General features: G+C 70.3%; 56 protein-coding genes and 1 tRNA gene. 36 read left to right on the forward strand and 21 right to left on the reverse strand.

Annotation, left to right across the window (positions count from 1 at the left end):
- The 4 genes from E1218_RS07840 to E1218_RS07855 all read left to right on the forward strand — a co-directional run.
- Nucleotides 1–722: FAD-binding oxidoreductase (locus tag E1218_RS07840; RefSeq protein ID WP_325052818.1), on the forward strand; the 722-nt coding region annotated here is incomplete at its 5' end.
- A gap of 128 nt (nucleotides 723–850) precedes the next feature.
- Entirely contained in the window at nucleotides 851–1,498 is a 648-nt protein-coding gene (locus tag E1218_RS07845; protein ID WP_233712084.1) for a hypothetical protein, read from the forward strand.
- Nucleotides 1,499–1,537: 39 nt separating this feature from the next.
- Complete coding sequence (gene cseB / locus E1218_RS07850) at nucleotides 1,538–2,203, forward strand: two-component system response regulator CseB (RefSeq protein ID WP_202865831.1); 666 nt, start codon at nucleotides 1,538–1,540, stop codon at nucleotides 2,201–2,203.
- A gap of 45 nt (nucleotides 2,204–2,248) precedes the next feature.
- A complete protein-coding gene (locus E1218_RS07855; protein ID WP_132317792.1) occupies nucleotides 2,249–3,493 on the forward strand; it encodes a HAMP domain-containing sensor histidine kinase in 1,245 nt (414 codons plus the stop codon).
- A gap of 105 nt (nucleotides 3,494–3,598) precedes the next feature.
- Here the strand turns inward: E1218_RS07855 and fahA are convergent, their stop codons facing one another.
- Complete coding sequence (gene fahA / locus E1218_RS07860) at nucleotides 3,599–4,795, reverse strand: fumarylacetoacetase (protein WP_202865832.1); 1,197 nt, start codon at nucleotides 4,793–4,795, stop codon at nucleotides 3,599–3,601.
- Complete coding sequence (locus E1218_RS07865; RefSeq protein WP_132317796.1) at nucleotides 4,792–5,646, reverse strand: hypothetical protein; 855 nt, start codon at nucleotides 5,644–5,646, stop codon at nucleotides 4,792–4,794. The genes fahA and E1218_RS07865 overlap by 4 nt, the downstream gene beginning before the upstream one ends.
- Before the next feature lie 72 nt (nucleotides 5,647–5,718).
- On the opposite strand from E1218_RS07865, the gene E1218_RS07870 reads away from it, so the two are divergent.
- Together E1218_RS07870 and E1218_RS07875 are read left to right on the forward strand one after the other, a co-directional pair.
- Complete coding sequence (locus E1218_RS07870) at nucleotides 5,719–6,912, forward strand: homogentisate 1,2-dioxygenase (RefSeq protein WP_132317798.1); 1,194 nt, start codon at nucleotides 5,719–5,721, stop codon at nucleotides 6,910–6,912.
- A 37-nt stretch (nucleotides 6,913–6,949) separates the two neighbouring features.
- The gene (locus tag E1218_RS07875; protein WP_132317800.1) at nucleotides 6,950–7,567 is read left to right on the forward strand and encodes a hypothetical protein; all 618 of its coding nucleotides are present in this window, start codon (nucleotides 6,950–6,952) and stop codon (nucleotides 7,565–7,567) included.
- Between the two features lie 28 nt (nucleotides 7,568–7,595).
- On the opposite strand, the gene E1218_RS07880 is transcribed toward E1218_RS07875, so the two are convergent.
- A complete protein-coding gene (locus E1218_RS07880; protein WP_202865833.1) occupies nucleotides 7,596–8,390 on the reverse strand; it encodes a polysaccharide deacetylase family protein in 795 nt (264 codons plus the stop codon).
- Between the two features lie 221 nt (nucleotides 8,391–8,611).
- Here E1218_RS07880 and E1218_RS07885 point away from each other — a divergent pair, with 221 nt between their 5' ends.
- The 5 genes from E1218_RS07885 (at nucleotide 8,612) to E1218_RS07905 (ending at nucleotide 14,438) form a co-directional block, all read left to right on the forward strand.
- Nucleotides 8,612–10,351: a bifunctional metallophosphatase/5'-nucleotidase gene (locus E1218_RS07885; protein ID WP_132317802.1), complete on the forward strand. Its 1,740-nt coding sequence runs from the start codon at nucleotides 8,612–8,614 to the stop codon at nucleotides 10,349–10,351.
- Nucleotides 10,352–10,479: 128 nt separating this feature from the next.
- Complete coding sequence (locus E1218_RS07890; protein ID WP_132317804.1) at nucleotides 10,480–11,148, forward strand: FadR/GntR family transcriptional regulator; 669 nt, start codon at nucleotides 10,480–10,482, stop codon at nucleotides 11,146–11,148.
- Nucleotides 11,145–11,888 carry a creatininase family protein gene (locus tag E1218_RS07895; protein ID WP_233712085.1) on the forward strand — a complete coding sequence of 248 codons (744 nt, stop codon included), beginning with the start codon at nucleotides 11,145–11,147 and terminating at the stop codon, nucleotides 11,886–11,888. Before E1218_RS07890 ends, E1218_RS07895 begins: the two co-directional genes overlap by 4 nt.
- A 92-nt stretch (nucleotides 11,889–11,980) precedes the next feature.
- Nucleotides 11,981–12,901 carry an alpha/beta hydrolase family esterase gene (locus E1218_RS07900; protein ID WP_132317806.1) on the forward strand — a complete coding sequence of 307 codons (921 nt, stop codon included), beginning with the start codon at nucleotides 11,981–11,983 and terminating at the stop codon, nucleotides 12,899–12,901.
- A 1-nt stretch (nucleotide 12,902) separates the two neighbouring features.
- Nucleotides 12,903–14,438 (forward strand): AbgT family transporter, encoded by a 1,536-nt coding sequence (locus E1218_RS07905; protein WP_132317808.1) that lies wholly within the window; start codon nucleotides 12,903–12,905, stop codon nucleotides 14,436–14,438.
- Nucleotides 14,439–14,461: 23 nt separating this feature from the next.
- Here E1218_RS07905 and E1218_RS07910 read toward each other — a convergent pair whose 3' ends face one another.
- The gene (locus E1218_RS07910; protein WP_132317810.1) at nucleotides 14,462–15,040 is read right to left on the reverse strand and encodes a nicotinamidase; all 579 of its coding nucleotides are present in this window, start codon (nucleotides 15,038–15,040) and stop codon (nucleotides 14,462–14,464) included.
- A 185-nt stretch (nucleotides 15,041–15,225) separates the two neighbouring features.
- On the opposite strand from E1218_RS07910, the gene E1218_RS07915 reads away from it, so the two are divergent.
- The gene (locus E1218_RS07915; protein ID WP_132317812.1) at nucleotides 15,226–16,743 is read left to right on the forward strand and encodes a WD40 repeat domain-containing protein; all 1,518 of its coding nucleotides are present in this window, start codon (nucleotides 15,226–15,228) and stop codon (nucleotides 16,741–16,743) included.
- A gap of 14 nt (nucleotides 16,744–16,757) precedes the next feature.
- On the opposite strand, the gene E1218_RS07920 is transcribed toward E1218_RS07915, so the two are convergent.
- The 5 genes from E1218_RS07920 to E1218_RS07940 form a co-directional block, all read right to left on the reverse strand.
- The gene (locus E1218_RS07920) at nucleotides 16,758–17,537 is read right to left on the reverse strand and encodes an SDR family NAD(P)-dependent oxidoreductase (RefSeq protein ID WP_132317814.1); all 780 of its coding nucleotides are present in this window, start codon (nucleotides 17,535–17,537) and stop codon (nucleotides 16,758–16,760) included.
- Between the two features lie 97 nt (nucleotides 17,538–17,634).
- Nucleotides 17,635–20,625 carry an AfsR/SARP family transcriptional regulator gene (locus E1218_RS07925; RefSeq protein ID WP_132317816.1) on the reverse strand — a complete coding sequence of 997 codons (2,991 nt, stop codon included), beginning with the start codon at nucleotides 20,623–20,625 and terminating at the stop codon, nucleotides 17,635–17,637.
- A 45-nt stretch (nucleotides 20,626–20,670) separates the two neighbouring features.
- A complete protein-coding gene (locus E1218_RS07930; RefSeq protein WP_202865835.1) occupies nucleotides 20,671–22,026 on the reverse strand; it encodes a carboxyl transferase domain-containing protein in 1,356 nt (451 codons plus the stop codon).
- On the reverse strand, nucleotides 22,023–23,168 hold the full coding sequence (locus E1218_RS07935; protein ID WP_132317818.1) for a CaiB/BaiF CoA transferase family protein: 1,146 nt from the start codon (nucleotides 23,166–23,168) through the stop codon (nucleotides 22,023–22,025). The genes E1218_RS07930 and E1218_RS07935 overlap by 4 nt, the downstream gene beginning before the upstream one ends.
- Nucleotides 23,169–23,185: 17 nt before the next feature.
- Nucleotides 23,186–24,505 carry an SLC13 family permease gene (locus tag E1218_RS07940; RefSeq protein WP_132317820.1) on the reverse strand — a complete coding sequence of 440 codons (1,320 nt, stop codon included), beginning with the start codon at nucleotides 24,503–24,505 and terminating at the stop codon, nucleotides 23,186–23,188.
- Between the two features lie 96 nt (nucleotides 24,506–24,601).
- Here E1218_RS07940 and E1218_RS07945 point away from each other — a divergent pair, with 96 nt between their 5' ends.
- The 3 genes from E1218_RS07945 (at nucleotide 24,602) to E1218_RS07955 (ending at nucleotide 27,466) form a co-directional block, all read left to right on the forward strand.
- A complete protein-coding gene (locus E1218_RS07945; RefSeq protein WP_132317822.1) occupies nucleotides 24,602–25,303 on the forward strand; it encodes a FadR/GntR family transcriptional regulator in 702 nt (233 codons plus the stop codon).
- Complete coding sequence (locus E1218_RS07950; protein ID WP_132317824.1) at nucleotides 25,300–26,064, forward strand: sulfite exporter TauE/SafE family protein; 765 nt, start codon at nucleotides 25,300–25,302, stop codon at nucleotides 26,062–26,064. Before E1218_RS07945 ends, E1218_RS07950 begins: the two co-directional genes overlap by 4 nt.
- Nucleotides 26,065–26,230: 166 nt before the next feature.
- Complete coding sequence (locus E1218_RS07955; protein WP_132317826.1) at nucleotides 26,231–27,466, forward strand: D-arabinono-1,4-lactone oxidase; 1,236 nt, start codon at nucleotides 26,231–26,233, stop codon at nucleotides 27,464–27,466.
- Here E1218_RS07955 and E1218_RS07960 read toward each other — a convergent pair.
- Together E1218_RS07960 and E1218_RS07965 are read right to left on the reverse strand one after the other, a co-directional pair.
- On the reverse strand, nucleotides 27,463–27,957 hold the full coding sequence (locus E1218_RS07960; RefSeq protein ID WP_132317828.1) for a MarR family winged helix-turn-helix transcriptional regulator: 495 nt from the start codon (nucleotides 27,955–27,957) through the stop codon (nucleotides 27,463–27,465). The two genes, E1218_RS07955 and E1218_RS07960, sit on opposite strands and share 4 nt — an antisense overlap.
- The gene (locus tag E1218_RS07965; protein WP_233712087.1) at nucleotides 27,954–29,243 is read right to left on the reverse strand and encodes a nicotinate phosphoribosyltransferase; all 1,290 of its coding nucleotides are present in this window, start codon (nucleotides 29,241–29,243) and stop codon (nucleotides 27,954–27,956) included. Before E1218_RS07965 ends, E1218_RS07960 begins: the two co-directional genes overlap by 4 nt.
- A 106-nt stretch (nucleotides 29,244–29,349) precedes the next feature.
- Between E1218_RS07965 and clpS the strand changes: the two genes are divergently transcribed.
- The 11 genes from clpS (at nucleotide 29,350) to E1218_RS08015 (ending at nucleotide 39,678) form a co-directional block, all read left to right on the forward strand.
- Complete coding sequence (gene clpS, locus E1218_RS07970; protein WP_132211019.1) at nucleotides 29,350–29,637, forward strand: ATP-dependent Clp protease adapter ClpS; 288 nt, start codon at nucleotides 29,350–29,352, stop codon at nucleotides 29,635–29,637.
- Nucleotides 29,634–30,185 (forward strand): DUF2017 domain-containing protein, encoded by a 552-nt coding sequence (locus E1218_RS07975; RefSeq protein WP_132317830.1) that lies wholly within the window; start codon nucleotides 29,634–29,636, stop codon nucleotides 30,183–30,185. The genes clpS and E1218_RS07975 overlap by 4 nt, the downstream gene beginning before the upstream one ends.
- Nucleotides 30,186–30,383: 198 nt before the next feature.
- On the forward strand, nucleotides 30,384–33,473 hold the full coding sequence (ileS, locus tag E1218_RS07980; RefSeq protein ID WP_132317832.1) for an isoleucine--tRNA ligase: 3,090 nt from the start codon (nucleotides 30,384–30,386) through the stop codon (nucleotides 33,471–33,473).
- Nucleotides 33,474–33,483: 10 nt separating this feature from the next.
- On the forward strand, nucleotides 33,484–34,461 hold the full coding sequence (locus E1218_RS07985; RefSeq protein WP_132317834.1) for an aldo/keto reductase: 978 nt from the start codon (nucleotides 33,484–33,486) through the stop codon (nucleotides 34,459–34,461).
- Between the two features lie 72 nt (nucleotides 34,462–34,533).
- Entirely contained in the window at nucleotides 34,534–34,989 is a 456-nt protein-coding gene (locus E1218_RS07990) for a Mov34/MPN/PAD-1 family protein (RefSeq protein WP_132317836.1), read from the forward strand.
- Nucleotides 34,990–34,992: 3 nt separating this feature from the next.
- Nucleotides 34,993–35,271, forward strand: a complete 279-nt coding sequence (locus tag E1218_RS07995; protein ID WP_132317838.1) for a MoaD family protein — start codon at nucleotides 34,993–34,995, stop codon at nucleotides 35,269–35,271.
- Nucleotides 35,272–35,273: 2 nt separating this feature from the next.
- Nucleotides 35,274–36,221: a PLP-dependent cysteine synthase family protein gene (locus E1218_RS08000; RefSeq protein WP_132317840.1), complete on the forward strand. Its 948-nt coding sequence runs from the start codon at nucleotides 35,274–35,276 to the stop codon at nucleotides 36,219–36,221.
- A gap of 91 nt (nucleotides 36,222–36,312) precedes the next feature.
- Nucleotides 36,313–36,996: a hypothetical protein gene (locus tag E1218_RS08005; protein WP_132317842.1), complete on the forward strand. Its 684-nt coding sequence runs from the start codon at nucleotides 36,313–36,315 to the stop codon at nucleotides 36,994–36,996.
- A gap of 36 nt (nucleotides 36,997–37,032) precedes the next feature.
- The gene (locus tag E1218_RS35935; RefSeq protein WP_165949170.1) at nucleotides 37,033–38,229 is read left to right on the forward strand and encodes a hypothetical protein; all 1,197 of its coding nucleotides are present in this window, start codon (nucleotides 37,033–37,035) and stop codon (nucleotides 38,227–38,229) included.
- Nucleotides 38,219–39,022, forward strand: a complete 804-nt coding sequence (locus E1218_RS08010; RefSeq protein ID WP_165949171.1) for a sensor histidine kinase — start codon at nucleotides 38,219–38,221, stop codon at nucleotides 39,020–39,022. Before E1218_RS35935 ends, E1218_RS08010 begins: the two co-directional genes overlap by 11 nt.
- Nucleotides 39,019–39,678, forward strand: a complete 660-nt coding sequence (locus E1218_RS08015; RefSeq protein WP_202865836.1) for a response regulator — start codon at nucleotides 39,019–39,021, stop codon at nucleotides 39,676–39,678. Before E1218_RS08010 ends, E1218_RS08015 begins: the two co-directional genes overlap by 4 nt.
- A 150-nt stretch (nucleotides 39,679–39,828) precedes the next feature.
- On the opposite strand, the gene E1218_RS08020 is transcribed toward E1218_RS08015, so the two are convergent.
- Nucleotides 39,829–40,188 carry a zinc finger-like domain-containing protein gene (locus E1218_RS08020; protein WP_132317846.1) on the reverse strand — a complete coding sequence of 120 codons (360 nt, stop codon included), beginning with the start codon at nucleotides 40,186–40,188 and terminating at the stop codon, nucleotides 39,829–39,831.
- Nucleotides 40,189–40,403: 215 nt separating this feature from the next.
- On the opposite strand from E1218_RS08020, the gene murI reads away from it, so the two are divergent.
- From murI to E1218_RS08040, 4 genes are read left to right on the forward strand one after another with little or no spacing between them, the layout of a single operon-like run.
- Nucleotides 40,404–41,207, forward strand: a complete 804-nt coding sequence (gene murI, locus E1218_RS08025; RefSeq protein WP_132317848.1) for a glutamate racemase — start codon at nucleotides 40,404–40,406, stop codon at nucleotides 41,205–41,207.
- A gap of 18 nt (nucleotides 41,208–41,225) precedes the next feature.
- Nucleotides 41,226–41,420, forward strand: a complete 195-nt coding sequence (locus E1218_RS08030) for a hypothetical protein (protein WP_132317850.1) — start codon at nucleotides 41,226–41,228, stop codon at nucleotides 41,418–41,420.
- Nucleotides 41,421–41,430: 10 nt separating this feature from the next.
- Entirely contained in the window at nucleotides 41,431–42,177 is a 747-nt protein-coding gene (locus tag E1218_RS08035) for an MBL fold metallo-hydrolase (RefSeq protein ID WP_132317852.1), read from the forward strand.
- A 10-nt stretch (nucleotides 42,178–42,187) separates the two neighbouring features.
- Nucleotides 42,188–42,991 (forward strand): alpha/beta fold hydrolase, encoded by an 804-nt coding sequence (locus tag E1218_RS08040; RefSeq protein WP_165949172.1) that lies wholly within the window; start codon nucleotides 42,188–42,190, stop codon nucleotides 42,989–42,991.
- A 126-nt stretch (nucleotides 42,992–43,117) separates the two neighbouring features.
- Here E1218_RS08040 and E1218_RS08050 read toward each other — a convergent pair whose 3' ends face one another.
- The 4 genes from E1218_RS08050 to E1218_RS08065 are packed head-to-tail and all read right to left on the reverse strand — an operon-like array spanning nucleotide 43,118 to nucleotide 45,867.
- Nucleotides 43,118–43,705 carry a hypothetical protein gene (locus E1218_RS08050; protein WP_132317856.1) on the reverse strand — a complete coding sequence of 196 codons (588 nt, stop codon included), beginning with the start codon at nucleotides 43,703–43,705 and terminating at the stop codon, nucleotides 43,118–43,120.
- A 5-nt stretch (nucleotides 43,706–43,710) separates the two neighbouring features.
- Entirely contained in the window at nucleotides 43,711–44,316 is a 606-nt protein-coding gene (rdgB, locus tag E1218_RS08055) for an RdgB/HAM1 family non-canonical purine NTP pyrophosphatase (RefSeq protein WP_132317858.1), read from the reverse strand.
- On the reverse strand, nucleotides 44,313–45,029 hold the full coding sequence (gene rph / locus E1218_RS08060) for a ribonuclease PH (protein WP_132317860.1): 717 nt from the start codon (nucleotides 45,027–45,029) through the stop codon (nucleotides 44,313–44,315). The genes rdgB and rph overlap by 4 nt, the downstream gene beginning before the upstream one ends.
- A gap of 10 nt (nucleotides 45,030–45,039) precedes the next feature.
- Complete coding sequence (locus E1218_RS08065; RefSeq protein ID WP_132317862.1) at nucleotides 45,040–45,867, reverse strand: SGNH/GDSL hydrolase family protein; 828 nt, start codon at nucleotides 45,865–45,867, stop codon at nucleotides 45,040–45,042.
- 147 nt (nucleotides 45,868–46,014) lie between these two features.
- On the opposite strand from E1218_RS08065, the gene E1218_RS08070 reads away from it, so the two are divergent.
- Both E1218_RS08070 and E1218_RS08075 read left to right on the forward strand, forming a co-directional pair.
- Nucleotides 46,015–47,187 carry a Gfo/Idh/MocA family protein gene (locus E1218_RS08070; protein ID WP_132317864.1) on the forward strand — a complete coding sequence of 391 codons (1,173 nt, stop codon included), beginning with the start codon at nucleotides 46,015–46,017 and terminating at the stop codon, nucleotides 47,185–47,187.
- 212 nt (nucleotides 47,188–47,399) lie between these two features.
- Complete coding sequence (locus E1218_RS08075; RefSeq protein ID WP_165949173.1) at nucleotides 47,400–48,248, forward strand: SAM hydroxide adenosyltransferase; 849 nt, start codon at nucleotides 47,400–47,402, stop codon at nucleotides 48,246–48,248.
- Here the strand turns inward: E1218_RS08075 and E1218_RS08080 are convergent.
- From E1218_RS08080 to bcp, 3 genes are all read right to left on the reverse strand, one after another.
- A tRNA-Leu gene (locus tag E1218_RS08080) sits at nucleotides 48,230–48,310 on the reverse strand. The genes E1218_RS08075 and E1218_RS08080 overlap by 19 nt on opposite strands.
- A gap of 51 nt (nucleotides 48,311–48,361) precedes the next feature.
- Complete coding sequence (locus E1218_RS08085) at nucleotides 48,362–49,996, reverse strand: substrate-binding domain-containing protein (RefSeq protein ID WP_233712086.1); 1,635 nt, start codon at nucleotides 49,994–49,996, stop codon at nucleotides 48,362–48,364.
- Nucleotides 49,997–50,343: 347 nt separating this feature from the next.
- Nucleotides 50,344–50,811, reverse strand: a complete 468-nt coding sequence (gene bcp, locus E1218_RS08090; protein WP_132317870.1) for a thioredoxin-dependent thiol peroxidase — start codon at nucleotides 50,809–50,811, stop codon at nucleotides 50,344–50,346.
- 105 nt (nucleotides 50,812–50,916) lie between these two features.
- Here bcp and E1218_RS08095 point away from each other — a divergent pair, with 105 nt between their 5' ends.
- From E1218_RS08095 to E1218_RS08105, 3 genes are all read left to right on the forward strand, one after another.
- Nucleotides 50,917–51,960, forward strand: a complete 1,044-nt coding sequence (locus E1218_RS08095) for a glucose 1-dehydrogenase (protein ID WP_132317872.1) — start codon at nucleotides 50,917–50,919, stop codon at nucleotides 51,958–51,960.
- Between the two features lie 75 nt (nucleotides 51,961–52,035).
- Entirely contained in the window at nucleotides 52,036–52,299 is a 264-nt protein-coding gene (locus tag E1218_RS08100) for a DUF3618 domain-containing protein (RefSeq protein WP_202865837.1), read from the forward strand.
- Nucleotides 52,296–52,634 (forward strand): GroES family chaperonin, encoded by a 339-nt coding sequence (locus E1218_RS08105; RefSeq protein WP_185759412.1) that lies wholly within the window; start codon nucleotides 52,296–52,298, stop codon nucleotides 52,632–52,634. Before E1218_RS08100 ends, E1218_RS08105 begins: the two co-directional genes overlap by 4 nt.
- On the opposite strand, the gene E1218_RS08110 is transcribed toward E1218_RS08105, so the two are convergent.
- A complete protein-coding gene (locus E1218_RS08110) occupies nucleotides 52,625–53,179 on the reverse strand; it encodes a hypothetical protein (RefSeq protein ID WP_165949174.1) in 555 nt (184 codons plus the stop codon). The genes E1218_RS08105 and E1218_RS08110 overlap by 10 nt on opposite strands.
- Nucleotides 53,180–53,297: 118 nt before the next feature.
- A complete protein-coding gene (locus E1218_RS08115) occupies nucleotides 53,298–54,395 on the reverse strand; it encodes an amidohydrolase family protein (RefSeq protein WP_132317878.1) in 1,098 nt (365 codons plus the stop codon).
- A gap of 175 nt (nucleotides 54,396–54,570) precedes the next feature.
- On the opposite strand from E1218_RS08115, the gene E1218_RS08120 reads away from it, so the two are divergent.
- Nucleotides 54,571–55,167: a TetR/AcrR family transcriptional regulator gene (locus E1218_RS08120; RefSeq protein ID WP_132317880.1), complete on the forward strand. Its 597-nt coding sequence runs from the start codon at nucleotides 54,571–54,573 to the stop codon at nucleotides 55,165–55,167.
- Nucleotides 55,168–55,204: the final 37 nt, after the last annotated feature.

Raw genomic sequence — 55,204 nt, forward strand, 5'->3', positions numbered from 1 at the left:
TGGCGGCGCTGTTCGACTCCGGTGTCGCGGCCGGCCGGGCGATCACCGAGATCATCCGCAGCGGGGTGTCGCTGAGTCTGCTCGAGATCATGGACCGGACCACGATCGCCGCGGTGAACCGGTACAAGCGGATGGACCTGCCGACCGAGGCGGCCGCGATGCTGCTGGCCCAGTCGGACGCAGGCGGCGAGGCCGGGGCGGCCGACGTCGCGACGGTCGCGAAGCTGTGCCGCGACCACGGCGCGATCGAGTGCATCGAGGCGGAGGACCCGGCCGAGGGCGAGCTGCTGCTGGAGGCGCGGCGGGCCGCCCTGATCGCGCTCGACCAGCTCGGTACGACGATGATCGACGACGTCTGCGTGCCCCGGTCCCGGCTGGCGGAGTTCATCGGGATGATCGAGGTGTGCGCGACCGAGCTGGACATCACCGTCGGGGTGCTCGGGCACGCCGGTGACGGCAACATGCACCCGACCGTGGTGTTCGACGCGTCCGACCCCGGCCAGGCCGAGCGGGCGCAGCAGGCGTTCGACCGGATCATGGAGATCGGCCTCGAGCTCGGCGGCACGATCACCGGTGAGCACGGCGTCGGCGTTCTGAAGCGGACCTGGCTGGCCGAGGAGATCGGCCCGGTCGCGATCGACGTCCACCGGGCGATCAAGGCGGCGATGGACCCGAAGAACATCCTCAATCCCGGCAAGGTGGTGGCCGACGAAGCGCTGTGACTCAACCGCAACGGAACTGCCGAGGCCATTCGACGTCCATGGCCGTCGAATGTGACGTCCGGCCAGCACTATGGAAGGTAGTTGTCTGAATCTCCGGGGGATCGATGAGGCAGGGTAGGAGGCGCCCTATGCGCATGCGGCGAATCGGGCGCGCCGTACCCGGTGTGTCCCGTGCGGGCCGCCGTACCCTGCTGCCCGGGCTCGTCACGCTGACCGCCCTGGTCGGCCTGGCCGCCTGCGCGAACGGCGGCGGCCTGCGGGTCGAGGGCGCGGACGCGCCGGCCACCAGTGCCACGCCGTCCGCCCGGCCGTCGCTGATGGAGGGGGTCGCCCCGGAGCCGAAGCGGACACCCGCGGTGGCCGTCGACCTGCGCCAGGTCCGGCTGAAACTGCTTGCCGACAAGCACCTGCCGACGTACGCGCGGAACGTGCTGGCGAATTGCACGGTGATTCCGCGTTGCCTCAGCCGGGGTAAGACCGTTGATGTATTGCACAGCGGTACACCCCAGCAGATCGTCCTGATCCACACCCTGGACAATTTCGTCTTCGGTTTCTTCCTGATCGCGGTCGAACCCACCGGCCCGCGGCCGATCTGGAACCTCAAGGCCGATCTGCCGACGGTCAACGCCAGTCCGCAGGGCGACCTGGTGGTCGAGTCGAAGATCTTCACGATCGAGGACGCGGTCTGTTGCCCGTCGGGCCGGCGGGTCGAGGTCTACCGTTGGAACGGCCGGCAGATGATCAAGGTGAGCTCGACGGACAACAAGGGAGACTGAAGTTCGGTGGTACCCGAAGAACCGGCAGCGCGCATCCTCATGGTCGAGGACGACGCGGTGATCCGTGAGGCGACCCAGTTGACCCTCGAGCGGCACGGCTACGACGTCACCACGGCCGAGGACGGCCTGGAGGCGATCGAGCGTTTCGAGAAGATCCATCCGGACGTCGTGATGCTCGACATCATGCTCCCCGGGCTGGACGGCATCTCGGTGTGCCGGCGGATCCGCGAGACCAGCACGGTCCCGATCGTGATGGTGTCCGCGCGCGGCGACGCGCTGGACGTCGTCCTCGGGCTCGAAGCGGGTGCCGACGACTATGTGACCAAGCCGTTCGACACCCAGGTGCTGGTGGCCCGGCTGCGCGCGGTGATGCGGCGCGCGGTGTCGGACCCGGAGCGCCCGGCGCCCGCGGCCGGGACCGGGGTGGAGTCCTTCGGCGACCTCGAGCTCGACCGGGAGGCGCTGGAGGTACGCCGGGGCGGCGCGACCGTCCAGCTGACGCCGACCGAGCTCAAGCTGCTGATCGAGTTCGCCAACAACCCTGGTGTCGTGCTCAGCCGGTCCACCCTGCTGCAGCGGGTCTGGGACTACGAATGGGGCGGCGACGGCCGGCTCGTCGACGTTCACCTGCAGCGGCTGCGGACCAAGATCGGCGCGGACCGGATCGAAACGGTCCGCGGGTTCGGGTACAAGCTTCGGGCATAGTGTCCTCCGGAGAAGTGGCACCGACTGCCGACGGAAGGCACTGACGTGGGACTGCGCGGGAAGCTGGGTCTCATCTTCCTGCTGGTCTCCTCGCTCGCGATCCTGGTGCTCTGCGTCGCGGTCTACACCCAGGCACAGTCGTCCCGGCTGGACCGGACCCGGAGCTTCGCCGACGAACGGATCCAGTTCGCCGCCGACAGTTACGACCGCAGCGGCGTCACCGTGTTCGGCTCCCGGCTGGACGATCCGGACCTGCCGCCGCAGCTGCGGGAGGCCGTGCTGCAGGGCAAGCGGGCCACGTTCAAGACCGGTTCACCGAACGCGAAGATGTGGGCGGCGGTGATGGTCGAGGACGGCCAGATCCTGTCGATGGTGCAGGACTACGAGACCACCGACGACTCGATGAAGGCGCTCCGGCAGGCGCTCGTCCTGGGTGGCATCGGCACCGTCGGCCTGCTCGCGCTGGTCAGCGTGATCCTGGCCGGGAGCCTGTCCAGACGGATCGTCGCCGTCGCCGGTACGGCGCGCCGGATCGCCGCCGGCGACTTGGACGCGTCCGCCGCCGAGGCGGTCGGCAAGGGCAAGGACGAGGTGCAGTCGCTCGCAACCGCCCTGGACACGATGGCCAGCTCGCTGCGCGGTCAGCTCGAGGCCGAACGCCGGTTCACCGCGGACGTCGCGCACGACCTGCGGACGCCGGTCACGGGCCTGACCACGGCCGCCGAGCTGCTGCCGCCCGGACGTCCGAGCGAACTGGTCCGCGACCGGGCCAAGGTGCTGCGGCGGCTGGTCGAGGACCTGCTGGAGATCGCCCGGTTCGACTCGGGGGTGGAGCAGGCCGACCTGGAGCTCGTCGGGCTGGGCGCCTTCGTCGGCTCGGCGGTCGGCCGGCTGCGAATGCAGCAGGCGCTGGCCCCGGACAGCGTGGTCGTCCACCGGACCGCGCCGGAAGTGACGGTGTCCACCGATTCGCGCCGGATCGAGCGGATCCTGGCCAACCTGATCGTCAACGGGCTGCGCCACGGCAAGCCGCCGATCGACATCACGGTGTCCGGCCGGACCGTCGAGGTGGTTGACCACGGCAACGGTTACCCGGAGGAGCTGATCGCCGAGGGCCCCCGCCGGTTCCGCTCCGGGATGGCCGAACGCGGTGTCGGCCACGGCCTCGGCCTGACCATCGCCGCCGGCCACGCGAAGGTCCTCGGCGCCGAACTGACCTTCGGCCAAGCCCCCGGCGGCGGCGCCCTCGCCCGCCTGGTCCTCCCACCCGAGCCCGGGGCGCGGTCGTGACACCACCAGTGGGTGAACCCAGAGACCCGGGGCCTTGCACAGGCAATAACGTGTGCAAGGCCTCCAGTTCGTGGTCCAGGCCCCGTTACCAGGCCCGTTATCTGGTCAGGCGGGGACGATTCTGCCGGTGACCTCGCCCAGGCCGAGGCGGCCGGTGGGCGTGTTCGCCCAGGCGGTGATCGTGAGCACGTCGCCGTCCTCGAGGAAGGTGCGCTCCTTGCCGTCCAGGACGAGGGGTTCGCGGCCGCCCCAGGTGAGCTCGATGAAGGAGCCGCGCTGGTCCGGCTCCGGGCCGCTGATCGTGCCGGAGGCGTACAGGTCACCGGTCCGGATCGAGGCGCCGTTGACGGTCAGGTGCGCCAGCATCTGGGCCGGCGACCAGTAGGTCTCCTGGTACTGCGGACTGCTCACCCGGTGGCCGTTCAGCAGGACCTCGAAGGTGATGTCGTAGTTGGGCAGGTGCTCGCCCGCGAGGTACGGCAGGACCGGCGGGTCCTGCGGGGGCAGTGGGACGGCGGCGGCGTCGAGGGCGTCGAGGGAGACGACCCAGGGGGAGATCGAGGTGGCGAAGGACTTGCCCAGGAACGGCCCGAGCGGCACGTACTCCCAGGCCTGGATGTCGCGCGCCGACCAGTCGTTGACGATCACCACGCCGTACACGTGGTCGCGGAAGTCCTCGACCGGGACCGGCCTGCCCAGCGTCGACGGCGTACCGACGACGTAGCCGAGCTCGACCTCGACGTCGAGGCGCTGTGACGGCCCGAAGACCGGCGCGGCCGCGTCCGGGGGCTTCCGCTGGCCCGACGGGCGGACGATGTCGGTGCCGCTGGCAACGATCGTGCCGGCCCGGCCGTGGTAGCCGACCGGGAGGTGTTTCCAGTTCGGCAGCAGGGGTTCGGAGTCCGGGCGGAAGAGCCGCCCGAGGTTGGTCGCGTGGTGCTCGGAGGCGTAGAAGTCGACGTAGTCGCCGACCTCGAACGGAAGCTGCATGGTCACCGCGGACCGCGGGATCAGGTGCGGCTCGACCACGTCCCGGTCGTTCTCGTTGCGGACCAGGTCGAGCAGCCACTCGCGGGTGGCACGCCAAGCCGGGCGGCCGAGCGCGAGGAAGTCGTTCAGCGACGGCCGGGCGAACAGTTGGGACCCGTCGAGCATCTGCGCGGACGCGACCGGCGCGAGGTCGATCACCTGGTCACCGATCGCGGCACCGACCCGCGGCTCCTCGTCCCCGAGCCGGAACACGCCGAGCGGCAGGCTGTCCGGCCCGAACGGCGAGCCGGCGGGGATGTCGAGCCAGGTCACAGGGCCTCCAGCAGCTTCAGCGTGGTCAGGTCGTGGCGGGGTTCGTCGATGCTGCAGGAGCCGAACGAGGTGAACCATCGGCGGGTTCCGGCGGCCTGGTCGCCGGACAGGGCAGCGGCCCGGGCCGCGAGTTGCGAGGCGTCCCGGGACGCCAGGACGGCGGCCACCTCGTCCTGGGCGGCGCCGTCGAGGGACGCCCGGGTGGCGAGCAGCACGTTGACGAACCCGTGATGCTCGTACCCGGTGTCCGCCGCGGTGTGCCGGACCGCGTTGTGCAGGCCGGCCGTGCACTTGAAGGCGACTTCGCGGTCCAGGCATGCGGTGATGAAGGCCGCGACCTGGTCCTCCGACGGGAACAGGGCGGCGTCCAGCCCGCCGGTCCGCAGCTTGGCGGCGTACCCGGCGTCGGCGACCACGTCGAGCGCGCGTTCCCACGCTCCCTCCAGGCCGACCTCGACGAACGCGTTCTCCACGTCCAGGCAGTCGTCGCACGCGCGGACCACCCGGAGCGCGTTCCGGGACAGGTCGTCCTCGGCGCGCAGCCGGACCTCGACCGCGGTCACCTCGACGTCCGGTGACCGGTCGCCGTAGCGGATCGCGGGCTCGATGCCGCCGGCGCCGCCGGTGACCACGACGGTGACCGCGAGCGGGTCCGGCCCGGTGCGGGCGGCCTCCGCGGCGACCTTCGTCAGGTCCTCGTCGGTGCACACGAACGGCCCGACGAGGTCGGCGTACGCGGCCTGGCGATGCGCCCGGTGCGCGGCGACCGCCTCGGCCAGGGGCAGGTTCCCCGGCGGGAAGGTGGCGGCGTCGTCGACCAGGTGCCGGAACAGGGCAGGGACGGTTGACATGGGTCCGAGCCTAACGGATGCTTTCGGTAAGCGGACGCATGCGTTCGACTATCGTACACTGGAGCAGGAGCAATGGCGTTCTACCGGCAGGTCGGGCAGGTTCCACCGAAGCGGCACACTCAATTCCGGAGACCGGACGGCGGACTGTACTACGAGGAGCTGATGGGGGAGGAGGGGTTCTCGTCGGACTCGTCACTGCTGTACCACGCCGGCGTACCGTCCGCGATCGTCGACTCGCAGGTGTGGGAGCTGCCCGACCTGTCCACGGTCCCGAACCATCCGCTGACACCGCGGCACCTCAAGCTGCACGACCTGTTCACCGAGACGTCGAAGAGCAACGCCGTGGAGGACCGCCGGCTCGTACTCGGCAACGGTGACGTCCGGATCTCGTACGTCGTCGCCGAGCAGCCGTCGCCGTACTACCGCAACGCCATCGGTGACGAGTGCGTGTATGTCGAGAAGGGGTCGGCGACCGTCGAGACCGTGTTCGGCGTGCTGAACGCGGTCGAGGGCGACTACGTGATCATCCCGCGGGCGACCACCCACCGCTGGCTGCCGGACGGGAACGGCGTGCACGCGTACTGCATCGAGGCGAACTCGCACATCGCGCCGCCGAAGCGCTACCTGTCCCGGTACGGGCAGTTCCTCGAGCACTCGCCGTACTGCGAGCGGGACCTGCACTCGGCGGCCGAGCCGTTGGTTGTGGAAGGCGATGACGTCGAGGTGCTGGTGAAGCACCGCGGCAACGGGCCGGGCGGGATCGTCGGGTCGCGGATGGTCTACGCGACCCATCCGTTCGACGTGGTCGGCTGGGACGGCTGCCTGTACCCGTACACGTTCAACGTCAGCGACTACGAGCCGATCACCGGGCGGATCCATCAGCCGCCGCCGGTGCACCAGGTCTTCGAGGGCCACAACTTCGTCGTCTGCAACTTCGTGCCGCGCAAGGTCGACTACCACCCGCTGTCGGTGCCGGTGCCGTACTACCACTCGAACGTCGACTCCGACGAGGTGATGTTCTACTGCGGCGGCGACTACGAGGCACGCAAGGGTTCCGGGATCGGGCTGGGCTCGATCTCCCTGCACCCCGGCGGCTACGCGCACGGGCCGCAGCCGTCCGCGATCGAGGCATCCCTCGGCGCCGAGCGCTTCGAGGAGCTCGCCGTCATGGTCGACACGTTCCGCCCGCTGGAACTGGGCGAGGCCGGTACGGCGGTCGACGACGGCGTCTACGCGTGGACCTGGGCGGGCCGCCGCAACTCCTGATCCGCCGCGGCCCGGGATCGTGTGGGATTCTTGGGCGGTGAGTGCGGACGGGGCGTTTGTCGTGGGCATCGATCGGGGTGCGGTGCTGCACCGGCGGGAGATCGTGCGCGCCGTGCAGCGGCGCGGAGCGTGGATCACCCTCGTGCTCGGTGCCGTCGGCATCCTGGCCGCGGTCTACGCGCTGGTCGCGTTCCGGGGCGCCGGGCTGTGGCCGTTCGCGGTGCTGCTGATCGCGGCGATGGCTCCGCTCGTGGTGAGCACGATGCTCGCGCTCCGGCTGCAGACCGAGCGGCAGCGCTGGTACGACGCCAACGAGTTGCAACCGATCGCCATGAGGATGACCCCCAAGGCGCTCGAGCTGGCCTGCGAGGGAGCGGCGTACCCGGTGGTGCTGCCGTGGTCGACCGTCCGCGGGTTCCGGCAGGAGAAACTCTTCGGCCAGTACGCGCTGGAGCTCGAGCTGACGCCGGGCGTGGGCGCCACGACGGCCGGGGTCCGTGGCCTGGACCAGCCCGCCGTCCGAACGGTCGTGAAGCCGAACCCACTGCTGCGTCCGACCGGGCTCTTCCTGGTCAAGTCGCTCGATCAGCCGGTGCACGTCATCGACCAGGCGCTCCGGCATTTCTCCGGCGGCACCGCCGGCGTGACCACCTAGTGTCCCGAGTCGGAAGGTCAGCGGGGCACTAGCAGGGCAGGGCGCGGTAGGTGTAGCCCTGGCGGCTGAGTTCGGTCAGCGCGCTGTCCAGGGCGGAGACGGTCTCGGCGCGGTTGCCGCCGCCGTCGTGCATCAAGATGATCGCTCCGGGACGTGCACCCTGCAGGATCGCCTGTTCGACCTTCGCCGTCCCCGGCCTGGACCAGTCCTTGGTGTCGATGTCCCAGAGCACCTGGCGCTGGTGGTACGCCGCCGCGACCGCCTCGACGTGTGCGTTCGTGTCCCGGAACGGCGGCCGGAAGCACTTCGACCTCACTCCCGTCGAGATCTCGCGGCGGAGCTCGGCCGGGGCGAGCTTGGTCAGCACCGGGTGGTCCCAGGTGTGGTTGCCGATGCGGTGACCGGCGGCCCGGGTGAGCGCGACCAGGTCGGGATGGGCGGCCGCCTCCCGGCCGAGCACGAAGAACGTCGCCTTGGCCCGGTGTTTCGCCAATACCCGCAGGACCTTCGGCGTCCACTCCTGCTGCGGCCCGTCGTCGAAGGTCAGGTAGAGAACCTTGCCGTGCTTGGTCAGGTTCCAGTCGTCGGCGACGGCGGTGGTCGACGCACGGCGGTGCGGTGGTCGTTGCTGCCGTTGCTTGCGCGGCGCGGCCCGCACCGGCTGCTGTGTCACCGGGATGCTCAACGGAGCATGGGCCGACGCCTTCACGGCCGGCGCCGCGGCGGTGATCGAGTGGTCGGCCGGTTCGGCGGCCTGGGCGAGAACGGCACCGCAGAGGAGGGCGGCGACCAACGGCAGAAGCTTGCCGGGCGGCCTGGTCACGAGGCCGCCCGGCCTGGACTGAGGAGCGGAGGGAGCGAAGCGACTGGAGCGACGAGGGAAGGGCGGGTGCCGAAGCCCCGTGACCCGCCGCGCCGGAGGCGCGCCATGAGCACGGTCATGACGCGCATCCTCTCGTAACGGGTGGGCCAACCCGGCATCGAAGCGGGGTGTGTCGCCCGTATCGTGTGCGGTCCAGGCAGGCGAGTACGTGAGGCGGGCGAATGAGCGGTGAGCGGACGGTCCGCCTGACGGTCATGGGCACGACCGACCTGCACGGCAACGTCTTCGACTGGGACTACTTCCGGAACACCGAGTACGACGACGCCGCGCACAACGACATCGGCCTGGCCAAGGTCTCCACGCTGGTCACCGCGATCCGGAACCGGATCTCTGCCGACCCCCACGCGCCACGGCCGCTGTTGCTGGACGCCGGCGACACGATCCAGGGCACCCCGCTGGCGTACTACTTCGCGAAGATCGAACCGATCACCGGCGGCCGCCCGCACCCGATGGCGGTCGCGATGAACGCGATCGGGTACGACGCCGCGGCCCTGGGCAACCACGAGTTCAACTACGGCCTCGACGTCCTGCGCGAGTTCCAGCGGCAACTCGACTTCCCGCTGCTCGGCGCGAACGCCCAGGACTGGACCACCGGCCTTCCGGTCTTCCCGCCGTACGTGCTGAAGCGGGTGCACGTGCCGGGCGAGGACCCGGTCACCGTCGGGATCCTCGGTCTGACCAACCCGGGCATCGCGATCTGGGACAAGGCGGTGGTCGAGAACCGGATCAGGTTCGGCGGCGTCGTCGAAGTGGCCAAGGCCTGGGTGCCGCGGGTCCGCCGTGCGGGCGCGGACGTGGTGGTCGTCGCCGCGCACTCCGGGATGGATCTGTCCTCGTCGTACGCCGACGCCCTGCCGGTGCCCGAGAACGCGTCGGCGTTGATGGTCGAGACGGTCCCCGGGATCGACGCGGTTCTCGTCGGGCACGCGCACCAGGAGATCCCCGAACGGCTGGTGACCAACCAGCAGACCGGTGAGCAGGCCGTGCTGACCGAGCCGCTCAAGTGGGGCATGCGGCTGGCGCTGATCGACCTCGACCTGCGCAAGGAGCGTGGCCGCTGGAAGGTCGTCGGCCGGCAGGCGCAGGTGCTGAACGCGAACACCGTCGACGCCGACCCGGAGGTGCTCGCCGTCCTGCAGCGGGACCAGGACACCGTGATCGAGTACGTGAACTCGAGGATCGGCATGTGCACCCAGGCGATGTCCGCCGCGACCGCGCCGTGGGAGGCCACCACCGCACTCGACTTCGTCAACTTCGTCCAGGCCGACACGGTCGCGAAGGCGCTCGCCGGTACGCCGGAGGCCGCGCTGCCGGTGCTCGCGATCGCGTCCCCGTTCAACCGGGCGGCCGCGATCCCGGCCGGCGATGTCTCGATCCGCGACGTGGCCGGGCTGTACGTGTTCGACAACACGCTGCTCGCGGTGACGATGACGGGCGCGCAGGTCGGCGAGTACCTGGAGTTCTCGGCGCAGTACTTCCAGCAGGTCAGCGGGACCGGCCCGTTCACGCCCGACCAGGTCACGAACGCGCCGACGCCGACCGCGCCGAACGGCACGCCGGACTACAACTACGACATGGTCGGCGGACTGACGAAGCCGCTGACCTACCGGATCGACATCGCCAAGCCGCCCGGCTCCCGGATCACCGACCTCGCGTACGGTGGAACCGCACCGGCGCCGGACCAGCAGTTCGTGGTGGCCCTCAACAACTACCGGCAGGCCGGCAGCGGCAACTTCCCGCACGTCACCACCGCGCCGGTCGTCTACAACCGCCAGGTCGAGATCCGCCAGCTGATGATCGACTACGTCATCGCCACCGGCACGGTCGACCCGTCGGCCTTCCGTACCGGAGCCTGGTCCCTGGTCTCCGGCGGTGCCCCCGTCGTCGTGACGCCCGGGTGAGCCATTCGCCGAAGCCGCAGTCGGCACAGCCAGCGGCCACCTGCCTGCGCGGAACTACGGTCCGAGCCATTGACGTAGGAATGGCTAAGTGATTTAGTCAGTTTGTGAGTTACTCAGTAGAGGTTCCGGTGAGTCTGTCCGATCGGTTGACCGAGTCGATTCTCGGGATCATCCGAGAGGGCGGGCTGCGGCCTGGCGATGCGATCCCGTCGGCGCGGGAGCTGGCCAAGCGGTTCGCGATCACCACGCCGACCGTGCGGGAGGCGCTGCGGAAGCTGGAGGCGACCGGGGCGGTGGAGTTCCGGCACGGGTCCGGGACGTACGTCGGGCCGACGATCAACAACGTGGTCCTGGCGAATCCGCACCGGCCACCGATCACGAAGGAGTCGGTGCTGCAACTGATCGACGCCCGCCTGGTGATCGAGCCGGCCGTTGCCGTGCAGTCCGCGACGGCCCGTCAGCCGGAGAATCTCGAGCGGCTGGAGGCGGCGGTCACCAACGCGCTGGTCCCGCCGGGGGGACCGGCCTTCGCCCTCAACTTCCACGTCGAGCTCGCCGCGGCCGCCGGCAACCCGTTGCTGCAGGAGGTGCTGGCCTCGCTGCTGAAGGTCCGCGTCCGCGAGCAGCAGCGGATCCGCACGCTCTACGACAACCGCGAGCGCGACCACGAGGAGCACCAGGCGATCCTGGAGGCGATCCGTTCCCAGGACGCGCCGGCCGCGGAGCGGCTCACCCGCGAGCACCTGGGCAACATCCGCAGGGCTGTCGAGGCCGCCGACTTCCCGGAGCTGTCGTGAAGCTCGCAGAGATGACGACCGACGAGGCCCAGGCGGCGGTACGGCGTTCGCCGCTGGTCATCATCCCGGTCGGGGCCCAGGAGCAGCATGGCGGCGGGATGGCGATGGCCACCGACACCGTCCGGGCCGTAGGGGTCGCCGATCGGGTGGCCGAGCGGCTGGCCGGTCGCGCCGTGGTCGCGCCGGTCGTGCCGTACGGCGTCTCGCCACACCACATGGCCTTCGCCGGCACCGTGTCGTTGTCACCGGCAACCTTCATGAACGTGCTCCGGGACGTGATCGCCAGCCTGCGGGCGCACGGCTGGCGGCAGTTCCTGGTGCTCACCGGGCACGGCGGCAACAACGCGGCGTTGTCCGTGCTCGCGCAGGAGTACGTCCGCGAGGAGCTCACCTTCGCCTGGACACCGATCACGTCCGTGGTGTCCGACCTGATCGTGGACGTGAGCGAGGTCCACGGTCACGCCGGCGAGGCGGAGACCGCGCAGATGCTGTACCTGGCACCGCAGCTCGTCCAGGCCGACCGCCTGGAGCCCGGCGCCACGACGCTCGACGAACTGACCACACCCGCCCGGCTGTCCCGGCAGGCGCGTGGACCGCGGCTGTCCGTCGGGTTCGACGCGTACCACAAGCGTGGCGTGCTGGGAGATCCCCGCCGCGCCACCGCCGACGACGGCCGTCTCCTGGTCGAGACGGCCGCCGACCGCATAGCCGCCTTCGCCGACGAACTGCTCTCGGCCTGACCATTCCCTACCATCCCCTTTCCCCACTGGACCCCGCCCGGTCCAGGCGCGAGCCTGCCCGCCCGCAGGCCGTTTGCCCGAGGAGGCACTCGATGAACCTCGCACGCCCGAAGACCCTCGCCGTGCTGGCGATCACGGCCGGCCTGCTGACCGTTGCGTTGCCATCGGCAACCGCTGCCGCACCGGCCGCTCGCAGTGCCGGTTGTGGCCGGCAAGCACCGGCCACCGGTGACTACGAGGTGGTCAGTGGCGGGATCACCCGCACCTACCGGCTGCACGTGCCCGAGGAGTACAGCGCCACCGAGGCGTCCCCGCTGATCGTCGTGTACCACGGCCGGGGCAGGACCGGCGCGCTGACCGAGGCGTTCTCCGACCTGTCGAGACTCGACGCGATCGTTGCCTACCCCAACGGTGTGGTCGGGGACGAGAACAAGCAGGCCTGGCAGGGAGCGCCGTACTCCGCCGACGGTGTGGACGACGTCAGGTTCACCGCCGACCTGCTGGACAAGCTGGAGAGCGAGCTCTGCGTCGACACGACCGCGGTCTACGCGACCGGGAAGTCGAACGGCGCCGCGTTCACCGGGATCCTCGCCTGCGAGCTGGCGGACCGGATCGCCGCGATCGCTCCGGTGGCGGGCGCGTTCTACCAGCAGGGCAGGCGGTGTGCGCCGAGCCGGCCGGTTCCCGTCCTCGACATCCACGGCACTGGCGACACCACGATCCCGTACGACGGCGACGGCCAGCGCGACCTGCCGAGCGTCCAGACCTGGGTCCGCGACTGGTCGGTCCGCAACCACTGCGATCCGGAGCCACGGGTGTCCCAGCAGGGCGACGACGTGCTGACGTACACGTACAAGGGCTGCAGGGCCGACGTAGTCCATGTCGCTGTCACCGACGGCGGGCACACCTGGCCCGGGTCCGACGCCTCCTCCGGGCCGGGCTACGTCACCCAGACGTTCGAGGCGCACGAGCTGATCGGTGCGTTCTTCACGGCACACAAGCTGAGGTCATGAGATGAGTACGACGACGACCGACGTGAAGGAGCTGCCACGCCTGGTCCGGGCGATGGCCGTGATCGAGAAGGTCGGCAACGCGCTGCCGCACCCCTTCTGGTTGTTCTGGATCCTGTCCGCGATCCTCGCCGTGGTGAGCGCCGTCCTGGCCGCGCTGGACGTGTCCGTCGTGTCGCCGAAGGACGGCAAGACGGTCGCGGTGCAGAACCTGCTGTCCGGCGAGGGCCTGCAGATGGCGGTCTCGACGGCGATCTCGAACTTCGCCGAGTTCCCACCGATGGCCACGATCGTGGTCGTCATCATGGGCGTCGCGCTGGCGGAGCGCACCGGCTTCCTGCAGGCGCTGATGCGGGTGAGCGTGTCCCGGGTGCCGCAGTCGATGGTGGTCTTCGCGGTCGCGTTCGCCGGCACGATGGCGCACGTCGCGTCGGCGGCGGCGTACATCATCCTGGTGCCGCTCGGCGGGCTCGCGTTCCGGGCCGTCGGCCGGTCGCCGATCCTCGGCATCGTGGTCGCGTACACCGCGATCGCGTCCGGGTACGACGCCAGCCCGATCCCGACCCCGAACGACGCGATCTTCGCCGGGATCACCACCGCGGCGGCGCGGACGGTCGACCCGGACGCGTACGTCTCGCCGCTGTCGAACTGGTTCTTCAACATCGCGTCGTCGGTCCTGCTGGCGCTGGTGATCACGCTGGTCACCCGGCTCGTGCTGAGCAAGCGGCCCGACCTGGACGCCGACCCGGACGCGCCTGGTGACGATCCGGACCAGTTGAAACTGTCGGACGCCGAGCGCACCGGCCTGCGCCGGGCCGGGATCGTCTTCCTGCTCGCGGCCGCCGCGATCGTCGCCGTCCTCGGGCCGCACGGCTCGCCGCTGCGTGGCGAGAACGGCAGCATCGTCGAGTCGCCGTTCCTGGACGGGATCGCGATGGTGGTGGCGATGCTGTTCGGCCTCGTCGGCATCGCGTACGGCGTGACCGTGAAGGCGATCGGGACGGCGGCCGACGTGCCGCGGCTGATGGCCGAGGGGATCAGGCAGATGGCGCCGGTGCTGGTGCTGTTCTTCGCGATCGCGCAGTTCCTGGCGTACTTCTCCTGGAGCCGGATCGGCGACCTGCTGTCGGCGGAGTCCGCCCGCGTGCTCGGTGACCTGGGCGCGCCGACGATCGTGATCTTCCTCGGCATCCTCGCGTTGCTGACGCTGATCAACGTGCTGGTGACCAGCGGATCGGCGATGTGGTCGCTGACCGCGCCGATCCTGGTGCCGATGATGCTGCTGCTGAACGTGCCGGCCGAGACCACGCAGGCGTTGTTCCGGATCGCCGACTCGGGGTCGACCGCGATCACGCCGATGAGCCCGTACTTCGTGATGGCTCTCGGGTTCCTGCAGCGCTACCGCAAGGACGCCGGCGTCGGCACGCTCGCGTCGTACACGGTCCCGCTGGCGGTCTCGATGACAATCGCGTGGACGTTGCTCTTCCTGGCATGGTGGGCGCTGGGGATCCCCCTCGGCCCGGGCGCTCCGATCCGGTGACCCCCCGTACGCCGGCCGCCCGGTCAGCTCAGGTGGACACCGGCGGCGCGGAGCTCCGACAGCGCCTGCTCGGTGGTCCCCGGAGCGACTCCCGCGGTCAGCCTCGTCAGCACCGTCGTCCCGAAGCCGGCCTGCTGGGCGTCGAGCGCGGTCGCGCGGACGCAGTAGTCGGTGGCGATCCCGCACACGTCGACGTCGGTGACGCCCTTGTCCCGCAGCCAGTCGGCGAGTGCGCGCCCGTCCTCGTGGGACTTGCCCTCGAAACCCGAGTAGGCGGCCGCGTACTCGCCCTTGTCGAAGATCGCGTCGAAGGGCTGCGGGTCCATGTTCGGGTGGAAGCTGACGCCGTCGGTGCCGGCGACGCAGTGCCGGGGCCAGGAGTTCACGTAGTCGGGGTCGATGGAGAAGTGGTCGCCCGGGTCGATGTGGTGGTCCCGGGTGGCCACGACGTACTCGTACTTCTTGTCGGCCGGCTCGGCGTCGTACCACTTGTGCAGCAGTTCACCGATCCGGAAGGCCACGTCCGCACCACCGCTGACGGCCAGGCTCCCGCCCTCGCAGAAGTCGTTCTGCACGTCGACCACAATCAGTGCCCGGCCCATCGTGACGCTCCTCCTCCAGGGGGTGTCCTGTGCCCACGGTACAAGCGTGACCTCTCCGGCACGCCGAGCGCACGCCGCGGGTGCGCTTTCGACGGAATCGACGCGGACGGTTATCGTGTGGTGGCGCATGGTGACAACTCCGTCACCGCGCCTGTTGAGCGGGGCGAGTCCCGGGGGATTTGTTGATGAAGAAGGCAGTTCTGGCCGTGGTCACCGCCGCGGCCGTGGCCGCCGCGGCGCTGGTGCCGTCCGGCCGGCCGGTGGAGGCCGCGACGCCGGGGTTCGGCTCGGCGGTGTCCGCGGTCAAGCAGACGACGTGGCAGACCAACGCCAGCGTGAACGCGCTCGCGATCGCGGGTGACACCGTGTTCGCCGGCGGACTGTTCACCCGGATCCGGCAGCCCGGCAAGCCGGTCGGCCAGGGCGACGCTGCCCGGACCTACCTGGCCGCGTTCGACCGCGCCACGGGTGCGCCGACGAGGTTCGCGCCGAAGCTCAACGGCCCGGTCTGGAGCATCGCCACCAGCCCGGACGGCCGGTGGGTCGTGATCGGCGGGGACTTCACCGCGGTCGACGGGCAGCCCCGCAAGCGGATCGCGATGTTCAGCGTGGCCACCGGGCGGCTGGTGGCCGGCTGGCACCCGGCGGTCAACTACCGGGTCGCCGCGCTGGCGATCTCCGGCACCACCGTGTACCTGGGCGGTGCCTTCGGCCGGGTGGACAACAAGGCCCGCAACCGCCTGGCCGCGGTCGCACTCACCACCGGGGCCCTGCAGCCCTGGAACCCGGACGCCGACGACGACGTGCACGCGCTCGAGCTGTCCGCCGACGGCAGCCGAGTCTTCGTCGGCGGCGGGTTCGAGACCCTGCAGGGCGAGGAGCACCACGCGCTGGCGATGGTGAACACCACGACCGGCGCCGCGTTCCCGATGCCGGCCGCCGCCGCCATCCCGCGGAAGACGGACGAGTGCGACAGCCGGGTCAAGGACATCGACGTGCTCGGCGTCAAGGTCTTCGTCGCCAACGCCGGGAGCGGGATCGGCTGCTACGACGGGGTGCTCGCGGCCGACGCGACGTCCGGGAAGTTGTTGTGGCAGAGCAAGTGCCTGGGCGCGACCGAGGCGGTCAAGGCGATCGGCAACTGGGTCTACAAGGGGTCGCACGCGCACGACTGCAGCCGGGACGGGGGCTTCCCCGGTAAGACCGGCATGCACCACCTGCTGGTCTACAGCGCTCTCAACGGCAAGCTCGGCCCGTGGTACCCGAACACCGACGCGGGCGGTGAGACGCTGGTCGGCCCGCTGGCCTTCGCGTCCGGCGGCAACGACCTGTGGGCGGGCGGCGACTTCACCGAGGTGAACGGCGTACCTCAGCAGGGCCTGACACGGTTCACCAACGCGCCCGGCGGTGCCCGGCCGGGTCGGCCGGCGGCGCCCAAGGTCTCCAGCACGCGGGTCCACCGGACGACGGTCACGTTCCCCACCGTGGTGGACCCGGACAACATCTCCCTGACCTACTCGCTGTACCGCGGTGGCACGAAGGTCGGGTCGTGGACCCGGAACTCCTACTCCTGGACGAAGCCGGTGATCACGACGTTCGCCGACGCCGGCCTGACGAGCGGCCAGCCGGTCGACTACCGGGTTCAGGTGACCGACGGCCGCAACACCAGGATGAGCGCCAAGGCGACCGTCAAGGTCCGCTAGGCCGTGTCTGACACCTAGTCCGGCAGCAGGTGGCCGCCGGTGACGCGGAGGATCTCACCCTGGATCGCGGTCGTCCGGGGTGAGGTCAGGAACAGGATCGCGGCGGCGAGGTCCGCGGTGTCCGGGAGTTTGCGCGCGCTGAACCTGGTCGCGAGCTGATCGGTCGCGGCCTTCGGGATCACCCGGTGCTCGCCGTTCTCGAGCGTGATCCCGGGCATCACCACGTTGACCAGTACGCCGTCCCTGCCCAGGTCGTGCTGGAGACTCGCGACCAGGCCGTGCAGCCCGGCCTTGGCGGCGCTGTACGGCCACGAGCCGGGCAGGCCGCGCTCGGCCAGGTCTGTCGAGAGCAGCACCAGGCGGCCGTGCTCCGACCGGCGAAGCGACGCAGCGGCCTGCTGCACCAGGTGGAAGTTGCCCTCGAGGTTCGCGCGCAGCACCGGCACCCACCACTCCAGTTTCGCGTCCTCGATGTTCACCGGCCGGTCGTGGAACCCGGCGCTGCCCCAGTCGACCGCGTTCCCGACGACCACGTCGAGCCCGTCCCATCGGCGTACGGTCGCCGCCACCGCGGCCGCGATCGTCTCCGGCGCGTTCAGGTCCAGCGGTACGACGTACGCCGTACCGCCGGCCGCCTCGATCTCCTCGGCCACCACCTCGGCCGCGTCCTTGCGGGAGTTGTACGTGATCGCGACCCTTGCACCCTCCCGCCCGAACGCGATCGCTGTCTCCCGGCCGATGCCCGACGACCCGCCCGTGACCAGCACCGCCGCGCCTCGCAACCCCAGATCCATGGCGTACCCTTCATGTAGTTAGTCGGCTAACCACAAAAATTAGCCGACTAACTAACCCGGCGCAAGCCTGGAACCGTCATCGCATCGGCCGGCCGGGTCAGTGGGATTCTTCGGCCCGGCCGTTGAGCTCGGCGAGGCGGTTGCGGATGATCGGCGAGCGGGGCGGCGCGAACTCGTCGGTGAGGGCGACGGCCTGTTCGAGGTAGTCGACCGCCTGCGCGGCCTGACCGGTCGCCAGGGCGTGGTCCGCGAGCCCTTCGAGCGCCGAGACCAGGTAGAGGTGGTCCTTGTCGCCGCTCGCGCCGCTGGCCACCAGTTCGAACGAGTGCCGGGCGCCGTCGGTGTCGCCCATCGCCAGCAGCGTCTCGCCGAGCGCGAGCCGGATCGTCCACTGGGACGGCAGTTGGCCGATCTTGTCGGCCGCTGCGAGTGCCTGTCGTTGCAGGTCGACGGCCTTGTCCAGATTGCCGCGCAGCCGGTGGACCCGGCCCAGTTGCGCCAGGGCGTAGGGAAGGCTGAAGACGCTGTCCAGCTCGGCCGCGGTCCGGTGCGCCTCGGTCGCCGTACCCACGGCGTCGTCGAGCCGGTCGAGCCCGAGATAGCAGGTCGTCAGCCCGCTCAGCGCGTCGGCCATCAGGCCGGAGGGCCCGTGGCGCCGGAGCAGCGTCAAGGCTTCCTGATACGCCCGTACGGCGGCGTCGTAGTCGCGCGAGTTGCCGTGGGCGATCCCGGTGAAGACCAGCGCGCGGGCCAGGAGTCTGTCGTCGTTCAGCTCACGGGCGATGTCGCTGGCGCGCTGGAGGGTGGGCAGCGCCTCGCCGTACGGATCGATGGTCTGCAGGCAGATGCCGAGCGTCGAGTACAGCTGCGAGCGGACCCGCGGATCTCCGTCGCCGGGGAGTCGTTCGAGGGCTCGATGGAGGACGTCGACCGCGGCCCGCGCGCCGTGTTGCCCGCGAACGAGGCGTGCCGTCGCGTGCAGGATCCGGGCCTCGGCGCTGCGATCGCCGAGCTGTTCGGTGGCCGCCGACGCGAGCTCGAGGACCGTGGTGTGCTGCTGGATCTTGCCGCGCTGCTGGAGCAGCACGCTGCAACCGAGTGCAAGCATCCAGACGTACTGAAGCCGGTCGTCGGTAGCCGCCTGCTCCACGGCGGCCACGAGGTTGGTCGCCTCGGCGCCCGCCCAGAGGTTCGACTCCCGGATTGTGGCCAGCGTGGGTACGGCGACGGCCGGGCGGTCGCCGAGCTCGAGGAAGTCCGGGCTCGCCTGCTGCAGGAGTGGGTGCGAGCACGCCTGCAGGTAGTACTCGAGCAGGCGGTTGCCGGCCGCGTCGAGGTCGGCCGCGGAGTCGGTCGTCCGGGCGAGTTCGGCCGCGTAGTCACGGATGAGGTCGTGGAACTGGTACCGCCCGGGTGCCGGTTGCAGGAGCAGGTTGGCGTCGACCAGCGACTCGGCCAGGTCGGCGGCGTCGTCCGGCGTGCGGTCGGTCAGCGCGGCAGCGCCGTACTGGTCGAGGTCGCGGCCGGGCAGGAGGCTGAGCAGGCGGAACGCCCGTTGCTGCTCGGGACTCAACTGGGCGTAGGAGAGCTGGAAGGCGGCCGCGATCCCGAGGCCGTCGGCGGTCAGCTCGGTGAGTCGGCGGCCGACGCGGTCGAGGCGCTGATTGATGTGGGCCACCGTCCAGCTGGGACGGTGCCGGAGCCGGGCACCGGCGATCCGGAGTGCGAGCGGGAGGTTCCCGCAGCGCTCGATCAATCCGTTGCTAGCGGCAACGTCTGCCGCCGCGCGATCGGCACCGACGAGTTGTGCCAGCAGCGCGGACGCGTCGGCGGCGGCCAGCAGTTCGAGGTGCAGGCGTTCGCGGACGTCCAGTCCGGTGAGCTGGTTGCGACTGGTGATCAGCACGCCGCACGTCGGCGATCCGGGCAGCAGCGGCTCGACCGTCGTGCTGTCCGGGGCGTTGTCCAGGACGACGAGCAGCCGTCGGCCGGCGACCGTCGTACGCCAGAGGGTCCGGGCTTCCTCGAGCGTGTGCGGGATTGTCAGCCCCGGTAAGCCGACACCGACCAGCAGGTGGTCCAGGGCCGCCTTGGTGTCGAGGGGAGCACGACCGGGAGTGTGGCCGTGCAGGTCGACGAAGAGGAGACCGTCGGGGTAGCGGGCCGCGAGCTGGCGGGCGGTGTTGACCGCGAGGGCGGTCTTGCCGACACCGGCCATGCCGTCGATCGCGACGATCGGAGGAGCGGCCGCGGTCGAGTTGCCCAGGGCCGCGACGAGCCGGCCGAGCTCGGTACTGCGGCCGACGAACGTGGAGCCCGCGTAGGGAAGTTCGTCGCGGGTGCGGAGCGGGGACTCGTTGCGGAGGATCGTCTGGTGGAGGTCGCGAAGCGCCGGTCCCGGCTCGACTCCCAGTTGGTCGACGAGGATCTCGCGGGCACGGGCGTAGACATCGAGGGCGTCGGCCTGGCGGCCATCGGCGGAGAGGGCAAGCATGAGCTGACCGGCGAGGTGCTCGTCGAAGGGCTTCGCGGCCACGGCCGGAGCGAGCTCGGCGATCAGTTCGGCGTGCCGGCCGCGATCGAGATCGACGTCCACGCGGTCGGCGAACACCTTGTCCCGGCGCTCGGTCAGGCGAAGCCGTTGCGCGGCCAGGTACTGCCCGGGCAGGCCGGATAGTGGTTCACCGCGGAACAGGGCGAGGGCCTGCTGGTAAGCGCCGGCGGCGGCGTCGAGATCGCCGGACTCGCGGTGCCGGCCCGCTGCCTGAACCGCTGTCTCGAAGGCCGTGGTGTCGAGAGCGTCCTCCGGCAGCCGCAGCACGTAGCCGTCCGGCGTCCGATCGAGCACTTCCGCCGGCAGCGTCCGCCGCAGCCGGTAGATGTACGGCGGCAAGACCTTGAGTCCGGTCCCCGGCGGGTTGTCGTGCCAGACGAGATCGAGCAGCTCCTCCGGGGTGCAGACCTGGTTCACTCGCAGCGCCAGCACCGCCAGCAGGGCCTGCTGCCGGTGCGGACCGGGCGCGACCGTCCGGCCCTGCCACACGATCCGGAGCGGCCCCAGCAACTCGATCCGAAGTGGGCGGTTCACTTCTCGCAGTCTGCCAAGCAGGAGGTTCAGGCATCAACGCACATCTCACCGGCTGAGGCGGGCCGCACACTCGGCGGCGACCGCCTGGCACAGCGACTGGGCGGTGTCGGCGTCGTGTTCCGGGACGACGTGCTGCACGGTGCCGACGGCCTGCAACGCCGCGGCGGTGATCCGCTGGGAAGCAGCCATCACCGGTGCGTGCGCGGTGTCGCGGTACATGATCGCGCTCGCGCCCTCGGGCGGCAGCGGCGCGAGCCAGGCGTGTTCGGTGGCGAGCACTGTGGTTGCCGGAAGCAACGCCAGGGCGCCGCCACCGGTTCCCTGCCCGAGCAGCACCGACAACGTCGGGACGGTGAGGGTTGCCATCGTCGCGATGCACTGGGCGATCTCACCGGCCAGCCCGCCCTCCTCGGCCGACGGCGACAGCTCGGCTCCCGGTGTGTCGATCACGGTCACGAGCGGGAGGCCGAGCGCCTCCGCGAGGTTCATCCCGCGCCGTGCCTGCCGCAGCGCCGCCGGACCCATCGCCTTGACCTGCGAGCGATCCTGGCCGACCAGCACGCACGGCTGCCCGTCCAACCGTGTCAGTGCGACCAGCACGCTCGCGTCCGACTCGGTCAGTCGCACCGTTCCGGCCGCGCCGTACCTCAGCAGCTCCCGTACGCCGGGCCGATCGGCTCGACGTGTTCGCAGTACCGACTCCCAGGCATCGGCTTCCCCGAGCGATCCGGTACGCCGGGGAAGCGCCGGAGCGACCGGTGGATCGACCAGAACGCCGAGTGCCCGGTCGAGGAGGTAGGACAGGTCGGCGGTCTCGACGACGCCGTCGATCACGCCGTGGGCAGCGAGGTTCTCGGCCGTCTGCACACCCGGCGGGAACGGTTCGCCGTGCAACGCCTGGTAGACCTTGGGCCCGAGGAAGCCGATCAGCGCACCGGGCTCGGCGACGGTGACATGGCCGAGCGAGCCCCAGGACGCGAACACGCCGCCGGTCGTCGGGTGCCGGAGGTGGACGAGATAGGGGAGACCGGCCGCCTTGTGGTCCATCAGCGCTCTGGAGATGGTGATCATCTCGAGGAACGCCGGGGCACCTTCCTGCATCCGGGTGCCGCCGGACGCGGTGGACGCCACGATCGGCAGCCGCTCCGCGGTCGCCCGCCGGACGGCGGACGTGATCCGCTCGGCGGCGACCCGGCCGATCGACCCGGCCAGGAAGGCGAACTCACTCACCAGCACCGCGACCGCGCGACCCCGGACGAGCCCGCGGCCGGTGAGCACGGCCTCGTCGGTGCCGGCTCGTTCGGCGGCCTCGAGCAGATAGCGCGAGTCCAGCGCGGCCGGTCGGTCCCAGGACGTGAACGAACCGGGGTCGAGGACCGCATCGATCAACGCCGTGCTCACGTGTCCAGCCAGTCGCGGACGGCCGCGCCGTGCTCGTCGAGCGCCGGCGGCGGGCGATGGGCCCGTGGAGTCGTCTCCTGGTCGCCGGTGAAGAAACGCAGTGGCGGGCCGGGCAGCCGGAGCGGGCCGAGGGTCGGGTGCTCGACGTCGACCAGGAGTCCCTGGCTGGCCGTCTGGTCCCACGCGTACACCTCGTCGAGCGTCCGCACCTTTCCCGCCGGTACGCCGGCCTCCGCCAGCCTGGCCAGCAGCTCGGCACCCGTCAGCCCGGCGAACGCGCTCTCCACCACCTCGATCAGCCGATCCCGGTGCGCGACCCGGTGGGCGTTGGTCGTCAACCCGTCCGGATCGATGCCGAAGGCAGCGCAGAACCGTTGCCACAGGCTCTCGCTTCCGACCGCGATCTGGACCGCGCCGTCCGCGCAGTGGAACAACCCGTACGGCGCGATCGACGGGTGATGGTTGCCCTGCGCCCGCCCCACCTCGCCGGCGACGGTGAACCGGGTGCCCTGGAAGGCGTGGACGCCGACGATTGCCGCAAGCAACGACGTACGGACGACACTGCCCACCCCGGTCGTCGCGCGTTCGTGCAGGGCGGCCAGGACGCCGTACGCGCCGTACATCCCGGCGAGGAGATCGCCGATCGGCACGCCCGCCCGCTGCGGGTCGTCGGGCCCCGAACCGGTGAGTGACATCAGCCCGGCCTCGCCCTGGGCGATCTGGTCGTACCCGGCCCGTCCACCCTCGGGACCGTCGTGGCCGAACCCCGTGATCGACAGCACGACCAGCCGGGGATTGCGTTCCCGGAGGACGTCGATGCCGAGACCGAGCCGCTCGAGCACGCCGGTGCGGAAGTTCTCCACCAGCACGTCCGCGCGGTCGACCAGCCGGAGCAGCACGTCGCGATCCGTCGCGTCCTTGAGGTCGAGAGCGATCGACTCCTTGTTCCGGTTCGCCGACAGGAAGTACGTCGACTCGCCGCCGACGAACGGCGGACCCCAGCCGCGGGTGTCGTCGCCGCGGCCCGGCGCCTCGACCTTGATCACCCGCGCACCGAGGTCGCCGAGCATCATCGTCGCCTGCGGGCCGGCCAGCGCCCGGGACAGGTCGACGACCAGGACGTCGCCGAGCGGTCCGGGCATCCTCGTCACCATCGCGGTCACCAGCCGGGGACCACGAGCGCGGCCCAGACCAGCAGCGGCCCGGCGGCGACCACGATCATGCTGTAGGTGAGGATCTGCTTGTAGTACACCGGTTCGGTGACCGTGTCCGGCCGGTTCGCCAGCATCAGCGCGCCATTGGTGGAGAACGGGCTGACGTCGACGATCGTCGACGCGATCGCGAGCGCGGCGACGAACAGGCCGGCGTTGATCCCGCCGTTCGCGACCAGCGGGACCGCGATCGGGATGATCACCGGCAGCAGCGCGGTCGACGACGCGAACGCCGACACCACCCCGCCGACGTAGCAGAGCACCAGCGCGCCGATCACGGCCGCGCCCAGGCCGGCGGCCCAGTTGCCGACGAACTCGGGCGACCCGGCCTCGGTGAGCACCGCGGCGTACGTGCTGACGCCGGCGACCAGCAGAACGGTCGGCCAGGCGACCTGCTTGATCGCGTCCCGGTGCTGCTGCGGCGAGAGGGTCGCGAGCAGGACCGCGGCCGTGATCGACACGAAACCGATGTTCTTGTCGAAGGCCAGCGCGATCACCGCCACCCCGAGGAACGCCACCAGGGTCAGCACCTGGTCCCGGCGTACGCCGGTCGCCTGGGTGCTGGTCGACGTCGAGGTCCCGGTGCCGCGTGCGGTCACCGGCGGGCCGCCCCTGTGCAGGTCGTCGGTGATCGTGTCCGGCTCGTTCGGGTCGATCCGCTGCTTCATCAGCCGGCGGCCGCCGAGCAGGACGAACAGGATCGCCGCCATCACCAGGTTGACGGCCAGGCTGGCCAGGAACACAGTCAGTTCGGACGACGGCAGGTTGTTCTGCTCCATCACCGAGTTCGTGATCGTGCCGTAGATGCTGATCGGCGAGAAGCCGCCGCCCTGCGCACCGTGGACGACGAACATGCCCATCATCAGCGGGTTGATCCTGTACCGGCCGGCGAAGCCGAGGGCGATCGGGCCGATGATCGCGCAGGCGGCCGGGCTGGCCGCGCCGATCGCGGTCAGCAGCGCGGTCACCGCGAACATCACCCACGGGATCAGCGCGACCCGGCCGCCGACGGCTCTGACCGCGCTGGCGACTATCAGGTCCACGGTGCCGTTGTTCTTGGCGATCGCGAACAGATAGGTGACACCGATCAGGGTGAGGACGAGATCGCCGCTCACGCCGGCCAGGATCTCCCGCTCACTCAGGTGCAGCGAGAACATGCCGACCAGCCACGCCGCGACGTACGCGAGCGCACCCATGTTGATCGGCAGCACGGTGCCCATGACGAACAGCGCGACGAGCGCCAGGATCGCGACCCACTCTGGTCCCATGACGGTTCCTTCTTCCGGGGCTGGACGTTACTCACCGGTTTGGCTCAGTGGCCTAGCCAATAGGCCAATGAGCCAGTTGTCAATAAGCTGGGTCGCATGGACTCGCCACGGTTCCCCCGTCCAGTACTGCGGTCACGCCTCTACGAGCAGGTCGCGGACCAGATCTCCACCTGGATCGCGGAGAACGGCCTCCTGCCCGGCGACCGGCTGCCGCCCGAGCGGGAGCTGGCACAGCGGCTCGGGGTGAGCCGGGCGACGCTCAGCCAGGCGCTGGTCGCGCTCGAGGTGATCGGAGTGGTCGTGGTTCGGCACGGCGACGGGACGGTGCTGACCGAGCGGGCCCGGACCGGTGCGGTGATCGAGGCGATCCGGGCGCACGCCGACCGGCTCCCGGAGATCATCGAGGCCCGCGACGCGCTGGAGTCGAAACTGGCCGCGCTCGCCGCGATCCGCCGTACCGACGCCGACCTGGCCGCGATCCGGGCGGCGCTCGAGGAGATGGAACGCGACATCGAGGCCGGCGGACGCGGCGTGGACGCGGACGAGCAGTTCCACGGCGCGATCACCGCGGCCGCCCGGTCGGAGTTGCTCACACAGATGATGGCAGCGATCCACGACCTGATCCGGGAGACCCGGCTGGAGTCGTTGTCGCAGCCCGGGCGGCCGCGGGAGTCGCTGGCCGGGCACCGGAGGGTGGCCGACGCGATCGCCGCCGGCGACCCGGCCGCGGCCGCGGCGGCCATGCACGAGCACGTCATGCTCGTCTCGGACGTCGCGCTGCTCCGCGAGCAGCCGTGACCGGGCCGGAACATGTCGCCGTCATCGCTGCCGGGCTCGGCGCCGGCATCCTGACGTCGACGGTCGGGGTGGCGTCGCTGCTCAGCTTCCCGGTCCTGATCGCGCTCGGCATCCCGCCCGTGGTCGCGAACGCGTCGAACACGCTCGGCCTCCTGCCGGCCGCGATGAGCGGGTCGTTCGGCTACCGCCGCGAGTTGCGCGAGGTACGCCGCCCGACCACGGTCGCCGTGATCCTGACCTGCGCGATCGGGGCGATCGGTGGTGCCGCGCTGCTGCTCGCGCTGCCGCCGGGCGTCTTCGCCTCGCTGGCACCCTGGCTGATCCTGTTCACCTGCCTGATCGTCGGCGTCCAGCCGTGGATCACCAGGTGGCTGAGGTCGCGGCACGAGCACCCGCAGGGCGAGCGGACCACGATGACCCCGGCGACCACGTTCTTCGCGGCGCTGACCGGGGTGTACGGCGGCTACTTCGGCGCCGGCGCGGGAGTGATGATGATGGCGGTCCTCGGTTTCGGGCTCGATCTCGACCTGCGGATCGTCAACGCGCTCAAGACCCTCGCCCTGCTCGCCGCGAACCTGGTCGCCGGCTTCATCTTCGTCCTGGTCGCCGACCTCGACCTGACCGCGGCCGGGCTGCTCGCGATCGGCTCGGTCGTCGGCGGGTACGTCGGCTCCCACATCGGCCGCCGCCTCCCGGCCGCCCTGCTGCGCGTCCTGATCGTGATCGCCGGCGTCGTCGCCGCGGTGCTGATGCTCCGCTAGAGGCACCGGAGGTTCCGGCCGGGATTGGTTGCCTTCGTCACCCTCATGGGCCGGGCGCCGGGGTGCTCGAAATTTACGGTGGTCTCCAAGGGGTAAGACCCGGCTGCCCGGGAGCGGGCGATGTGTCAGAGTCGGGGGCGGAAGTGCCGGGAGAAGGGGCGGAACGATGGCCGGATTGACCAACTGGGCCGGGAACATCAGCTTCGCGGGTCCGCTCGAACGCCCGTCGTCGGTGCCGGAGCTGCAGGAGCTCGTCGGCCGCAGTGAGAAGGTCCGCGTGCTCGGCACCGGGCACTCGTTCAACCGGATCGCCGACAGCACCGGGACGCTCGTCAGCGTCGCCGGCCTGCCGAAGGTGATCGACGTCGGCGACGGCGGGGTGACGGTCTCGGCCGGTCTCCGGTACGGCGAGATCACCGCGGCGCTGCAGGCCCGCGGACTCGCGTTGCACAACCTCGGCTCGCTGCCGCACATCTCCGTGGCCGGGGCATGCTCGACCGGCACCCACGGCTCCGGCGACACCAACGGCCCGCTCGCCGACGCGGTCAACGCGATCACGTTCGTCGACGCCGAGGGCGACCTGGTCACGGTGACCCGCGACCACCCCGACTTCGCCGGCTCGGTCATCTCGCTGGGCGCGCTCGGCGTGACCGTCAGCCTGACGCTCGACGTCCAGCCGTCGTACGAGATCAGCCAGGTGGTGTACGACGGACTGCCGGTGGACCGGCTCGGCAGCGACTTCGCCGAGGTGATGGGGAGCGCGTACAGCGTCAGCGCGTTCACCGACTGGGTCGACCCGGACGTGATGGTGTGGCGCAAGCAGCGCGCCGGCGCGCCGATCGAGAACGAGTGGCTCGGCGCCCGCGTCGCCGACGGAGCCCGGCACCCGATCAAGTCGATGCCGGCCGACTACGCGACCCAGCAGGGCGGCGTACCGGGTCCGTGGAACGAGCGGCTGCCGCACTTCCGGCTGGAGTTCACCCCGAGCAACGGCGACGAGCTGCAGTCGGAGTACTTCGTGCCGCGGGCGAAGGCGGCCGAGGCGTTCGAGGTACTGCGGGCCCTGGGCAACCAGTTGGCGCCGGCGATCCAGGTGTCCGAGGTCAGGACGATCGCCGCCGACGAGCTCTGGCTGAGCCCGAGCCAGGGGCGCGACACCGTGGCCCTGCACTTCACCTGGATCCAGGACGAGGCCGCCGTACGTCCGGTGGTCGCGGCCCTCGAGGACCGGCTCAACCCGCTCGGGGCCCGGCCGCACTGGGGCAAGGTGTTCGCCGCCGACGCGGCGTACCTGCGGTCGTGCTACCCGAAGGTGCCCGAGTTCGTCGACCTGGCCGCGAAGTACGACCCGGACGGCAAGTTCCGCAACCCCTACCTGGACACGTACCTGGGTCGTGCCTAGTGCGATGAGATCGGCTCCAGGGTCGTGGTGATGGTCCAGAGCAGGTTGCGCAGGACGCGGCGGTCTTCGGGACTCAGCTGAGCGAGGGCGCGGCGACCCGCGCGGTCGTAGACCTCCTGGACGGTGTGCGCGAGCTCGACACCGCGGTCGGTGAGCTCGATGCTGACCTGGCGGGCGTCGGCGGAGTTCTTCACCCGGCGGACCAGACCCGCGGTCTCCATCCGCTGGGTGGTCTTCGTCGCCGTCGGCACCTCGACGTCCAGGACCTTCGCGAGCTGGGCGACCGGCAGCGAGCCGTGGTGCAGGAGCTTGGCGAGCACCAGCTCCTGGCCGGTGTGCAGGCCGGTCCCGGCCAGTTCCTCGCTGACCGCCTTCCGGGCCGCCCGGTCGGCGAACCGCAGCGCGATCAGCACGTCCGCCCCACTCGCGGGTGCCTCCGGCGGCCACTCGGCCGCGGTCCGCGGCCGGTCCTCGGCCTGCTCGGTGCTCACGTGTGGCTCCGCGGCATGAACGGGTTCCGCGCGTCGTAGTCGCCGATGTACTCGGTCGGGATCGCGGGCTCGCCGCGGCTCAGCTGGCTGGCGTAGCGTGGGAGCTCGTCACGGACCTTGAGGTGGTGGGCCCGCGCCTCGTCCGGCGTACTGTGGCCGACGATCTCGCCGCCCTCGACCAGCGGCTTCAGCAGCTCGCGGTCGTCGCCGTCGTCCACCGGCTGCTCACCCACGCCGATCAACTCGACCTCGGCGACGCCGGTGGCCGACCGCCGGCGCAGCGCCCACTTGCGGCCGCCGATGGAGATCTTGTCCACACTCTTCTTCGCGACCGGCTCCAGCGTCCCGTCCGCGTCCTCGCGGGCGACCAGCTTGTAGACGAACCCGCAGGTCGGGTAGCCGCTCCCGGTGACCAGTGAGGTGCCCACGCCGTACCCGTCGACCGGCGCCGGGGCCAGCGCGGCGATCTGGAACTCGTCCAGGTCGCTGGTGACGATGATCCGGGTCCTGGTCGCGCCGAGCGCGTCCAGCTGCTCGCGGACCTGGCCGGCCAGCGACGGCAGGTCGCCGGAGTCCAGCCGGACCGCGCCCAGCTCGGGCCCGGTGATGTCGATCGCGGTGCGGATCGCCTCGGCCACGTCGTAGGTGTCGACCAGCAGCGTCGTTCCCTTGCCCAGGGCATCCACCTGGGAGGTGAACGCGTCCCGCTCCCGGTCGTGCAGCAGGGTGAACGAGTGCGCCGCCGTACCGGTGCTCGGGATGCCGAACCGGCGGGCGGCGGCCAGGTTGGAGGTGGCGGTGAACCCGCCGATGTACGCCGCCAGCGCGGAGGCGACCGCGGCCTCCTCATGGGTGCGCCGCGAGCCCATCTCGATGCATGGCCGGCCGCCGGCCCACCAGGTCATCCGGGAGGCGGCCGAGGCGACCGCGGAGTCATGGTTCAGGATCGATAGGAAAACGGTTTCCAACAGGACGGCCTCGGCGAAGCTGGACTCGACCACCAGTACCGGTGAGCCGGGGAAGAAGATCTCGCCGTCGGCATACCCGGAGATGTCGCCACTGAACCGGTACGCCGCCAGCCAGTCCCGGGTAGCCTGGTCGACGACACCCCGATCGGCCAGGAAGGCGATCGTCTGCTCGTCGAAGCGGAACCGCTCCAGCGCGTCGAGCAGCCGGTTCACGCCGGCCACCACGCCGTACCGGCGGCCGTCCGGCAACCGCCGGGCGAACAGCTCGAAGACCGATCGGCGGTGCGCCGTGCCGTCGGCCAGACTGGCCTGCAGCATGGTCAGCTCGTAGTGGTCGGTCAGGAGCGCGGTGGAGTCCGTCACTGCGTGGGTCACAAGGGCAGCCTATTGCGAACCAGGAACCGATGATGGAGAGAATGGACCGGTGAGCACCGCACCAAGCGAACTCGAGAGCCCCGAGGTCGACGAGGCGATCGAGCTGAGCCCACCGTGGGTGACGATCGTCTGGAACGATCCGGTCAACCTGATGGACTACGTCACCTTCGTCTTCCAGACCTACTTCGGCTACTCCAAGCAGAAGGCCGAGAAACTGATGATGCAGGTGCACACCGACGGCAAGTCCGCGGTGTCGAACGGGAACCGCGAGGCGATGGAACGCGACGTCGAGGCGATGCACTCCTACGGCCTGTGGGCCACCTGCGAGAAGTCGTGACGCGGTTCCGCAAGCGCCGCAAGACCGTGGTCGTCAGTTTCGCCGAACACGAGGCCGACATCCTGGCGAATCTGCTCCGCAACCTGGTCGAGCTGCTGTACGACGGGATGCCGCCGCGCGCCACCGAGTCGTCGGACCCGTTGGCCGCGCTGCTCGACAGCGACGGACCGACGTCGCCGCCGGAGGACGTCGTTCTGCAGCGGCTGCTGCCGGACGCGTACAAGGAGGACGACATGGCGTCCGCCGAGTTCCGGCGGTTCACCGAGCGCGGGCTGCGCGACGGGAAGATCGGGGACGCCAAGCGGGTGCTGTCCGCCCTCGAGGACTCCGGCGCCGACGAGATCGCGCTGGAGCCGGACGAGCAGCTGTCCTGGCTGCGGGCGCTCAACGACCTCCGCCTGGCGATCGGGACCCGGCTGGACATCAAGGAAGAGGACGACTACGCCACCTGGGAGAAACTCCCGGACGACGACCCCCGGCGCCTCACCTACGACCTGTACGACTGGCTCGGCTACCTGCAGTCCGCCCTCCTCCACAACATGCGCTGAGCGGGTGCGGCAGGTGCCCAGAGCCCGGCGCGCGCCAGGTGCGTAGCGGCGCCGGGGCCTTGACCAGCAAACGGGGAGCTCGGACAGGCAATAACGTGTTCGAAGGCACCAAGTGGTGTCCGAGCCCCCGTCAGACGGCGGCGAGCGATCCGCACATGGGGGACGCGTCGGCGCGGGCCCTCGCCTACGATGCGGTGAGTGAGCTACCCGAGAAGCGGTGCCCGGCTGACTGCCAGTCCGGACTTTCCCACGGTCGAACGTCGGGTGTTGGAGTACTGGGAGACGGACGGGACGTTCCAGGCGTCGGTGGAGCGGCGGGCCGCGGGGGAGGAGGGGGCGAACGAGTTCGTCTTCTACGACGGGCCGCCGTTCGCGAACGGGTTGCCGCACTACGGGCATCTGTTGACCGGGTACGTGAAGGACGTCGTGCCGCGGTACCAGACGATGCGGGGGCGGCGGGTCGAGCGGCGGTTCGGGTGGGACACGCACGGGCTGCCGGCCGAGCTGGAGGCGCAGCGGGTGCTCGGGCTGAAGACGAAGGCCGAGATCCTCGAGCTCGGGATCGAGAAGTTCAACGACGCCTGCCGCGCCTCGGTGTTGAAGTACACCGGCGAGTGGCGCAGCTACGTCACCCGGCAGGCCCGCTGGGTCGACTTCGACAACGACTACAAGACGCTCAACCGCGACTACATGGAGTCGGTGATCTGGGCGTTCAGGACGCTCTACGACAAGGGCCTGGTGTACGAGGGCCTGCGCGTCCTGCCGTACTGCTGGAACGACGAGACCCCGCTGTCGAACCACGAACTGCGGATGGACGACGACGTCTACCAGCCACGCCAGGACCCGTCGATCACGGTCGCGGTCGAGCTGGAGACCGGCGAACGCCTGCTCGCGTGGACGACCACGCCGTGGACCCTGCCGAGCAACCTGGCGATGGCGGTCGGCCCGGACCTCGACTACGTGGTCGTGAACGACGCCGAGGGCCGTCCGGTGATCCTGGCCGAGGCGCGGCTGGCGGCGTACGCCGGTGCGCACGGAGACTTCGCCGGCCTCGGAGACGAGGTGCTCCGCCGGCTGAAGGGTGCCGACCTCGTCGGCCTGCACTACACCCCGCTGTTCGACTTCCTGGCCGGCACCACGAACGCGTTCCAGGTGATCGCGGCCGAGCACGTCACCACCGACGACGGTACGGGCGTCGTCCACCTGGCTCCCGCGTACGGCGAGGAGGACCAGCTGGCCTGTGAGGCGGCCGGGATCCCGACCGTGCTGACCGTGGACGACGGCGCCCGGTTCACCGGCGTCGTGCCGCCGTACCAGGGGATGCACGTGTTCGAGGCGAACCGGCCGATCATCCGCGACCTGCGGTCGGCCGGGGCGCTGGTGCGCGAGGACAGCTATGTGCACAGCTACCCGCACTGCTGGCGGTGCCGGAACCCGCTGATCTACAAGGCGGTGTCGAGCTGGTTCGTCGAGGTGACCCGGATCCGGGACCGGATGGTCGAGCTGAACGAGCAGATCACCTGGGTCCCCGAGCACGTCAAGCACGGCCAGTTCGGCAAGTGGCTCTCGAACGCGCGGGACTGGTCGATCAGCCGGAACCGGTTCTGGGGTTCGCCGATCCCGGTGTGGCGGTCGGACGACCCGGCGTACCCGCGGATCGACGTGTACGGCTCGATCGAGGAGCTCGAACGGGACTTCGGGGTGCCGGTCCCGGACCTGCACCGCCCGTACGCCGACCAGCTGACCCGGCCGAATCCGGACGACCCGACCGGGAAGTCGACGATGCGCCGGGTGCCCGACGTCCTGGACGTGTGGTTCGACTCGGGCTCGATGAGTTTCGCGCAGGTGCACTACCCGTTCGAGAACACGACCTGGTTCGAGCATCACTTCCCGGGCGACTTCATCGTCGAGTACATCGGCCAGACCCGCGGCTGGTTCTACACCATGCACATCCTGGCGACCGCGCTGTTCGACCGGCCGGCGTTCTCGTCCTGCCTGAGCCACGGCATCGTGCTCGGCAGCGACGGCCAGAAGATGAGCAAGTCGCTGCGCAACTACCCGGACGTGTCGGAGGTTTTCGACCGCGACGGCGCGGACGCGATGCGCTGGTTCCTGATGTCGAGCCCGATCCTGCGCGGCGGCAACCTGATCGTCACCGGGGACGGCATCCGCGACGGCGTCCGGCAGACGCTGATCCCGCTGTGGAACGCCTGGTACTTCTTCGCCCTGTACGCGAACGCCGCCGGCGCCACGGGATCGTGGTCGACCGATTCGCCGGACCTGCTGGACCGATACCTGCTGGCCCGGCTGCGGATCTTCGTCACCGACGTCCAGGAGCACCTCGACCGCTACGACATCGCCGCGGCCTGCGACGCGATCGCCGGGTACGTGGACATCCTCACCAACTGGTACATCCGCCGCTCCCGGGACCGTTTCGGAGCCGGGTCGCAGGACGCGGTCGACACGCTCTACACCGGGCTCGAGGTGCTGTGCCGGACCGCGGCCCCGCTGCTGCCGCTCGTCGGCGAGGAGATCTGGCGCGGGCTGACCGGTGAGCGCTCCGTGCACCTGACCGACTGGCCGGTCGCCGGCGACCTGCCCGACGACCCCGAGCTGGTCGCCCGGATGGAGCGGGCGCGCGAGGTCTGCTCGGTCGCGTCGTCGATCCGGAAGGCGGCCGGGATCCGCGCCCGGCAGCCGCTGCCCTCGCTGACCGTGGCAACCGCCACGGACCTGGAGTCGCTGGTGCCGTTGATCGCCGCGGAGGTGAACGTGCGCCAGGTCGTGCTGACCTCGCCGGACGCGGTCGACGCGCCGGTCTCGCAGCGGTTGACGGTCAACGCCCGGGCGGCGGGTCCCCGGCTGGGACCGGACGTCCAGCAGGTGATCACGGCGTCGAAGAGCGGGGACTGGTCGGTGTCGCCGGACGGCCTGGTGGTTGCCGGGGGCATCGAGTTGCAGGACGGTGAGTACAGCCTGGACACCACCCTGGCCGAGGGTGGCTCGGCGAGCGGACTGCTCGCCGGCGGCGGCTTCGTCGTCCTCGACACGACGGTCACACCGGAGCTGGCAGCCGAAGGTGTCGCCCGCGACGTGATCCGGGCGATCCAGCAGGCGCGCCGGGAGGCCGGGCTCGAGGTCAGCGACCGGATCCGGTTGTCGCTGACCGCGGAGGCGCAGGTGGTCGCGGCCGTGGAGACACACCGGCGGCTGATCATGGCGGAGACCCTCGCCGACGAACTCACGGTCGCCGAGGGCGCCGAGCTGCACGTCGAGGTGCTTGCTTAGGGTTGCCCTCATGGAGACACGGAGGCTGGGCCGGACCGGCCGGGATGTGGGCGTGGTCGGACTCGGAGCGTGGCAGCTGGGCGCCGACTGGGGCTCGGTGGACGAGAGCGACGCACTCGCCGTGCTGCGGACCGCGGTCGAGGGCGGCGTCACCTTCATCGACACCGCCGACGTGTACGGCGACGGGCGCAGCGAGCGCCTGATCGGTCAGGTGCTGGCGGAGTACGACGGTCTGACCGTGGCCACCAAGATGGGCCGCCGGGCTGATCAGGTCCCGGAGAACTACTCACCGGCCAACTTCCGCGCCTGGAACGACCGATCCCGGCAGAACCTCGGGGTCGACACCATCGACCTGGTCCAGCTGCACTGTCCGCCGACCCCGGTGTACTCGACCGGCGCGGTGTTCGACGCGCTCGACGCGATGGTGGCCGAGGGCAGGATCGCGTCGTACGGCGTGAGCGTGGAGACCTGCGCGGAGGCGCTCACCGCGATCGCCCGGCCGAACGTCGCCTCCGTGCAGATCATCCTGAACGCGTTCCGGCTGAAGCCGCTCGACGAGGTGCTGCCCGCGGCCCGCGAGGCGGGCATCGGCATCATCGCCCGGGTCCCGCTCGCCAGCGGCCTGCTGTCCGGCAAGTACGACGAGAACACCGTCTTCGACGCCGACGACCACCGCACCTACAACCGCCACGGCGAGGCCTTCGACGTCGGCGAGACCTTCTCCGGTGTCGACTTCACCACCGGCCTGGAGGCCGTCCGCCGGCTGATGCCCTGGCTGCCGGCCGGCGCGACGATGGCCCAGTTCGCGCTCCGCTGGATCATCGACCAGCCCGGTGTGACGGTCGTCATCCCCGGCGCCCGGAATCCGGCCCAGGTGGCCGGCAACCTCGCCGCCGCCCAGCTCTCCCCGCTCGGCGCCGACCAGCTCGCCGCCGTCCGGGAGACGTACGACGCCCTGATCCGCCCGCACCTCCACGACCGCTGGTAGCCCCACTGTCCGCATGCTGGACCGACTGCCGGGTTGGCAGGACGCGTCCGGCGGTCCCCGTACCGTGGAGTCGTGCTGATCATCGAGAGGGCGACGCACGACGCGATCGTCGCGCACGCCCGCCGGGACCACCCGGACGAGGCGTGCGGCGTGGTCGCGGGGCCGGTGGGCTCCGACCGGGCGGTGCGGTTCGTCCCGATGCTCAACGCGGCGATGTCGCCGACGTTCTACGAGTTCGACTCCGGCGATCTGCTCCGGCTGTACAAGGAGATGGACGAGCGCGACGAGGAACCGGTGGTGATCTACCACTCACACACCGCGACCGAGGCGTACCCGTCGCGGACGGACATCAACCTCGCGCAGGAGCCCGGCGCGCACTACGTGCTGGTGTCGACCCGCGACGGCGCGGACTCCCCGGCGTACGACGGTCCGGTCGAGTTCCGGTCGTACCGGATCATCGACGGCGAGGTCGTGGAAGAAGAAGTGCGCGTGGTTGGTTCCTATACAGAAACCGAAGGAGAGAACTGAGATATGGCGATCGAGTTGCGCGTGCCGACGATTCTGCGCACCTACACCGGTGGTGAGAAGGCCGTGAACGGCGACGGTGCCACGCTGGCCGAACTCATCGACAACGTGAACGGCGCCCACCCGGGCCTGAAGGAGCGCATCGTCGAGGGTCAGCCGGAGGAGCTGCGCCGGTTCGTGAACGTGTACGTGAACGACGAGGACGTCCGCTTCACCGGCGGCCTGAAGACCGAGGTCAAGGACGGCGACGTGATCGTCGTGCTGCCCGCGGTGGCCGGCGGCTGAGCATGCGCTTCGACAGCCTGCTCGACTCGGTCGGGGGTACGCCGCTGGTCGGGCTGCCCACGCTGTCACCCTCGGCCGACGTCCGGCTGTGGGCCAAGCTGGAGGACCACAACCCGACCGGTTCGATCAAGGACCGGGCGGCGCTGCGGATGCTGCTGGACGCGGAGAAGGACGGCCGGCTCCGGCCGGGCAACACGATCCTGGAGCCGACGTCCGGCAACACCGGCATCTCGCTGGCGATGGCGGCCAAGCTGCGCGGCTACCGGATGGTCTGCGTGATGCCGGAGAACACCTCCGAGGAGCGCCGGCAGATCCTGCGGATGTGGGGTGTCGAGATCATCTCCTCCCCGGCCGCGGGCGGCTCGAACGAGGCGGTCCGGGTGGCCAAGCAGGTCGCCGAGGAGCACCCCGACTGGGTGATGCTCTACCAGTACGGCAACCCCTCGAACGCGGCCGCGCACTACGACGGCACCGCCCGCGAGATCCTCGCCGACCTGCCGTCGGTGACGCACTTCGTGGCCGGCCTCGGCACCACCGGCACGCTGATGGGCGCCGGCCGGTTCTTCCGGGAGCACAAGCCGGAGGTCCGCATCGTCGCCGCCGAGCCGCGGTACGGCGAGCTCGTCTACGGCCTGCGCAACCTCGACGAGGGCTTCGTCCCCGAGCTGTACGACGAGACGCTGATCGACGCGCGGTTCTCGGTCGGACCGCGGGACGCCGTCCGGCGGGTCCGCGAACTGCTCGACAACGAGGGGATCTTCGCCGGCATCTCGACCGGCGCGATCCTGCACGCGGCGCTCGGCCAGGCCGCCAAGTGCGTCCGGGACGGCGAGTCCGCGGACATCGCCTTCGTGGTCGCCGACGGCGGCTGGAAGTACCTGTCGACCGGGGCCTACGAAGGCACCATCGACGAGGCCGAGGACCGCCTCGAAGGCCAACTCTGGGCCTGATTCCCAACCCCTCGGGACGCTTCGTCCCTGGTGGGTGGGACGCCGGGACGCCCAAGGTCGAGACATTCCGTTTCGACTTTGGGAGGGGACCATGTCCACCACGAGCACCGGTTCACCGGCGCTGACCATCACCGACGGCCGGCAGCTCAGCCGGGCCGGCCGGCTGCTGATCGGTTCGTTCATCGGCTTCGTCGTCTTCGTCGCCACGATGATCGCGACCACCAACGGGTACGACGCCGCACTGAGCGCGGCCGCCGAGCAACGCGGCGTTTCGCTGAACGACCTGCCGGCCGAGGCGGTCGCGCCGATCAACCACGAATACAACCAGATCTGGCAGGGCGTCCTGCTGCTCGTTCTGGTCATGCTCACGCTCGGTATCTACATCGCGGGCGTCCGCCTTGCGACGTACGGAGTCCTCGGCCGCGCGAGCGTTTTCGCCGGCGCCGTGATGCCGCTGTGCTGGCTTGCCGTCTTCGCCCTCGACTACGCCCTCGGCACCGACAACCCGGACGGCTGGTTCGGCGCTTACGACGCGGTGTACAACCGGGCTATCACGCTCAGCACGGTGGCTGGTTCGCTCGCTCTGCTCGGAATGCTGGTGTTGCTGCGCCGGGCCGGCGTGGCTCGTCGTACTGGAGTGGTGGTCGCGGCGCTCGCCGTACTGACGGTGGTGACCGCCGTCGCGTTCGGCGCTCCGCCGGTCGTGCCGTTGCTGTTGGCAGCGATTGTCGGCATCGTGATGGTCAGGACCGCACGTTCCGTCACGGCAGGCTGACCGGCTGCCGAGGCGGACCGCGAGGGGGAGTTCGCGTTGGCGCAGATCCGGTGGGCCCGGGCCGTCGCCGTGGGCGTCACCTTGGTGGCGCTCACGACGGCGGTCCTCGGCACGCCCGGGGTGCATCGCCGGATCCTCGAGCCCTGTGACCGCGGTATCTGCCTCCCGTTCGAGCGGCCCACGGCTCCGTCCTTGGAAGTGCTGGCCGCCCTCCGCCTGTCCGTGAGCGCCTACGCCGCCGTGATCACGGTCGTCAGCTGGGCCCTTCTGTTGCTGGCGTTGGGTGTGAGCGTTGTGCTCGTATGGCGCCGCCCATCCCTGGTGGCAATGGTGACCGCCATACAGCTCGGTGGTGTGTTCGTCGGTCCCTTCGCTGACGCCTTGGCCGAGCAAGGCGGCGCTGCCGTCGTACTGCGGACCGTCCTGATCGCGTCGATCCAGCTGACGATGCCGCTGCTGATGGGACTGTTCCCGGACGGCCGCTGGCATCCTCGGTGGTTCCGCTGGGCCTGGCCGGTCGTCGGGTTGATCGGTGCGGGTCTGGTTGTCGGCAACCAGCTCGACTACGTCCAGCCGGACTCCGCGCCGCAAGGGCTGTACGACTTGCTGTCGGTGATCCTGCTAGCCGGCATCCAGATCCACCGCTACGTGCGAGTGTCGGACTGGACGGCCCGGCAGCAGGCGAAGTGGTTCGTACTCGGCTTCGTTCTGCTGGCCGGCAACGTCGTGGTGGCCAACGTGCTCTCGATCGTGGACCTGGTCGAGCACTGGCAGCTGGGCCTGGTCACCACGGCATACCTCGCGTTCGTCGCGATGATCCTCGGCATCTGCTTCGCTCTGCTGCGCTATCGCTTGTACGACGTGAGCCTCGTGCTACGCCGTACCGTCCTCTACGCCGGTGCGGTCATCCTGCTGCTCGCGGCGTACGTCGGTCTCGTCGCCCTCGCGAGCCTGTCGATGGCACGGGCGTCCGCATCGGTGGTGGGCGCTGCGGTGGTCGCGGCGCTGGCGTTGGCCGGCGGCCTGCTCCTGGCCCGGGCGGGTGGCTGGTTCCTCGACCGGCTGTTGGGGCCCGGCGGTCGCCCGGGTGGAATCGCGGCGCTGCTCGCCCACGGCATCGCCGGCAGCGACGGTCGCCCGGCCAACCTCGCCGAGACCATCGCGGCCGCCCTCGTCCTGCCGTACGTCAAGGTCCTCGACGCCGACGGCGAGACCTCTGTGGGTGCACGGTGATCCGCCGGCCGAGGCACACCGCGAGAGCGTGGTCGACGGTGCCGGTACGACGCTTGGCGCACTGCTCGTCGCATCGACAGAGGGGCCTCGGCTGTCGCGCCGGGATCGGCGGGCTCTGCGCGAGGTGCTGCCGTTCGTCGTACTCGTGCTCCGGGCGCAGCGTGAGGCCGGCGAGTTGCGGACGGCTCGGGCGTTCGCCACGACTGCGCGCGAGGACGAGCGGAGGCGGTTACGCCGCGACCTCCACGACGGAGTCGGACCATTGCTCGCCGGACAGTTGCTGACGGTGGACTCGCTGCGGCTCGCGGCTGAGCGTGGTGCGCGACCCGAGGATCTGCTCGCCCATCTGGAAGGGCAGGCGCGCGCCGCGATCACCGAGGTCCGGCGCATCAGCCGGGACCTCCAGCCGGCTGCGCTGGATGCCGGGCTCGGGCCTGCGCTGGACTCGGAAGTCGAGAGGTTCCGGACCGCTGGGCTGGACGTTCGGCTGCGACACCAGTTGCCGGTCGAGCCGATGCCTGCCGCGGTCGAGGTCGCCGTACTGCGGATCGTCTCGGAGTCGCTGGCCAACGTCGTCCGGCATACCGCGGCGAGGTCCGCGACCGTTGACGTGGCGGTGACGGACGACGGGATCGAGGTCCGAGTAGCCGACGATGGCCACGGCTTCGACGACGGTGCCGCGGAGGGAGTGGGGCTGGTGTCGGTGCGGGAACGGGCCGAGGCGTTGGGTGGCGGGCTCGAGGTCGAGTCCGGCCCGGCCGGGACCCGGGTGTGCGGGAGGATCCCGCTGTGAACGCCGAACCGGTCGACGTGGTGCTGGTCGAGGACCACCCGATGTTCCGGCTCGGGTTGCGGACCCGGATCGAGTTGGAACCGGACCTGGCCGTCGTCGGTGAGGCCGGGTCTGGGCCGGAAGCGGTCGAGTTGGTGGAACGGCTCGCGCCGGATGTGGTCGTCGTCGACCTCAACCTGCCCGGGATGGGCGGTGTCGAGGTGATCCGGCGGCTCGGTGTCAGCGCGCCGCGGGTGGCGCCGCTGGTGCTGACGATGGTGGACGACGAGTCGGTGTTCGGGGCGGTCCGGGCCGGGGCCCGCGGCTACCTGCTGAAGGACGCCGAGCCGGAGCGCATCGTGGCGGCGATCCGGGCGGTCGCGGCCGGCGAGGTGGTGTTCTCCGGAGCCGTCGCGGCGCGGTTGATCGCGCTGGCGGATCAGCCGCCGGGGCCACGGGCACCGGTCTTCCCGGAGTTGCCCGAGCGTGAGCACGAGATCCTGTCGCTGGTCGCGAACGGACTCGGCAACGTTGCGATCGGGCAGCGGCTCGGGCTGCGCCCCAAGACGGTCCGCAACTACGTGTCCAACGTGCTGACCAAGATCCAGGCCGCCGACCGCGCCGACGCCGTACTGCGGGCTCGTTCCGCAGGTCTGGGTGACACTGCGCAGCACTGAACCGAGCGGCGACATGCCGTCGTCGTGCCGGGCCCGGCGGGGCGAGCCGTCGGGGTGAGGAGTCACCGGGTGGGGCTGGCGGAGTGCCCGGCCCGGCGCGCGTGCCTGATCGTTGCCACAGGCACCTGATGGTGGTTACGTCATTGCCGCCTACGGTTGTTTGAAGAGGATCCTGCGTCCGATCCGGGGGTGGACGCCGCGGCCCTTGCAGCTGGTGCAGGGGCGTTGGGCGTAGCTGAACAGCGCGCCGCGATGCCGTCCGGCGCCCTTGCACCGGTGGCACTTGGCGTTCGGGTGCAGCGACAGCGAGACGACGTAGAAAGCGAACGCCGCCATGGCCAGCACGAGCATCGTCCCGGTCGGCCCGAGGGTCGCCGCGATGTCCGCCATCGTGCTGTTCGTGTCCGCAGCCTGACCGGTGGCCTGCCCTGCGGCCGTGGCGTTCTCCGGTTGCGGATTCGGTGCGGCGGTGGTGCCCAGCACCACCGCGATGTGGTGCGCCATGTTCATGCCACAGCTCATGGCTTCACGAGGGGCGGTCGAGCAAACATCGCTCCAGAGTGGCGCGCATCACCCGAAAAGGCAATTCCGCAGGGTAAAGATGTGGATAAGTCCGGCGTGTCGGTGGTGAACCTCAGGCGGGGCTGACCTGAGCACTGCCCGATCCCGGGCCCGTCCACAGGTGCCAGCACCGGCGTTCCGCCGCCCCGGCTAAGCTTTCCGGCGTGGCAGACGCACCGGTGGGGATCTTCGACTCAGGCTTCGGGGGACTCACGGTCGCCCGCGCGGTGCTCGACCAGTTGCCGCACGAGCCGATCCTCTACCTGGGTGACACCGCCCGCCAGCCGTACGGGCCGAAGCCGATCGCCGAGGTTCGCGAGTACGCGCTGGAGTGTCTCGACCACCTGGTCGAGGCCGGCGTCAAGATGCTCGTGATCGCCTGCAACTCGGCCAGTGCCGCGATGCTCCGGGACGCCCGCGAGCGGTACGACGTACCGGTGGTCGAGGTGATCCTTCCGGCCGCCCGCCGCGCGGTCGCCGCCACCCGGAACCAGCGCGTCGGCGTGATCTGCACGCGCGCCACCGCGGCGTCGCTGGCCTATGAGGACGGCTTCGCCGCCGCGCCGCAGGTCGAGCTGTTCACCCGGGCGTGCCCGAGGTTCGTCGACTTCGTGGAGTCCGGCGTGACGTCCGGTCCCGAGCTTCTGGAGGCCGCGCACGAGTACCTCGACCCCCTGGTCGAGGCCGGTGTCGACACCCTCATCCTCGGCTGCACGCACTACCCGTTGCTGACCGGCGTCATCTCGTACGTGATGGGCGACAACGTCACCCTCGTCAGCAGCGCCGAGGAGTGCGCCAAGGACGTGTACGGCGTGCTGACCAAGACCGGCCTGCTCCGGCCGGATCACCTGCCCGAGCCGCGGCACCGGTTCGTCACCACCGGCAGCCCCGCCGAGTTCGCCGCCATCGGCTCCCGCTTCCTCGGTCCGGTACTGTCCGGCGTCGACCAGTTCGCCTGGATCCGTTGAATCTTCGAGCGCCTCGCTGTGGACAGCGCCCTGGACAGCGCCTTGACCGCGGACCCGTTCGTCGCGGGTGTGACGGGTCTCGCACCGGATGTTGTCCATGGCACCGGATCGGCCGCCGACGTGCGTGAAATCGCCGCCAGGCAACCGGATCTGCTGTGCGCCGGCATCGTGGGCGCCACCGGCTTCTCTGCGAAGGCGGCAACCCGCCGGTAATGTTCAAGTCATGAAGCTCACCGTGCTCGGCTGCTCCGGGTCCGTCCCCGGGCCGGACTCGGCCGCCTCGAGCTATCTGGTCACCGCCGAGGGGTTCAACCTGGTCCTCGACCTCGGCAGTGGCGCCCTCGGCTCGCTCCAGCGGCATCTCGCCATTCCGGAGATCGGTGCGATCGGCCTGTCCCACCTGCATCCTGACCACTGCATGGACCTGTGCGGCCTGTACGTCTCGGCCAAGTACGCACCGGGTGCGCCGATCCCGCGGATCCCGGTCTACGGCCCGCCCGGGGCGGCGTACCGGATGGCGCTGGCGTACGACCTGCCGCTTGACCCCGGGATGGAGGAGGAGCTGGAGTTCCACGCCTGGCAGAGCGTTCAGCAGATCGGACCGTTCACCGTCCGGACCGCTGAGATGGTGCACCCGGTGCCGGCGTACGCGATCCGGGTTGAGCACGGCAACAAATCGCTGGTCTACACCGGCGACACCGGGCCGAACGATGCGCTGGTCGAGCTCGCCCGCGGCGCCGACCTGCTGCTGTCCGAGGCAGCGCTGCCGGACAACGACCCGAAGAACCCGACGGACCTGCACCTCACACCGGCCGACGCCGGCGAACAGGCCGAGAAGGCCGCCGTCAAACGGCTGGTGATCACCCACGTGCCGCCCTGGTACGACCGCGAGACCCAGGCCGAGAACGCACGCAAGACGTATCCCGGTCCGGTCGAGCTCGCCACCCCGCATGCCGTTTTCGACATCTGACGGCGTTCGGTTGTGGACCGCAACGACCGGCACGGCGACCTCCGCCGTACCGGTCGTCATCCTGCACGGCGGTCCGGGGTTGTGGGACGACCACGCCGCTCTCGCGCAGATGCTCGACGACCTGACCGTCGTGCATCGGTTCGACCAGCGGGGATGCGGTCGCTCGGGACCGTCGGACGCACTGTCCATGCGCCGGCTGGCGCAGGACATCGACGAGCTTCGCGTGTACTGGGGCCACGAGCGGATCATCGTGCTCGGTCACTCCTTCGGCGCGACGCTCGCGCTGTTCTACGCGGCCTCCTACCCGGACCACGTCGCCGGCGTGGTCTACCTCGACGGGGTCGGCATCGGCGACTGGCGGACGCCGTACCACGACGAGCACCTCCGCCGGACGACGCCGGCGCAACGGGAACGCCTGGCCGCGCTGGAGGTGGCGGATCGCACCGCCGACGAGGAGGTCGAGTTCCGCGTCCTGTCCTGGTTCACCGACCACGCCGACCGGTCGATGGCGATGACCTGGGCGCGGGAGAGCGCGTCGGTCGACCTGCCGATCAACTTCGCCGCGAACCGGGCCCTCGGCACGGAGATCACGTCCTGGCCGCCCGGCTACGTTTCCGGCCTCGCTGCCGCGTTGCCGATGCGGGTGACCTACATCCACGGCGCCGGCGATCCGCGTCCGGCCTCCGCCGTGCGGGAGCTGGCCGCGCACACCCCGCACCACACGTTCCAGGTGATTCCGGACGCCGGGCACTCGCCGTGGCTCGAGCAGCCGGAGGCCGTGCGGAAGCTGCTGCGGGACATCGTGACGTCCTGACCCTCGTCAGGGTCGAACGACGCCGGCGCTGCCGTCGACGGTGACGTACTTGGACTCCTGCCACCGGGTCTGGTTCGAGCTCGACGAGGACCTGCCGGCCACGCTCAACCTCGACCGCGGCGACGACTAGTTGCCGATGGCCTCTAAGTACGCCGCGCCGCGGGGGCTCAGCTCGTAGCCGGTCTCGAGGCTGTGGGTGAGACCGAGGTTCTTCAGCTTGCGGACGTCCAGCTTGAAGCCGGCGGTCTCGCGGCCGAGCTCGGCGGCCAGGTCGGCGGCCCGGGTGGCCGGCTTGGACCGGATCAGGCGGAGGGTGTCCGTGGTCCAGGGCCCTTGTCTGCCGTCGTCGAAGCGGGCCAGGCGGGTCCGGAGCTCGGCCAGGTCCTCGGCTGTCAGGGTGGACTGGGCGGCGAGCTGATCGCGCGGGTCCGGGCCCTCGACCAGGTGGAACTTGATCAGGAACGTCGGCCAGTCCTCGTTGCCGCGGAGGCGGCGGCGGACGTCCTTGGCGTTGCGGCGGTCCGCGGCGGCGACGTCGGCGTCGTTGTCCGCGATCAGGTCCGGGTTGATCTCGCGGACACTGTCGATCTCGATCCGGCCGGCGTTCGTGCGGTAGATCCGCCCCTCGACCACGCGCGGCTCGGCCCAGCGCCGGTACGCCGTGGTGATCCTGCCGTCCGCGACGCCGTCGCGATCCGATCCGGCGAACAACATGAGCCCTACCCTCCGAGTGCTTTCGCGACGATCGGGGCGAGCGCACGGAGCGCCTTGCCCCGGTGGCTGATCGCGTCCTTCTCCTCGACCGACAGCTCGGCCGTGGTCCGGTCGTACCCCTCTGCGGCGAACAGGACGTCGTACCCGAAACCGCCGGTGCCGCGGAGCTCGCGGATCACCGAGCCGCGCATCTCGCCGATCACGATCTCGTCCTCCGCGTGCGGCCGGACGAACGCGACCGCGGCCACGAACGACGCGCCGCGGCGCTCGTCCGGGACGTCCGCCAACTGCCCGAGCAGCAGGAGGTTGTTCGCGTGGTTGTCCTTGGCCGGCCCGGCCCAGCGCGCCGACAGCACACCCGGCATCCCGTTCAGCGCGTCCACGCAGATCCCGCTGTCGTCCGCGATCGACGGCAGCCCGGTGGCCGCCATCGCCGCGTGCGCCTTCAGCAGCGCGTTGCCCTCGAACGTCGGCTCGGTCTCGGCCGGCTCGTCGTACGGCGGTACGTCGCCCAGCCCGAGCACCTCGATCCCGGGCACGATCGGGGTCAGGATCCGGCGCAGCTCCTCGAGCTTCTTCTGGTTGTTCGAGGCGAGCAGAACACGACTCACGCGAGCGCCTCCTGCTGCAGCTTGGTCAGCTCGGCGCAACCCGCCGTACCGATCTCCAGCAGGCTGTCGAGCTCGTTGCGGTCGAACGGCGCGCCCTCGGCCGTGCCCTGCACCTCGATGAACCTGCCGTCGCCGGTCATCACCAGGTTCATGTCCGTCTCCGCCCGGACGTCCTCCTCGTAGCAGAGGTCGAGCATCGGGGCGCCGTCGATGATGCCGACCGAGACCGCGGCCACCGAGCCGGTCAGCGGCTCGCTCTTCAGCAGCTTGCGGTCGCGCAGGTACGACACCGCGTCGGCGAGGGCGACGTACGCGCCGGTGATCGCGGCCGTCCGGGTGCCGCCGTCGGCCTGCAGGACGTCGCAGTCGAGCAGGATCGTGTTCTCGCCGAGCGCCTTGTAGTCGATCACGGCCCGCAGCGAACGCCCGATCAGCCGGGAGATCTCGTGCGTCCGGCCGCCGATCCGGCCCTTCACCGACTCGCGGTCCGAGCGGGTGTTCGTCGACCGCGGCAGCATCGCGTACTCCGCGCTGACCCAGCCGAGCCCGGAACCCTTCCGCCACCGCGGCACGCCCTCGGTCACGCTCGCCGCGCACAGCACCCGGGTCCGGCCGAACTCGACGAGCACCGAGCCCTCCGCATGGTCGAGCCACTTCCGGGTCAGGGCCACGGGCCGCAGCTGATCCGGAGTACGTCCATCGATACGTGCCATGCCTCAGACCCTATGCCTCCAGGCGCCGGACCTCCGAACGCACCGGGGCACGGAACTGGTTGACGGCCATCCGCGCGGCCCACGGCGTCAGGTCCCCGGCCCGCCGCCCGAGCCACGGAACGCCCTCCCGGACGAGCCAGACGGCGTCCGCCCACTTGCTCGGCGGCCTGGACGCACAGTCCAGCTCGGGCGGTACGTCGATCCGCAGCCCGCGCCGGGCCAGCTCGTCGGCGAACCCACGGGCCAGCCGCCGGTGACCGCGCTCACCGGGATGCAGCCGGTCGATGCTCCAGAAGTCCCGGCGGTACACCTCGGGGTAGTCGGCCATGTCCAGCCGGATCCCGCCGTACCTGGCGTGCAGGTCGTCGTACACGAGGTTGACCTGCTCGATCCGCTGCCACAGCGGGCGGCGCAGCCAGGCCGGCAGCCCGAACACCTGCCCGTGGTCGTGGAACCGGACGGTGAGCAGCAGGGCGCCGCGTGCGGTCAGTTGCTCGGCGCAGTGGTGCAGGCAGTCGCGGATCCGGCCGGCGTCGAAGGAGGACCGCAGCGTGTCGTTGACCCCGACGATCAGCGAGGCGAGGTCGACCGGGCCGCTGCCGGTCTCGGGCAGTTGCTCGGTCGCGACCATCGGCGCGGTGGCGCCGCTGGTCGCGAAGTTGGCGAACGTCACACGGTGGGAGCTGGCCAGGGCGTCGGCGAGCAGCGAGGCCCAGCCTCGCCACCCTTCGCCCGGGCGCGCGCCGGCACCGGAAAGGTCGGTCGTACTGCTGCCGTTCAACGGGTCCCCGACACCCACGGTGGTCGAGTCCCCCAGTGCCACATAGTGGAGGCTCACATTCCGTCATGGTGGCGTCACCGGTCGAGCCCGCGGTGTTTCCTGGATGACGTCTGGGGCAATTCCAGCTGGAGGACCGGTGATTGAAGGACGGAAGTGCGCGGAGCTAGGCTGCTGCAATCAACTATGTGCAGGAGTTGCTTGGTGATGACTGATCTTCGGTTCGGCGTGGTGGGTCTCGGTGCCCGGAGCCGCATCGCGCAGTACGCCCACCGGCCCGGCGAGGGTTCGGAGGTCGTCGCCCTCGCCGACCCGGCCGCCGCCCAGCGGGACGCTGCGCAGGCGCAGTACCCGGACGCCACCACCCACTCCGACCACACCGAGCTGCTCGACCAGAAGCTCGACGGGGTCTTCCTGACCACGCCGGACGACCTGCACGAGGACCCGGCGATCGACTTCCTCCGGGCCGGGGTGTCGGTCTTCGTGGAGAAGCCGCTGGCGATCACGACGTCCGGGTGCGACCGCGTGCTGCAGGCGGCGTACGAGAGCGGAGCCCGGCTGTACGTCGGCCACAACATGCGGCACATGCCTGTCGTCCTGACGATGCGGGAGCTCGTCCAGTCCGGTGCGATCGGCGAGGTGAAGGCGATCTGGTGCCGGCACTTCGTCGGCCACGGCGGCGACTACTACTTCAAGGACTGGCACGCCGACCGTCGCCGGACCACCGGGCTGCTGCTGCAGAAAGGTGCCCACGACATCGATGTGATGCACTGGCTGGCCGACGGCTACACCACCCGTGTCAACGCGATGGGCGGACTCACCCTGTACGGCGGCATCGAGGACCGGCTCGACCGGTCGGACCAGCGCTTCGGCGACTTCGTCTCGTCGGACCACTGGCCGCCGTTGTCGCAGAAGGGCCTGGCGCCGGTGATGGACGTCGAGGACATCTCGATGGCGAACCTCCTGCTGGACAACGGAGTTTTCCTCACCTACCAGCAGTGCCACTACACGCCCGACTACTGGCGCAACTACACCGTGATCGGCACGGCGGGGCGGATGGAGAACTTCGGCGACAGCCCGGGCGGCGTCGTGAAGGTGTGGAACAGCAGGCGGTCCGAGTACCGCGAGGACGCCGACCTCGTGGTCGACATCCCGGACGCCGAGGGCGGTCACGCCGGCGCGGACCCCCGGCTGGTCGGCGAGTACATCCGGTTCGTCCGTGAGGGCGGCGCGACGCTCACCTCACCCGTCGCGGCCCGCGCCGCGGTCGCCGCCGGGTACGCCGCGACCACGTCCCTCCGCGACAACGGCACCCCGATCGACATCCCGCCCCTGGACCCGGCGCTGGTCACCTACTTCGACAACGGTCAGAGCCGCTAGGGGGACGTCTCCCATTCCCTGCAGCACGCAGAGAATGGTGAGACGTGCGCTGGTACCATCCGTGTCGTGACCACGTACGCCGCCATGCGAATGCTGAGCCCTCGATGCGGAGGACTCTAGCGGCGCGTGCACTGACGCTTGCAGCCAGAGAGGTCCCCGACGTCGGGGGCCTCTCTTTTTCGTCCCAGCTGCGAACATCTCCAGGAGCACGCATGTACCCGATCACCTACCTCACCGACTGTTCCGACGGGAACGCCCAAGCCCGGCTGAGCACCCGCGTCGGCGCGCTGTTCGGCCAGTCGCCGGCCATCGTGGCGGTCGACGGCTCCGACCCCGAGGCCTTCGCCGCCCTCACCTTGCTCGACTGTCTGAGATCCACGGAGTCCCTGGGCGAGGACGGTCATCCGACCATCACCCTGCTGAACATCGCGCCCCGCGACGGCGTGTGGCCGAACGGCGTACCGTTCTGCTACTTCTGGTTCGGGCAGCACCTCGTCGCGAGCACTTTCAATCCGCGCGCGCTTCACCTGGTACGGCGTGAGCTCGACGTCCAGAAGGTGTTCGTCACCGACATCCGCGAGGTCCTCGCGTCGGCGTCCTGGTCGAACCTGACGCCGGCCGAGGTGGACAGGATCGCGGACACCCAGTTCCGCAGCCTCTGGTACCTGCCGCTGCTCGCCAGGTGGATCGCCGACGACCGCCCGGTCCCGTCGACGCCGACCGTCGTACCCCTGACTCCCGACGAGCCGCCGACCGTTAGCGTCGTCGACAACTTCGGCAACTGCAAACTCAACTGCTCCCCGGACTCAGCCGGCTTCGCCCTGGGTGCCGAACTCCCCGTCACCCACCGCACCCCGGCCGGCGAAACCGCCGTCACGAACGTCCGCTGCTACCCCCACCTGACAGCCGTCCCGCGCAACGCCCCCGGCCTGATCCCAGGCTCCTCCGGCACCAACTACCTCGAACTGGTCATCCGCGGAGGATCAGCCGCAGCCCACTTCGGCCTGCACCCGGGAGACGCGCCGCTGCCCGGCGCGAGAGGTGCCAGAGGCGGGATTTGAACCCGCACGCCCGGGGGCACCGGCACCTAAAGCCGGCGTGTCTGCCGTTCCACCACTCTGGCTGGGGAAGTCGCCTCCCCTTGGGAGGACATCCTAGGGGAGGCGACCAGGGGTCAGCGGCTCTGCAGGGCGTCGACGAAGACCTGGCGGAGGTCGGACGGGTTGCGGGCGACGTAGCTCTGGCCGCCGGTCGCCTTGGCGAGCGCGCGGAGCTCGTCGGCGTTCGCCTCCGGGCCCATGCCGAGGGCGATGATCCGGACCGGGCGGGCCGGGTCCTTCAGGCCCTCGAGGGTCCGGACGGTTTCCTCCAGCGTCGGGCTGCCCGGGTCGTCGTTCTTGCCGTCGGTGAACAGCAGGATCGAGTTGACCGCCTTGGAGTCGTACTGCTGCCGGACCGCGCGGACCGCGGCGATCGCGGTGTCGTACAGGCCGGTGCTGCCGTTCGGGATCGGGCGCTGGACCTTCAGGTTGTCCAGGATCTTCGTGCGCTGCCGGTCGGACAGCGGCGCGATCGGGACGAGCTCCTTGTAGTCCGCCCCGAGCTCGCCGATCTTGGTCGAGAACGTCCACAGCCCGAGCGAGGCGCTGTTCGGGAAGAGTGACAGACCGCCCGCGGCCGCCTCGATGGTCAACTGCATGCGGGTCTTCTTGCCGACCACCTCGGCCATCGAGCCGGAGATGTCGATCACTGCCAGGGAGTGCGTGGACAGCGACAGCCGGGTCCAGTTCAGCAGCGTCTTGTCGATCGTCTCGCCGTTCGGCTTGGGCAGCTGCGTCAGGTCACCGACGCCGCGGCCACCGCTGAGCGGGCTGAACAACGCGTCCCGGAAGCCGGCCTCGTCCCGTGCCTGGGCGGCGCCGTCGGTGAGCAGTTCGGCCGCGAGCGACTTGGCGGCGTCGGTGGCCTGCTCGACGTCCGACTTGGCGGTGACCACGACCGGGTAGTCCAGCGTGAGCGTGCCGGTGGCCGGCACGACCGCTTTCAGCTGGGCGTCCGGGTGGTCCTCCTGGTACTTCACGAAGCTCTGCTCCGACGCCGGTACGACGACCCGGCTGCCGTCCTGGTCTGCCCGGCCGAACAACGCTACCGGGTCGGTGTACGGCTTGGCCATCGAGCCGAGCCGCTGGGCCAGCGGCACGACCACGGTGGCGACCTGAGTCTCGGACGCCGACGTCCGCTGCCGCTCCGACTGGACGGCGAGCAGCGCGAGCGCGCCCGGCGACGTGTTCAGCGGATCGAGCAGCGCGGGCTCGGCGGCTCCGAACGCGCGCAGCCAGGACGAGGTGTCCGCGAAGTTGGTGTTCCGCCCGACCAGCACCAGCGGCGACGAGGCGATGGACGGCACGGCGACCGCCGGGACGCTCTCGCCGTCGTCGGCCTGGGCCACCCAGAGCGAGGAGTCCGGGATCCACAGGTCGGGACGGTTGTCGGTGCTGTTGGCGAGTTCCTGGGCGACCTTCGCCGAGGGAGCCGCGGTGATGGTGAACTGCAGACACGGAGTACCGTCGTCGCCGCCCTTGGTGGCCAGCGACTTCGCCGCCGACTCCAGCGAGGGCTGCATCTCGGGCGTGGCGCTCAACGACACCTGCGTGGGGTCGTCGCACGACTGGCCGGCTCCGCTGAGGAAGCCGTCGGCGCCCGCCTCGGACCCGAAGGACCGGACCACGAACACGGCGCCCAGCGAGATCACCAGAAGCCCGACCGCGGTGATGTACACCGAACGGCGGTTGTTGTTACTTCGCGTCACCGCAGAGGAATGTTTTCCCATCGCGGCAGGTCCCTCCCTCCCAGAGGCTGACTGCGCGCGCAGATTACCCGGTTTCGGCTGGTCAGGGCCAAGGTCACCGTGGTTCCGCACCCACCCGGTCGATGACCGCAACCGAACGCCGACCGGCCTGGGAGTACCGCTCTTTCGTAGGAACGCTCAAAAACTCACGGAGCGTAGTCCTCCGGCTGCGATGCGGTGAGATTGTCGTGTGATCCAAATCACATTAGATCCTCCACTCAAACGACCGTTCCATGGACCACCCGCGTGAAACGGTCGAAGGTTTTCCTCCACCGCGGGACCCGGACCGGTAGGTCAGTCACCGTGGCTCAGAGGCCCAGGTCGCGCCGCAGCTTGGCCACGTGGCCGGTCGCCTTGACGTTGTACTGCGCGACCGCGATCTTCCCGTCCGGGTCGACGACGAACGTGGACCGTATGACCCCGGCGACCTTCTTGCCGTACATCGTCTTCTCGCCGAAGGCGCCGTACGCGGTCAGCACCTGCTTGTCCGGGTCGCTGAGCAGCGGGAACGTGACCGCGTCGCGCTCGCGGAACTTGGCCAGCTTCTCCGGCCTGTCCGGGGAGATGCCGAGAACGGTGTACCCGGCGGCCTGCAGGGAGTCGAGCGAGTCGCGGAAGTCGCAGGCCTGCTTGGTGCAGCCCGGGGTCATCGCGGCCGGGTAGAAGTAGACGATCACGTTCTTCCCGCGCAGGTCCTGCAGTGCCACCTTGTTGCCGTCGGCATCGGAAAGGGTGAAATCCGGTGCGGTGTCACCGACGGTCAGACGTTCGCTCATCAGGGGCCCTTCCACGATCGATCGACTGACCGCAATGGTACGGGTGGCCGCTCCGGCCGAGCGCGGCGAGTTGCGTGCGCGGGTGTCGCAGGGTGGAGTGGACTCATGCGGGCGATGACGGTGACGACGGGGAAAGCTGATTCTGCCGCGGTAGGAGAGGTCGAGGAGCCGCCGCTGACCGACGGCTCGATCCTGGTCGAGGGGCTGCTGACCGGGATCTGCGGGACCGACGTGGAGCTGGTGACCGGCGCGTTCGGCACCGGCAGACCGGGGTCCGACCACCTCGTCATCGGCCACGAGTCGCTCGGTCGCGTCCTGGAGGCGCCGGAGGGCTCAGGCTTCACCGAGGGCGACCTGGTGGCCGGCGTGGTCCGCCGGCCCGACCCCGAGCCCTGTCCGGCGTGTGCGCGCGGCGAGTGGGACTTCTGCCGCAACGGGCGGTACACCGAGCGCGGCATCAAGGAGATGGACGGGTACGGCGCCGAGCGGTGGCGCGTGGATCCGTACTTCGCCGCGCCGGTCCCAAAGCAGCTCGGGCGCCTCGGCGTCCTCGTGGAGCCGGCCAGCATCCTGGCCAAGGCATGGGAGCAGGTCGACCGGGTCGCGTCCCGGTCGTGGTTCGGGCCGGAGCACGTGCTCGTCACCGGCGCCGGTCCGATCGGTCTGCTGGCCGCTCTGATCGCCACCCGGCGCGGGTACGCCGTACACGTCCTGGACCGGGCCGAGGACGGGCCGAAGCCCGAGCTGGTGCGTTCACTCGGCGGGAGCTATCTCACCGACCTGGCGGACCTGACTGTCGCACCGGACGTCGTGATCGAGGCCACCGGCGCCGGTCAGGTGGTGTTCGACTGCGCCAAGCTGCTCGCGCCTGCCGGAGTCATGTGCCTGACCGGCATCTCGCCCGGTCCGGCGACTCTCGACGTACAGCTGGACGCACTCAACCGTCAGCTGGTCGTGCGCAACGCTGCTCTGGTGGGGTCGGTGAACGCGGCCAAACGGCACTACGCGGACGCGGTCGACATCCTCACCGCGACCGACAGGGCGTGGCTGGAGCGCTTGATCACGCGGACGGTGCCACTGTCCGACTGGCCGTCCGCGGTGGTCCGGGAACCGGACGACATCAAGGTGGTCGTCGACCTGCGGGCGTGACCTGCAAGGATGGAGCCAGCATTGCAGGCCCGGCCATCCCGGGGCAGCCCCGAGGAACGAAGGGAGTGTCGACAGGTGTCGGACACGAAGGCTCGGACCGCCGAGCAGATCGAGGCGGACATCGAGGCCACCCGCGTGCGACTGGCCTCGACCGTGGACGAGCTGGTCGACCGGGCGCACCCGAAGAACGTGGCCAAGCGGCAGGTCGAGCAGGCGAAGGCGCAGGTCTTCGACGAGCGCGGCCAGTTGCGCACCCAGAAGATCGTCGCGGTCGGCGGTGCCGCGGTCGGCGTCCTCGCCGTCCTGCTGCTGATCCGCCGGCTGGTGGGTCGCCGGTGACTCCTCGCAAGCGGCTCTCCGACGACAAACTGCCGATCCGGATGCTGCACGACCGGGTCCTGGTCTCGCTCGAGCAGGAGGGCGAGCGGAAGTCCTCGGCGGGCATCCTGATCCCGGCGACCGCGCAGATGGGCCGCCGGCTCGCCTGGGCGAAGGTGGTCGCGATCGGCGCCAACGTCCGTACGGTCGAGGTGGACGACCGGGTGCTGTTCGACCCGGAGGATCGGGCCGAGGTCGAGGTCCGCGGCGACGACTACATCCTGCTCCGCGAGCGCGACCTGCACGCGGTGGCGGCCGGCCGCCTCGAGGACGGCCAGACCGGCCTCTATCTCTGACGGGCGCGGCTAGGGGGCCTGAGCTGGAACGGGACCTCGCGATCGCCCTCGTTGAACTTGATTCTCAGCACCGCCGTCCGGGTGGTGTCGGGGATGACGAACAGGACCTCGCCGACCTTCGTGGAGTCGCCGCTGACGAGTTCGTTGAGCCCGCCGGAGGCTGGATAGGTGTCCCGCCCGACGATCACGCGGAAGTTGGCGTCCCAGAAGTTGGCGTCGTACCGGCTGTAGCTGATCATGCGGACGGACAGGCTGAGCGCCAGCTTGCCGTCCGCGTCCGGCCTGGTCGTGGCGCTCACCAGTTCGTAGGCGACCTCGCCGACGCGGATCGGCTGCCCGTACGGAAGTGCCACCTTCAACTGGCCGCCGGGTGCGATGGACGACCCAGGCCCGGAACTCGGCCCAGGCGGCACCGGGGACGAAGACTGTTGCGGGGTTGTTGTCGCAGGCAAGTCTGTCGCCGACTCACCCAGCACGCCGACCTGGTTCAGGCCCAGCAAGAGGCCCGTGCCCGCGGTGATCAGGGCGGCCAGCGCAGTCAGCATCCCTGGCATGGTCGTCCACCAACTCGCCGGCTTGTCATCGGCCATGAGCGCCCCCTACCAGAACTGTTGTTCTCCGGAGCGCGGTAGTCAACGGGTGACTACCGTCCGCTCATGCGGATCAGCTCAGCCGGTAGAGGCGTACGGCGTTGTCTCGGCCCCACATCGTTGCCCCGCGGGCGGCGTCGTCGGGTGACCAGTCACCCTGGTCCACGAAGCTGCCGAGCACCGAGGTCACCGCTCGCCGCCACACGGTGGCGCCGAGGTAGTGCAGCTCGGCCGGTCCCCACGCGTCGGAGGAGTAGAGCAGTTTGGCGAACGGCGCCAGCTCCAGTCCCTCCGCGAGTACGGCGGCCGCCCGCGCGCCGACGTACATGGTGGTGAGCCCGAGGTCCAGGTGGACGTGCGGGAACACGTGGGCGAGATAGCCGGCCTCACGGTGGTAGGGGTAGCAGTGCAGCAACACCACTTGGGTGCCGAGTGGTTCGACCAGACGCAACCACTCGGTCAGCAGCGCTGGATTGACCTTGTGCAGCTGAAGGTCGGTGTCGCCGAGGCCAGCGTGCAACTGCAACGGCAGGCCGCGCCGCGCACCGGTCCACAGCAACCAGCGCAAGAGCACGGGGTCAGCGACCCGCTTCGCGCCGGTCGCGTACCACCGATCCAGAGCACTCAGTACGTCGGCCGGACTCGGCTCAGCCGGGTCGAAGTCGAACCCGTACCGGTACGCCACGATGCTCTTGAGTCCGACCGCCCCAGCTGTCCGCTCCTCCAGTCGCCGTACCAGCGCGTCAGGTACGGCGGCCGCGGTGGACTCCTGCGTGGCCACGTACTCGAGCTCGGCCTCCAAGCGCACCACCTCGTGCGTGCGGCAGCCGCTCAGCTTCGCCAACTCGCCGACGTCGGTCAGGGAATCGGCCAGATGCCCGGTGTCGACCAGGTAGTCGCTCACCCCGGCCGCACCGAGGAAGATCCGATTCGCGTCCTGCCGAGAACGCGCGGCCAGGTAGTCGTCGGGCGAAGCGTGCGGCTCCAGGCCCAGCAGCGGAGCGCAGTACTTACGGACCGCAAACCCCAGCTGCGAGTCGAACGTCGACATCCACGGCGGGACCGGGCGGTCGGACTCGGTGATCAGCTTCTCGAAGCCGGCCCGGTCGAGTGGTTCCTTCATCGCGCCGTGCACGTGGTGGTCAACCAGCCGCAGGTTCTGAAGGTCCATCGCTAGCCCCCCGAATGGCTGCTGCGGCCACGCGTGCCGGCGCCGAGGCCGGCCGGTGCGACGTCGTACATCTCCCACCCCTTCACCCGGTCCTGGTTACAGCTTTCCACTCCTTGCCGGCGGGAGCGCGCGAAATCCGTTGCCAAAAGGCGAACGGTCGTGCTTTTATTGGAGGGTGGGTAAGGGTGAAGAGACGCGGGCCGCGGTGCTCGACGAGGCTGCGCGAGTCGTGAGCACAGCCGGCTTGAACGGGCTGACCATCGGGCTGCTGGCCGATCGGATGCAGCTGTCGAAGAGCGGCCTGTTCGCCCACTTCCGGTCCAAGGAGCAGTTGCAGGTCGCGGTGGTCGAGCGGGCCGCCGAGCTGTTCGCCGAACGGGTCGTGCGACCGGCGCTCCAGGCGCCGCGTGGCGAGCCGCGGCTGCGGGAGCTCTTCGACCGCAAGCTCCGCTGGGACAACGGCGACCTGGCGCTTCCCGGTGGGTGCTTCTTCGCCAGTGTCTCCGCCGAGCTCGACGACGCCCCGCCGGGTCGGGTCCGCGACCGCGTGGTGAGCGCTGAACGCGACTACGGCGACCTGCTCGCCAACATCTTCCGGACCGGTATCAGCGAGGGGCATTTCCGGCCGGACGCCGACCCCGAGCAGTACGCCTTCGACATCAGGGGCGTTCTCCTGTCGTACCACCACGCCAGCCGGCTGCTGGCCGACCCCAAAGCCGAGGATCGAGCGCGCACCGCCTTCGAGGCGCTCCTCCGGGCGGCTCGCATCTGACCCTTCGTCCAGATCTGGAGCTGTCTCTTATACACAG

The organism is Kribbella turkmenica, assembly GCF_004348725.1.
In the GTDB taxonomy this organism is placed as follows: domain Bacteria; phylum Actinomycetota; class Actinomycetes; order Propionibacteriales; family Kribbellaceae; genus Kribbella; species Kribbella turkmenica.

What these genes read in the sequence shown, in the direction of transcription:
- E1218_RS07935 (WP_132317818.1), bottom strand. Translation starts at nt 23,168, where the DNA reads ATGCCCGGACCGCTCGGCGACGTCCTGGTCGTCGACCTGTCCCGGGCG.
- E1218_RS07845 (WP_233712084.1), top strand. Translation starts at nt 851, where the DNA reads ATGCGCATGCGGCGAATCGGGCGCGCCGTACCCGGTGTGTCCCGTGCG.
- rph (WP_132317860.1), bottom strand. Translation starts at nt 45,029, where the DNA reads ATGGCACGTATCGATGGACGTACTCCGGATCAGCTGCGGCCCGTGGCC.
- E1218_RS07920 (WP_132317814.1), bottom strand. Translation starts at nt 17,537, where the DNA reads ATGGATCTGGGGTTGCGAGGCGCGGCGGTGCTGGTCACGGGCGGGTCG.
- E1218_RS07965 (WP_233712087.1), bottom strand. Translation starts at nt 29,243, where the DNA reads ATGCTGCAGGCCAGTCTGGCCGACGGCACGGCGCACCGCCGATCGGTC.
- E1218_RS08115 (WP_132317878.1), bottom strand. Translation starts at nt 54,395, where the DNA reads ATGGACCTTCAGAACCTGCGGCTGGTTGACCACCACGTGCACGGCGCG.
- E1218_RS08095 (WP_132317872.1), top strand. Translation starts at nt 50,917, where the DNA reads ATGCGGGCGATGACGGTGACGACGGGGAAAGCTGATTCTGCCGCGGTA.
- E1218_RS07865 (WP_132317796.1), bottom strand. Translation starts at nt 5,646, where the DNA reads ATGTCAACCGTCCCTGCCCTGTTCCGGCACCTGGTCGACGACGCCGCC.
- E1218_RS07940 (WP_132317820.1), bottom strand. Translation starts at nt 24,505, where the DNA reads ATGGGACCAGAGTGGGTCGCGATCCTGGCGCTCGTCGCGCTGTTCGTC.
- E1218_RS08005 (WP_132317842.1), top strand. Translation starts at nt 36,313, where the DNA reads ATGTCCACCACGAGCACCGGTTCACCGGCGCTGACCATCACCGACGGC.
- E1218_RS08050 (WP_132317856.1), bottom strand. Translation starts at nt 43,705, where the DNA reads ATGTTGTTCGCCGGATCGGATCGCGACGGCGTCGCGGACGGCAGGATC.
- E1218_RS07945 (WP_132317822.1), top strand. Translation starts at nt 24,602, where the DNA reads ATGGACTCGCCACGGTTCCCCCGTCCAGTACTGCGGTCACGCCTCTAC.
- E1218_RS07955 (WP_132317826.1), top strand. Translation starts at nt 26,231, where the DNA reads ATGGCCGGATTGACCAACTGGGCCGGGAACATCAGCTTCGCGGGTCCG.
- E1218_RS08035 (WP_132317852.1), top strand. Translation starts at nt 41,431, where the DNA reads ATGAAGCTCACCGTGCTCGGCTGCTCCGGGTCCGTCCCCGGGCCGGAC.
- E1218_RS07870 (WP_132317798.1), top strand. Translation starts at nt 5,719, where the DNA reads ATGGCGTTCTACCGGCAGGTCGGGCAGGTTCCACCGAAGCGGCACACT.
- bcp (WP_132317870.1), bottom strand. Translation starts at nt 50,811, where the DNA reads ATGAGCGAACGTCTGACCGTCGGTGACACCGCACCGGATTTCACCCTT.
- E1218_RS07995 (WP_132317838.1), top strand. Translation starts at nt 34,993, where the DNA reads ATGGCGATCGAGTTGCGCGTGCCGACGATTCTGCGCACCTACACCGGT.
- E1218_RS08110 (WP_165949174.1), bottom strand. Translation starts at nt 53,179, where the DNA reads ATGCTGACTGCGCTGGCCGCCCTGATCACCGCGGGCACGGGCCTCTTG.
- E1218_RS07915 (WP_132317812.1), top strand. Translation starts at nt 15,226, where the DNA reads ATGAAGAAGGCAGTTCTGGCCGTGGTCACCGCCGCGGCCGTGGCCGCC.
- E1218_RS07905 (WP_132317808.1), top strand. Translation starts at nt 12,903, where the DNA reads ATGAGTACGACGACGACCGACGTGAAGGAGCTGCCACGCCTGGTCCGG.
- E1218_RS08000 (WP_132317840.1), top strand. Translation starts at nt 35,274, where the DNA reads ATGCGCTTCGACAGCCTGCTCGACTCGGTCGGGGGTACGCCGCTGGTC.
- E1218_RS08020 (WP_132317846.1), bottom strand. Translation starts at nt 40,188, where the DNA reads ATGAACATGGCGCACCACATCGCGGTGGTGCTGGGCACCACCGCCGCA.
- E1218_RS07910 (WP_132317810.1), bottom strand. Translation starts at nt 15,040, where the DNA reads ATGGGCCGGGCACTGATTGTGGTCGACGTGCAGAACGACTTCTGCGAG.
- E1218_RS08075 (WP_165949173.1), top strand. Translation starts at nt 47,400, where the DNA reads ATGTACCCGATCACCTACCTCACCGACTGTTCCGACGGGAACGCCCAA.
- E1218_RS07900 (WP_132317806.1), top strand. Translation starts at nt 11,981, where the DNA reads ATGAACCTCGCACGCCCGAAGACCCTCGCCGTGCTGGCGATCACGGCC.
- E1218_RS07885 (WP_132317802.1), top strand. Translation starts at nt 8,612, where the DNA reads ATGAGCGGTGAGCGGACGGTCCGCCTGACGGTCATGGGCACGACCGAC.
- E1218_RS08070 (WP_132317864.1), top strand. Translation starts at nt 46,015, where the DNA reads ATGACTGATCTTCGGTTCGGCGTGGTGGGTCTCGGTGCCCGGAGCCGC.
- E1218_RS07985 (WP_132317834.1), top strand. Translation starts at nt 33,484, where the DNA reads ATGGAGACACGGAGGCTGGGCCGGACCGGCCGGGATGTGGGCGTGGTC.
- cseB (WP_202865831.1), top strand. Translation starts at nt 1,538, where the DNA reads ATGGTCGAGGACGACGCGGTGATCCGTGAGGCGACCCAGTTGACCCTC.